This window comes from Lederbergia ruris (genome assembly GCF_018332955.1).
Taxonomy (GTDB): Bacteria; Bacillota; Bacilli; order Bacillales; family Bacillaceae_C; genus Lederbergia; species Lederbergia ruris.
This window is the reverse complement of sequence record NZ_BORB01000002.1, coordinates 115,343-173,013: the sequence shown is the minus strand read 5'-3', so window position 1 is coordinate 173,013 and position 57,671 is coordinate 115,343. Positions and strand designations below refer to the sequence as shown.

General features: G+C 39.7%; 43 protein-coding genes and 1 pseudogene (2 of these 44 running past the window's edge). 4 read left to right on the top strand and 40 right to left on the bottom strand.

Features of this window, described 5'->3' with window-relative positions; translation table 11 throughout:
• The 10 genes from KI363_RS02190 to KI363_RS02145 form a co-directional block, all read right to left on the bottom strand.
• Positions 1 to 443: the 5' end (the start) of an extracellular solute-binding protein gene (locus KI363_RS02190; protein ID WP_212965265.1), read on the bottom strand. 895 nt of this gene lie to the left of the window's left edge; the window shows 443 of its 1,338 coding nt (coding positions 1-443); its start codon is at positions 441 to 443; its stop codon lies beyond the left edge, outside the window.
• A gap of 329 nt (positions 444 to 772) precedes the next feature.
• The gene (locus KI363_RS02185; RefSeq protein WP_212965263.1) at positions 773 to 1,810 is read right to left on the bottom strand and encodes a histidinol phosphate phosphatase domain-containing protein; all 1,038 of its coding nucleotides are present in this window, start codon (positions 1,808 to 1,810) and stop codon (positions 773 to 775) included.
• A gap of 74 nt (positions 1,811 to 1,884) precedes the next feature.
• Positions 1,885 to 2,826 carry a metallophosphoesterase family protein gene (locus KI363_RS02180; protein ID WP_212965261.1) on the bottom strand — a complete coding sequence of 314 codons (942 nt, stop codon included), beginning with the start codon at positions 2,824 to 2,826 and terminating at the stop codon, positions 1,885 to 1,887.
• A gap of 237 nt (positions 2,827 to 3,063) precedes the next feature.
• On the bottom strand, positions 3,064 to 6,180 hold the full coding sequence (locus KI363_RS02175; RefSeq protein ID WP_212965259.1) for an alpha-mannosidase: 3,117 nt from the start codon (positions 6,178 to 6,180) through the stop codon (positions 3,064 to 3,066).
• Between the two features lie 5 nt (positions 6,181 to 6,185).
• Complete coding sequence (locus KI363_RS02170) at positions 6,186 to 6,797, bottom strand: YesL family protein (protein ID WP_212965257.1); 612 nt, start codon at positions 6,795 to 6,797, stop codon at positions 6,186 to 6,188.
• Between the two features lie 56 nt (positions 6,798 to 6,853).
• A complete protein-coding gene (locus KI363_RS02165; RefSeq protein ID WP_212965255.1) occupies positions 6,854 to 8,158 on the bottom strand; it encodes a glycoside hydrolase family 125 protein in 1,305 nt (434 codons plus the stop codon).
• Between the two features lie 2 nt (positions 8,159 to 8,160).
• Entirely contained in the window at positions 8,161 to 10,869 is a 2,709-nt protein-coding gene (locus KI363_RS02160; RefSeq protein ID WP_212965253.1) for an alpha-mannosidase, read from the bottom strand.
• 255 nt (positions 10,870 to 11,124) lie between these two features.
• The gene (galT, locus tag KI363_RS02155; RefSeq protein ID WP_212965251.1) at positions 11,125 to 12,648 is read right to left on the bottom strand and encodes a UDP-glucose--hexose-1-phosphate uridylyltransferase; all 1,524 of its coding nucleotides are present in this window, start codon (positions 12,646 to 12,648) and stop codon (positions 11,125 to 11,127) included.
• Between the two features lie 129 nt (positions 12,649 to 12,777).
• Positions 12,778 to 13,767, bottom strand: a complete 990-nt coding sequence (gene galE / locus KI363_RS02150; RefSeq protein ID WP_158320796.1) for a UDP-glucose 4-epimerase GalE — start codon at positions 13,765 to 13,767, stop codon at positions 12,778 to 12,780.
• A gap of 51 nt (positions 13,768 to 13,818) precedes the next feature.
• On the bottom strand, positions 13,819 to 14,988 hold the full coding sequence (locus tag KI363_RS02145; RefSeq protein WP_212965249.1) for a galactokinase: 1,170 nt from the start codon (positions 14,986 to 14,988) through the stop codon (positions 13,819 to 13,821).
• 201 nt (positions 14,989 to 15,189) lie between these two features.
• Here KI363_RS02145 and KI363_RS02140 point away from each other — a divergent pair, with 201 nt between their 5' ends.
• A complete protein-coding gene (locus KI363_RS02140) occupies positions 15,190 to 16,404 on the top strand; it encodes an ROK family transcriptional regulator (protein WP_212965247.1) in 1,215 nt (404 codons plus the stop codon).
• A gap of 102 nt (positions 16,405 to 16,506) precedes the next feature.
• Positions 16,507 to 17,679: a M14 family metallopeptidase gene (locus KI363_RS02135; RefSeq protein ID WP_158320793.1), complete on the top strand. Its 1,173-nt coding sequence runs from the start codon at positions 16,507 to 16,509 to the stop codon at positions 17,677 to 17,679.
• A gap of 92 nt (positions 17,680 to 17,771) precedes the next feature.
• On the opposite strand, the gene manA is transcribed toward KI363_RS02135, so the two are convergent.
• The 11 genes from manA to KI363_RS02080 form a co-directional block, all read right to left on the bottom strand.
• A complete protein-coding gene (gene manA, locus KI363_RS02130) occupies positions 17,772 to 18,719 on the bottom strand; it encodes a mannose-6-phosphate isomerase, class I (protein WP_212965245.1) in 948 nt (315 codons plus the stop codon).
• Positions 18,720 to 18,723: 4 nt separating this feature from the next.
• A complete protein-coding gene (locus KI363_RS02125; RefSeq protein ID WP_212965243.1) occupies positions 18,724 to 19,137 on the bottom strand; it encodes a VanZ family protein in 414 nt (137 codons plus the stop codon).
• 141 nt (positions 19,138 to 19,278) lie between these two features.
• On the bottom strand, positions 19,279 to 20,556 hold the full coding sequence (locus tag KI363_RS02120; RefSeq protein ID WP_212965241.1) for a DUF4129 domain-containing protein: 1,278 nt from the start codon (positions 20,554 to 20,556) through the stop codon (positions 19,279 to 19,281).
• 53 nt (positions 20,557 to 20,609) lie between these two features.
• Positions 20,610 to 21,746 carry a DUF58 domain-containing protein gene (locus KI363_RS02115; protein ID WP_212965239.1) on the bottom strand — a complete coding sequence of 379 codons (1,137 nt, stop codon included), beginning with the start codon at positions 21,744 to 21,746 and terminating at the stop codon, positions 20,610 to 20,612.
• Positions 21,743 to 22,717, bottom strand: a complete 975-nt coding sequence (locus KI363_RS02110) for an AAA family ATPase (protein ID WP_158324300.1) — start codon at positions 22,715 to 22,717, stop codon at positions 21,743 to 21,745. Before KI363_RS02110 ends, KI363_RS02115 begins: the two co-directional genes overlap by 4 nt.
• Positions 22,718 to 22,904: 187 nt before the next feature.
• On the bottom strand, positions 22,905 to 23,957 hold the full coding sequence (locus tag KI363_RS02105) for an aldose epimerase family protein (protein WP_158324299.1): 1,053 nt from the start codon (positions 23,955 to 23,957) through the stop codon (positions 22,905 to 22,907).
• A 307-nt stretch (positions 23,958 to 24,264) separates the two neighbouring features.
• On the bottom strand, positions 24,265 to 24,804 hold the full coding sequence (locus tag KI363_RS02100) for a DUF4870 domain-containing protein (protein WP_246516703.1): 540 nt from the start codon (positions 24,802 to 24,804) through the stop codon (positions 24,265 to 24,267).
• 252 nt (positions 24,805 to 25,056) lie between these two features.
• Positions 25,057 to 26,811, bottom strand: a complete 1,755-nt coding sequence (locus KI363_RS02095; RefSeq protein WP_306345142.1) for a glycoside hydrolase family 35 protein — start codon at positions 26,809 to 26,811, stop codon at positions 25,057 to 25,059.
• Positions 26,812 to 26,847: 36 nt separating this feature from the next.
• The gene (locus KI363_RS02090; protein WP_212965237.1) at positions 26,848 to 27,885 is read right to left on the bottom strand and encodes a LacI family DNA-binding transcriptional regulator; all 1,038 of its coding nucleotides are present in this window, start codon (positions 27,883 to 27,885) and stop codon (positions 26,848 to 26,850) included.
• Between the two features lie 123 nt (positions 27,886 to 28,008).
• Positions 28,009 to 28,668 carry a glycoside hydrolase gene (locus tag KI363_RS02085; protein ID WP_158324297.1) on the bottom strand — a complete coding sequence of 220 codons (660 nt, stop codon included), beginning with the start codon at positions 28,666 to 28,668 and terminating at the stop codon, positions 28,009 to 28,011.
• A 246-nt stretch (positions 28,669 to 28,914) separates the two neighbouring features.
• Positions 28,915 to 30,399, bottom strand: a complete 1,485-nt coding sequence (locus tag KI363_RS02080; RefSeq protein WP_158324296.1) for a transposase — start codon at positions 30,397 to 30,399, stop codon at positions 28,915 to 28,917.
• A gap of 700 nt (positions 30,400 to 31,099) precedes the next feature.
• Here KI363_RS02080 and KI363_RS02075 point away from each other — a divergent pair.
• A complete protein-coding gene (locus KI363_RS02075) occupies positions 31,100 to 32,806 on the top strand; it encodes a heparinase II/III family protein (protein WP_212965234.1) in 1,707 nt (568 codons plus the stop codon).
• 227 nt (positions 32,807 to 33,033) lie between these two features.
• Here KI363_RS02075 and KI363_RS02070 read toward each other — a convergent pair whose 3' ends face one another.
• The 14 genes and pseudogenes from KI363_RS02070 to araB form a co-directional block, all read right to left on the bottom strand.
• Positions 33,034 to 33,252, bottom strand: coding sequence for a hypothetical protein (locus tag KI363_RS02070; RefSeq protein ID WP_212965232.1), 219 nt, complete (start codon positions 33,250 to 33,252; stop codon positions 33,034 to 33,036).
• A gap of 47 nt (positions 33,253 to 33,299) precedes the next feature.
• Positions 33,300 to 33,902 (bottom strand): Fic/DOC family protein, encoded by a 603-nt coding sequence (locus KI363_RS02065; RefSeq protein WP_212965230.1) that lies wholly within the window; start codon positions 33,900 to 33,902, stop codon positions 33,300 to 33,302.
• Between the two features lie 3 nt (positions 33,903 to 33,905).
• On the bottom strand, positions 33,906 to 34,079 hold the full coding sequence (locus KI363_RS02060; protein WP_246516701.1) for an antitoxin VbhA family protein: 174 nt from the start codon (positions 34,077 to 34,079) through the stop codon (positions 33,906 to 33,908).
• 185 nt (positions 34,080 to 34,264) lie between these two features.
• Positions 34,265 to 35,542, bottom strand: a complete 1,278-nt coding sequence (locus tag KI363_RS02055; RefSeq protein WP_212965228.1) for an ABC transporter substrate-binding protein — start codon at positions 35,540 to 35,542, stop codon at positions 34,265 to 34,267.
• Positions 35,543 to 35,808: 266 nt separating this feature from the next.
• Positions 35,809 to 37,104 carry an ABC transporter substrate-binding protein gene (locus KI363_RS02050; protein WP_212965226.1) on the bottom strand — a complete coding sequence of 432 codons (1,296 nt, stop codon included), beginning with the start codon at positions 37,102 to 37,104 and terminating at the stop codon, positions 35,809 to 35,811.
• Positions 37,105 to 37,422: 318 nt separating this feature from the next.
• Entirely contained in the window at positions 37,423 to 38,592 is a 1,170-nt protein-coding gene (locus tag KI363_RS02045) for a sn-glycerol-1-phosphate dehydrogenase (RefSeq protein WP_373306697.1), read from the bottom strand.
• 30 nt (positions 38,593 to 38,622) lie between these two features.
• Positions 38,623 to 39,960: a LamG-like jellyroll fold domain-containing protein gene (locus tag KI363_RS22550; RefSeq protein WP_505744236.1), complete on the bottom strand. Its 1,338-nt coding sequence runs from the start codon at positions 39,958 to 39,960 to the stop codon at positions 38,623 to 38,625.
• A 33-nt stretch (positions 39,961 to 39,993) separates the two neighbouring features.
• Positions 39,994 to 41,409 (bottom strand): annotated as a pseudogene (gene abnB / locus KI363_RS22545) (arabinan endo-1,5-alpha-L-arabinosidase AbnB); the annotation flags it as partial.
• A gap of 140 nt (positions 41,410 to 41,549) precedes the next feature.
• The gene (gene arfA / locus KI363_RS02035; protein ID WP_212965219.1) at positions 41,550 to 43,058 is read right to left on the bottom strand and encodes an arabinosylfuranosidase ArfA; all 1,509 of its coding nucleotides are present in this window, start codon (positions 43,056 to 43,058) and stop codon (positions 41,550 to 41,552) included.
• A gap of 202 nt (positions 43,059 to 43,260) precedes the next feature.
• Positions 43,261 to 43,524, bottom strand: a complete 264-nt coding sequence (locus KI363_RS02030) for a hypothetical protein (RefSeq protein ID WP_212965217.1) — start codon at positions 43,522 to 43,524, stop codon at positions 43,261 to 43,263.
• A gap of 13 nt (positions 43,525 to 43,537) precedes the next feature.
• Complete coding sequence (locus KI363_RS02025) at positions 43,538 to 45,025, bottom strand: alpha-N-arabinofuranosidase (protein ID WP_212965215.1); 1,488 nt, start codon at positions 45,023 to 45,025, stop codon at positions 43,538 to 43,540.
• A gap of 216 nt (positions 45,026 to 45,241) precedes the next feature.
• Positions 45,242 to 46,726: an L-arabinose isomerase gene (araA, locus tag KI363_RS02020; RefSeq protein WP_212965213.1), complete on the bottom strand. Its 1,485-nt coding sequence runs from the start codon at positions 46,724 to 46,726 to the stop codon at positions 45,242 to 45,244.
• Between the two features lie 55 nt (positions 46,727 to 46,781).
• Positions 46,782 to 47,477: an L-ribulose-5-phosphate 4-epimerase gene (gene araD, locus KI363_RS02015; protein WP_158322254.1), complete on the bottom strand. Its 696-nt coding sequence runs from the start codon at positions 47,475 to 47,477 to the stop codon at positions 46,782 to 46,784.
• Between the two features lie 298 nt (positions 47,478 to 47,775).
• The gene (gene araB / locus KI363_RS02010; RefSeq protein WP_212965211.1) at positions 47,776 to 49,500 is read right to left on the bottom strand and encodes a ribulokinase; all 1,725 of its coding nucleotides are present in this window, start codon (positions 49,498 to 49,500) and stop codon (positions 47,776 to 47,778) included.
• A 316-nt stretch (positions 49,501 to 49,816) separates the two neighbouring features.
• Between araB and KI363_RS02005 the strand changes: the two genes are divergently transcribed.
• The gene (locus tag KI363_RS02005) at positions 49,817 to 50,926 is read left to right on the top strand and encodes a GntR family transcriptional regulator (RefSeq protein ID WP_212965209.1); all 1,110 of its coding nucleotides are present in this window, start codon (positions 49,817 to 49,819) and stop codon (positions 50,924 to 50,926) included.
• 161 nt (positions 50,927 to 51,087) lie between these two features.
• Here KI363_RS02005 and KI363_RS02000 read toward each other — a convergent pair whose 3' ends face one another.
• From KI363_RS02000 to KI363_RS01980, 5 genes are all read right to left on the bottom strand, one after another.
• Positions 51,088 to 51,963, bottom strand: a complete 876-nt coding sequence (locus tag KI363_RS02000) for an ABC transporter ATP-binding protein (RefSeq protein WP_212965207.1) — start codon at positions 51,961 to 51,963, stop codon at positions 51,088 to 51,090.
• Between the two features lies 1 nt (position 51,964).
• Positions 51,965 to 54,847: an ABC transporter permease gene (locus tag KI363_RS01995; protein WP_212965205.1), complete on the bottom strand. Its 2,883-nt coding sequence runs from the start codon at positions 54,845 to 54,847 to the stop codon at positions 51,965 to 51,967.
• 15 nt (positions 54,848 to 54,862) lie between these two features.
• Entirely contained in the window at positions 54,863 to 55,915 is a 1,053-nt protein-coding gene (locus KI363_RS01990) for an efflux RND transporter periplasmic adaptor subunit (protein ID WP_191967457.1), read from the bottom strand.
• Positions 55,884 to 56,579: an ABC transporter ATP-binding protein gene (locus KI363_RS01985; protein ID WP_212965203.1), complete on the bottom strand. Its 696-nt coding sequence runs from the start codon at positions 56,577 to 56,579 to the stop codon at positions 55,884 to 55,886. The genes KI363_RS01990 and KI363_RS01985 overlap by 32 nt, the downstream gene beginning before the upstream one ends.
• Before the next feature lie 171 nt (positions 56,580 to 56,750).
• Positions 56,751 to 57,671 carry the 3' end of a glycoside hydrolase family 127 protein gene (locus tag KI363_RS01980; RefSeq protein WP_212965201.1) on the bottom strand. 1,731 nt of this gene lie beyond the right edge of the window, so 921 of the gene's 2,652 nt are visible here — the last part of the coding sequence; its start codon lies off the right edge, out of view — the gene reads right to left on this strand; the stop codon is at positions 56,751 to 56,753.

The following is a 57,671-nucleotide window of genomic DNA, read 5'->3' as shown; positions in this document are numbered from 1 at the left end:
AAGGTAACGATCGATGGATCAATGACGGACGTATCAAACCCGTGTTTTTCGATTAATTCATCCATTGGCAAAATGGCATCATATTCCTGAAGTAATGCAACATTCCCCGTGTTAAAAATATCTGGGACCGTCTTACTTGCAAATAGCTCTTCTAACCCTTCAGATGTTCCATCAAAGTACACCATTTCCAAGTTAAGGTCGGGCAGTTTTTCCTGAATGACACCATAGCGATCTTGAAAAATATCTTCTCCAAACGGAAGGGCAATCGTGAGCGTGACTGGCTCTTCATTGTCTTCTGATTGTTTATTTTCTTCTGTTTGTTGATCTTCTCCTTCATTCGCCTCCACTTCAGTGGAACCTGCTTTTTCTTTGCTAGTGCAACCGCCCAATAGAATAAGGGAAAATAAGAATAAAATCAGATACATCCCATTTCTTTTGCTCAATTTGACGACCCCCAAAATGTCTTTTTACTTATATTACATATTGGTATGCCTATACAGAAAATACATGATACTCTTTTCCGATCCCGACCGATCATTCAATTATTGCAAGAAATATATTCCCGCTATTATTCTAGTAAGCTATTAGAGTGGCTCTTCTACTGAAGACATATACACTTTTCACAAAGCAATATATAGAAGGCACACTCTTTTGTCAGTTCTAATTATTTTCGACACTTTTAAAATTATGATTTTATAATCCTAGGAAAAGCGCTGAAGCGAAATCCAGTATTTTTCCCTATTTTCCCGAACATCTAATAATCCTTCACAGCTCAGCTATTGATTACTGTATTCTTCTTAAACATCTTTGTAGTCTCAATCGGATGTTTCATCTTTTCTCTCTTTGCAAATGTGATGACTTCGTTGATGCCAACGCTTTGTAATATCTCCAATTGCATTTGGGCAAATTTCCCAAGGTCATCTGGGTAATGAGCGTCTGAAGAAACCGTTAGCTGCACTTCATATTCCGCCAGCACCTTTAGAAAAGTTGGGCTTGGACACATTTCCTTAATCGGATAACGATAATAGAGACCTGCATTGATCTCAGTTGCGGTATGCGTTTCTACTAATCTCTCAGCTATCCGACGATAAGCTGGTATGAGTATTTCTTCATCTGGTCGATAGCCAAACACTTTTAAATTGTCTAGATGGGCGACAAAATCGAATAATTTTGATGAAATCGCCTTTTCCACCACATGGAAAAACTCATCATACAGACTAGATAGATCATAATTTAAAAATAAATCCTGGGTCTCCGGGTTATCAAATCCCCAGCCATTTAGAAAATGCACAGAGCCGATCACATAATCATAAGGTTGATTTTCAAGAATTTCTTGCAATTCTTGTTCACCATCGAGAAAATAATCTGCCTCTATTCCTAAACGAAGCTTTACACCATTTTCTTCCCATTTTTGCTTGGTATTTTCAATAAGTGCGATAAATTCATCGATCGATTCCACACAAACTTGGTCCAGCCATTTTCTCTGCAAGTTTCCAAGTTCATCATTTTTTAGATGAATATGCTTTTCGTAATAGGCTTTATATTCTTTAAAACGATATAAATGATCAACGATTCCAACTTCTTGAATCCCTAAATCCTTCGCTTGTTGCAAATATAAATCCAACCAGTCCATTGAATAAGGACCACTCTTCAGCCGTTTATGTAATTTTATCGTTTGCTCCAGCATCCATTCACGCGAATGGGATGGATGAGCGTTATTGTCCAAATGATTTACTGCTTCGAATGTTCTTTTCAGCCAGTTTGGAGAATAAGGCCCTTCTTCCAAATGTAAATGATAGTCAATTTTCAAAATGTCCACCCCTTTTTCTATCAGGATAAGGATCTTCTACTAAAACCGCCCACGTCCTGTGGGCAATGCAGAAGTCAGCACATCCTGTGCAAGTCATTTGGTTTATGCTCATGTGTATAAGGGGCTATAACGTTCCCATCATCTAAGCGGATCCATGTATCAAATTTGTGTTGCCCTTCATATAATTGAATGACTCGTGCGCCACGCTGTAATGATCCATAGACATTATATCCACTTATGCGCCCATAACATAAGGAAATACCATAGAGTTCACCACAGTAATCATTGTCATGATCATGCCCGACAAATGTACCCATGACCTCACCCGATTCGAGCAAAGCCAAGAATAAACCACTATTGATTATCGGCGCACAAACTTGTTCCAATTTATTTCCAGATACCTTGCCAAAGTTTAAAGCATCTCGATATTCAGGTAGTGGAATATGGAAAAAGGCTAATGCGGGAAGCGCTCCTTTTTCCTTTGTATACTTTTTCGTTTCTAACCGAAACCAGTTTACTTGATCTGGGTGAATCCATGCATAGCCGCCAACAGATTTTGGGGCATAGTCACCCGAGTCTAAAAAGTATAAAACGGCTTCGTTTTCTTCTTTATTTGAAGATTGAATCGAGAGCGAATAATTACCCACACCATGAATATCTTCAGGTCCAGCCACTGCTAAGGAATTGGCATACTCAGAATTAATTGCAAGTAACTGCTCCCTCGTCACATTCGCCTCCGAGTCATGATTCCCGAAAACGGTTGCAAACGGGATATCCCATTGGGAAATTTGGTCTAATACCCTGCGATAAGATTGATCAGGATGTTCTACCCCTTCACTCCAAATCAGATCACCTGTCACAACAATTAAATCGGGGTTTTCATGTTTAATGGTTTCATAGATAACACGAAATGTTTTTTGATCAGGCGGATGATTCTCCTCACCACCAATATGCAAGTCCGTAAGTTGAATAATCTTAAATGATTGATCCTCTCGGAATTTTAATGATCCTTTCACGCCCTCTTTCCTCCTATTCTTTATATTCACTTTTCAAAACACGTCACAAAACACAACCAAAAGTCACAAAAAAGTAAGTAAAACCACATCCCCAATATACAACAACTCATAAATATTCGTCAACACAATGTTTTAAAAATTTAAACTAGATTATATCAAAAACTGCACCTCCAATTGTTAGCTGTGTGTCTAACAATTGGGGTGCAGTTCAAAAAAGGAGCTGGTTTTTGATAATCGTTATAGGTTTGGATAAAGTCTAAAAGTTTTAATCTCATAAGGTTTAATACTAAATTCAATGGTTGAGCCTATCTGCTCTTCTCCGATGGACTCTTCCATTAGATTGGTCTCTAGCCATTTTTCGATCGGTTTATGGACTTGCAAAGTTGCTTTTCCCCGACGACCTTCATATTCATGAACACGAATAATCAAACCATTGCCGTCTTGAGCAGGTTTCACTGCATCGACCCAAATATGGTCGGAATGTAAATCTAAGAAGGAGCCTTCATTGTTCCACTCTCCTCGAAGCGCCAATACAGGATCATTCAAATCCCACGCTTTTTCCACTGTTTTCGCTTCCCGCCAATCCCCAGCATGAGGATAAAGGGCATACGTAAATGTGTGATGACCTTGGTCTGCATGAGGATCTGGATGGGTCGCCGCTTTAAGTAGGGTCAAACGCATGCGATTTTCTTTAATATCATAGCCATATTTCGAATCATTCAATAGACTGACTCCATAGCCTGCTTCAGATAAATCAGCCCATTGATGTCCCACCGATTCAAAGCGGGCCATATCCCAGCTAGTATTCCAATTATTTGGTCGCTTCACATTTCCGTACTGCACATCATAAGTTGCTTCTGTCGCCCGAATGTCGACAGGGAAGGCTGTTTTTAATAATTTATGTTTTTCATGCCAGTCTGCCTCTGTTTTGAAATCAATTCTACGCTCATTCGCATAGAAAGTGATATTCTGTGTAAATTCGGATTTGTGATAACGCCATTTTGCTTGAATTTCGATCGCTAGCGGGCCATTTTCTACGACTTCAAATCCAATCAATTCACGGATTTCTTCCATTTTTTCTTGATAGAAGATATCAATATCCCATGCATCATGGGCAAGTGGCTTGTCTTCAAAAATTTGTAAGACATTCCCGTTTTCGCCTTCTGCCAGGATAGAGCGGTCTGCCTCTTTATCATAAAGCTTGGAGATTTGTCCATATTGGTTAAATTCAACGGAATAGAAAGGCGTTTCGAGCTTCTGATCAGCATAGTGGAATGGTGTATCTTCTTTCGATTCCGTATCAGCTTCAAAGTATAAAGTTTTCGCGCCAAAAGCTGGTAGGGAATCTACTTCAACAAGCCAACCATTTGTTTGCATTTGCGCAGGTAAATTGATCCCATCCGCTGTTTTCCAAACACCTTCTTCTCCCAGATGCTCAGGAATCCAAACATTTCTTGCTTCCTTGATATGGGACGCATTATAAAGCGTGATAGCTTGATCAACCTCTCTTAATGGAGCAGATAAAATATCTGTTTCTACCTGATTGACGATGGCAAAAGCTTCTTCATATTCCTTCCTTGCATCCTCATACACCTCTGTAATTGAAGAACCTGGAATAATATCATGGAATTGATTGCGTAAAATGATCTTCCAACCTTCTTTTAAGGCCTCATTCCCTTTCCACTCACCTGCTTGTGATAACCAACTTGTCAGAATTTCGGCCCGACGATATTGTAATTCCAATTGCCGGTTCATCTTTTTCATAAAGGCTTGGCTTGTATACGTCCCACGGTGATACTCAAGATACAATTCGCCATCCCATTTATGAATATAACCATCAGATTCGTTTACATTTTCATGGAGCTTTTCGAAAAATTCTCCTGCCGTAGAGGTTTTCACATTTGGCATCCCAGGAAGTTTGTCAAAACGGCGTCTCATTTCCAGCATATGGCGGTTTACTCCACCACCACCATCTCCATATCCATAAGAAACGAGTAGATCCTTTGTCAATTCTTTATCTCTGTATCCTTCCCATGCCCCTTTGACTGTTTTCGCTGTAATAAAGCCATTGTACGTATAGAACCAAGAATCCGGTCCATTCCAAGGTTCAGGTGTCGTAATGAAATGAGTCAAAATCTCCGACCCATCAATCCCTTTCCAATAGAATGTATCATGAGGCATCCGGTTATATTGGTTCCAACTAATTTTCGTTGTCATCATCGTTTTAATGCCGGATTTTTTCAAAATCTGTGGTAAAGCCCAGCTATAGCCGAAAACATCTGGCAGCCATAAATATGTACTATCTGCATTAAATTCCTTTTTGAAAAACTCTTTTCCATAGAGGATTTGGCGCACAAGGGACTCGCCACTTGGGATATTACAGTCAGCTTCAAGCCACATCGCACCAGCTGCTTCCCATTTTCCATCCGCAATCTGCGCTTTCATTTGTTCATAGATTTCTGGATAATCAGATTTGATATAATCATATAATTGTGGTTGCGTTTGTAAAAACAAATATTCAGGGAATCGCTTCATTAAGTTTAGTACCGTTGAAAAAGAGCGAGCTGATTTTTCCCGAGTATTTTTCAATCGCCATAACCAAGCAACATCGATATGCGTATGGCCAACAGCATGGATCGTGATTTCAGAAGAAGAATCAATCGCATCAACAGCTTTCATTAGCCCGGCCTCGGCTTCATAACAAGACTGATAAAATTCTTCACTACCTGGCTCTGTCCAATCGATCAGCTTAAGGGCGTCGCCGATTAACTTGCTTAATGTTAAGTGAGCAGGATCTGCTTCCGTCGTTTCTTTGAGAATCTCAAAAGCAGCATAAAGTGTGTAATACAAATTATCGACCTTTGGATCCAACCATGCGATTTCTGCTTTTTCTAGCTTATACTCCTGCTCCCGTGGGACGCCTCCCCCTTCCATTCCCGACCAAAGGCGGAAATCCAGGTGTAATGGCTTTTGCGTATATTCGTCATCAAATAAAACTTCCTCGTGATTAGAGTCCACCCCTTGATAAGGTTGACCATTCACAAATAACAAAGATTCAAAGCCCGAGTTATTTCCTCCACCCGTTCGACCGAATGAGAAAAGACCGACTAATTGCTTTCCTGCTAATTTTTGATGCTCTTCCACTGTCGCATGGAGCCATAAATAGCGATCCCGGCCCTTCCAATGATCGCCTAAACTCATTTTTTGTTGGGGATCATATTGTGCAGGTGGATAGGCACCGATTTCTCCATCATCCTCCTGAATAAGAAATTCCTTAATGGAGAGGCCGTCTCGATAACGAAAATCGGCTAATTCGCGAATACGATTTTCATATTTATTTTTAGTTAAAAACAAACTCATCACTCCTCGGGTTTAGTTGTCTTTTCCATTTTACGGAACCGTTTCATACAAATCGTCATAATCCAATAACTTGGAAGGACCCCTCCTAGAAACGGGATTAATCCTGGAACTTTTGCTAGTAGAAAGCCAATTAAGGTAAGGCCAAGCAAAAGGATGATCACATCTTTTATACTCGCAATCGCATGAAATAAGGATTGCTTGATATATTCTTTAATCGTAAACGTATACTGGACGTATAGCGGAAAAAAGAATGCCAAAGTAAGAAAATATACTAAAAATAAAACAAGAAAGAAGACATAAAGAAAGAGCGAGAAAAAGCCTGTCATCTGCTCAGAAAAGCTGAGATCGAGAAAAAGAAAGGCACCAATCAAAGCAAAAATTACGCCAATCAAGTTACTCTTTTTCCATTCTTTAAAATAGGTCGTTTTAAATAAGGACAAAATCGGTGTATCAAAATCTTTCAGTGTCCACCTACGCACAACCGTAAACATGGCCACAGTGGCAGGCATAATTCCGAAAATACCTAATCCAAGAACTGTAAAACCAATCCATAAGAGGTTGGTCCATATCAAACGGAGCAGCCACTCACTTGCTACTTGAAATAATTTCATTTCTGACCAACCTCCTGATTTATAAGATTACGAGCTTGAGCTATTGCCCATTACAACTACTTTTTTTCGTGCAAAGGACTTCCTTTAACAGTCTTACCAATATAACTAAGGACAAACTCACTAAACATTGTGTTCGACCAAGCAAACCACTCGCGTGTAAATTCTTCTGGATTGGACGCATTAAAGCCTTCATGCATGAATCCTGTTCCGCCGTCTGTATTTAAAAGTGTTTCTAAAATCCATTCTTTTTCTTTTTGATCAATGCTTGTCATGCCTTGAACAGAAAGAGCAATATGCCAAACATAATGATCAGGTGTATGCGGGCTACCAATTCCGCGAGCTGCTTTTCCTTCGTAATAATAAGGATTGTTCCGACTTAAAAGAAATTTTCTTGTGTTTTGGTAGATTTCATCTTCAAAATCACAATAACCAAGATATGGAGCGGACATCAAGCTTGGCACGTTGGCATCATCCATTAGATTATAACCGCCTGCCCCATCTACTTCATAGGCATAAATTTTGCCGTACATTGGATGGTCGATCACCGCATGGTTTTCAATGCCTTCACGGATTTCTTGTCCCAATTCAGCACATTCTTTGCCTAGCTCAGCATCATGTAAAACAGTCTCACAGATTTCTGCTGCATACCCCATCACAACAGAAGCAAACATATTAGCTGGTACGAGGTAGCCGTATGTGCAAGCATCGTCACTTGGACGGAAGGCACTCCATGTCATCCCGGTTGGGACAACTTTTGATCCCATTCCATCACGGACCAATGTATCCTCTGGACGGTCTTTTGTTCTAACGAAACGATAAGAGGAATTCTGCTCATGATCTTGTTCTATTTTCCATACTTTGACAATCGTGCGCACGGCCTCATGGAATTCCTCGTTTAGATGGCTTGTTTCACCTGTTGCCTTCCATAGTAAATAAGCTAATTGAATTGGATAGCAAAGGGAATCTACCTCATATTTTCTTTCCCAGATCCAAGGAGTCATCTCTGTTTGGTCTGTTTGATGCCCTTTTCCATTTGCTGAATCATTAAACGCATTTGCATATGGATCATGTAAAACAAATTTAATTTGTCTGTTTACAACTCCCACAAGCAAATTTTTTATCTCTTCATCTTCATTCGCAACCATTAAATAAGGACGGACTTGGGCTGCAGAATCACGCAGCCACATCGCCGGGATATCCCCTGTAATGACGAAGGTTGTTCCATCATCTAGATGTTTTAAAGTTGTTGAATACGTATTGACAAAACATTGAGCAAACATCTCATGTAGTTTCTCTTCTCCAGGAAAAGCTGTTTTAACTTGCTCGATCATTGCTTGTAGTGAAGCTGGTACATTCGTCATAATTAGTTAACTCCTTCCATACCCACAGTTAAAATTTTATAAGGTCCGACTGGTCGTTCTTGATATTTTTCACCAATCGCTGCTATTTTTTCTTCAATCAGATTACTTTCGTAATAATTTACATGATCAGGATGATGAATGGTGAGCGTTTTTTCTTCATCAGAAGGATTATACACCCTTAAGAAAAGATCCTCACTTGTTTCTCCTCTTTTTATACTTGTTAACACAAGTCCATTACTTTCCCAGTTAATGAATTGGCCGTTCGTTGCTAACTCCCCATCATGTGAGTCGGTTTGCACACAGATAGTTGGAATTTGGAAGTCATAAGCCGCTTCATAAGCTTTTGCGGAAATTGCATCTCCTGCATGAGGAATGACATACCATTCCGCTGTTTGCTCTCCTAAGCATTGTGCTTCAGGTGTTGGGAAGTATCCCCAGTCCCCTAGTTCGGAAACAGCGCGTAATACCGTAATGGCTAGCGTTGTATTATCTTCGACCACTTCATATTCTTGCAAACCTTTGGTCGCAACGGTCAAACCATTTTTCCCGTCTGATAAAGAAGCAAAAGAATGTTGGTGATGATCAAAGCTTGGATTGCTCCATTCCATCTCTGGTTTATTTGGTCTTTCGACGATTTCAAAAGCACTTTCCGCTAAATGATGATCTGTCGTAAACCCAGTTGGATATACTACGCGTAGTCGGTGGTCTTTAGCCGTATTATTGAACGCTAATTTTACAGCAACCCCTTTAGCCTGTTTGTCTAACGTCAATATCGTTTTCAATTCAAGGGTTGTCATTTCGTCAGAACGTCTTGCTTCACGATCTTTATGCCATACAACTCGATCCTTCAAATCCTCTAGTTCCTCATGAGCAGCAGCAGGAATTTCAAACTGGTGAGTAATCTCAATGCTTCCTCTTGATGCATTGTTTTCGATGATTTTCACGTTTGCCTGTAAGCCTTTTGTTGTATATGCTTGTTCTCCCGTTGCTTTTTTAAACATATACTCATTGCCGATATCACTCGTATCTTCGTAACTCCCCACAGCTTTTAATTCGTGGCCAGTTACTTTATCTAGAACATCATACGTTCCATCCCCATGAACGCTGACACGAAGATAGTCATTCTCAAGGATGTTTCCCTCTTTAGCGATTCCCTGTAGTGAAACCGTTGATTCTTTTTCTACTAGGAAGTAAGTGTCATAACCAAAGGCTGCTAGTTCCTCTGTCGCAAATGTTACTTTCACTTTTTTCGCATAATGTGGCTGTCTAAATTTATCATCAGGCAGATCATAACCAAAGGCTGATCCAAGGTCCTCAATCGTTGCCGGAATTTCTTCGCCTTTTACATTCACGACTGCTAATTTTGGCAATGCTTTATTCTTCAAATATCCATGAATTTCTTGCAAAGGCATTTCCCCAAAATAAACCTTTTCAAAATCAATCACTTTTTCAATGGTCGTATGACGCTTATAACCGGCTGTATTCATGACGATCAGTGGAATCGCTTTGTCAAACCCTGCAGGTGCTTCTGTATTGATTTTTGCCGCTAATTTTTCTGCTTGTTCTTCAATAAGCTTGTCTGCCATTTGATCGACTTTCTTAAAGCGAGTCACCATTTCTTCATGAACTTCATCAATCGAACAACCACAAATGCTGTCATGCGGATGATTTTGCATCAATTGCTTCCAAGCGAAACGCAGATAATCCTCCGGATATTCTTCCCCATTCATATAAGCGAATGTAGCAATCGGTTCTAGTAAACGTTCTAGCTTCGTTTGCGCAGATTGGTTCATTTGTTTTAAATAAATACGGGCAGAAGCGGTATTGACCAAAGTGGACCAACCATCTGTCCGTTGGTTACGCAATTCCCCTTTTACCGTTTGAAGTTTTTCAGGAAGACTGTTTTTTATTGCTTCCATATATTCTTCAAAACTCGAATGTTTAAATTCGATATCTGGATACAATTCATTCGCTAATTTAATCGCTTCTGGAAGATCTTTTTGCAATGGTTGATGATCACAACCGTTCATATATAGCAAATGTGGTGTAGACGCATATTTTTCAGCATCTGCTAGTTTTTGCTCCCAGAATTTTTTTGCTTCCTCTTCGGAGGATGGAATTTCATTCCCATTTGAATACCAATTGGCAAACAAAACACCTAACACACTAGATCCATCAGGGGATTGCCATTCTAATTCAGAATAGGGAGATTCAAAGTTTTCCGAGTCACTGACCATATTATTAAAGCCAGTTGGTTTTACTCCACGCCCAAATGCAGCTGTATCAATTCCTGCTTGTCTTAACATTTGCGGAGCTTGTCCATAAATTCCGAATGTATCTGGGAAATAACCAAGCTTTGAGTAAGGTCCATATTTCTTCGTTTCATTAATCCCAATCACCAAATTACGTACATTGGCTTCTGCACTTGTTAGAAAAGCGTCTTGTAAAATATACCAAGGTCCAATGATGATTCTTTTTTCTTCGATATACTTTTTTACTAGTTCAAATTTTTCTGGTCGAACTTCAAGATAATCATCCAAAGCGATGGTTTGTCCATCTAAATGAAAACTTTTATAATCAGGATCATTTTCTAATTTCTCAAGTAAGGCATCCATTAATTTTACTAAATAAAAACGATGTTTCTCAAAAGGCAGATACCATTCACGGTCCCAATGCGAATGAGAAATAATATGTGCTGTTGTTTTTGCCATGTTGTTCACAATCCTTTCTAGTCACCATCCATTTTATTTATGGGCATTTACAGAAACCGCTGTCAAACACCACTAAACTTTCCTTCTTTCAATCTTGTTAATCATACATTTCTACCTTAGTAATCTAGAAAAAAAAAGTCAATCCTATTGACTAGTTCCATATTATTATTTCAGTTTTTCTAAACATAATCAACAAAACTAAATTCGACAAACTTCGAGCGGGAGGGCACAAAAAAGCCAGCACTAGGCTGACTTTTAAGCTATGGTGTGGATAAATTTTTGGAAGGCTTGTTTTCCTGCTTGTGTTCTTTTGAATACTCCGGCGTGTTCTAATACGGTTGAGAAGACATGGCCTACTTCTTCTTGTAAGATAGCCTGAACGTTATCTTGGGTCAGTTCAGAATGGTTAGTCTTAATCTGACAAGCCCAGTTAGCATGTTTCTCTGTTACCTGATCTGCCCTTAATTTTTCTTCATAATTTGGTTGAAGAAGATATTCGCCCACACGTTGAAGCTCATCCTTCAACCGGCCTGGCAAAACCGCAAGCCCCATTACTTCAATTAAACCAATATTTTCCTTTTTAATATGGTGAACCTCATCATGTGGATGAAAAATCCCTAATGGATGTCTTTCATTTGTTCGATTATTTCGTAAGACAAGATCAAATTCATAATCTTCCCCCGAACGGCGAACAATCGGAGTGATCGTATTATGAGGAACTCCGTCTGTTGCAGCGATGATATCCACTGTTGGGTCACTATAATTTTGCCAACGTTTCAAAACATAATCAGCTAATTCCGCTATTTGCTGGCGATCCTTCCCTCTTAAACGAATAACAGACATTGGCCAGCGGACAATTCCCGCTTCGACTCCTTCATAGCCTCCAAAGGAAAAAGTATATTCCATTTCTGCCTTCGCCATCGGAAAGATATGGTTTCCCCCTTGGAAGTGGTCATGACTTAAGATTGAACCACCGACAATTGGTAAATCAGCATTGGAACCGACAAAATAATGTGGAAACTGTTCGACAAAGGCTAATAAACGACTAAAACCATGCTTTGATATTTTCATAGGAACATGTTCCCCAGAGAAAACGATCGCATGCTCGTTATAATAAACATAAGGAGAATATTGTAAATACCATTGTTCTCCTTCTAATTCCACTGGGATAATCCGGTGATTTTGGCGAGCTGGATGATCCACTCTTCCGGAATACCCCATGTTTTCTTTACATAATAAACATTTTGGATAACTAGACGTCTTTTTTGTTCTTTCTGCTGAAATCGCGACCGGATCTTTTTCAGGCTTTGATAAATTAATCGTTATTTCTACATCACCATAAGGAGTCGCAGAAAACCAATGTTCATTTTTGGCAATTCGGTCGGTTCGAATATAATGAGAATCCTTTGCCAATTGATAAAAATATTCCGTTGCTTTCTGAGGTCCTTCTTCTTTATAAATCGAATAGAAGTTACGGATAATGGTGGAAGGTCTGGCAATGAAAGTACCCATTAATTTTGTGTCAAGTAAATCTCGAAACGTGACGGTATTATGCTCCAATTTTCCGTTTTCAGCTGCCCAATCTAAAATGTTCGCCAAAATATGCACAGGAGACTCCTCTATGGAATCTGTCTCTGTTGACGTTGTATCTGCGTCCCAATCCTCTAAATCAAGGGCTTGCAGCAACTGATTACGCACAAAGTCAACATCCCATTTTTCAATTAGCTTTTTCTTCAAGCCATACTGGATTAGTTGGTCCAATGCGGAATAGATATTCATCAAGCGACCTCCTCTTTCTGTTTTGAACGGCTGATCACCTTTTTCTACATAAGGCGATATTTTTTTCCGTCCTTTAGAGAAATCAGGTGAGATTGTCCCTCACCTGATGTTCCATTTGTTCACCAACACTTATTTTTCGTAGCCATTAGGATGTTCAACAAACCAATCCCAAGCACTTTGGATCATGGATTCCAATGAAGCATGTTGTGGCTTCCACCCAAGTTCTTTTTTCGCCTTTTCAGAAGATGCGACAAGTCTAGCAGGATCACCGGCACGTCTTGGGGCGACAACAGCGGGAATTTCTTTTTCTGTTACTTTTCGTGCTACTTCAATCACTTCCTTCACACTAAAACCATTTCCATTTCCTAAATTATAAATTCCACTTTCTCCTGTTTTGCGTAATTTCTCAATGGCAAGCAGATGAGCATCGACTAGGTCCATGACATGAATATAGTCACGAATGCATGTGCCATCAGGGGTATCATAGTCCTCTCCAAAAATAGAAATTTCCTTCCGTTTTCCGAGTGCTACTTGTAAAATGATCGGAATAAGATGAGTCTCCGGATCATGATCTTCTCCGACGATGCCATTAGGATGAGCCCCTGCTACATTAAAATAACGTAAAACGACATAATGAATGCCATGAGCTGCTTCTGTCCATTTCAACATTTTCTCGATTGCCAACTTTGTTTCCCCATAAGGATTAGTTGGATCTGTCATCGCTGTCTCAGGAATTGGAATCTCTGTAGGTTCTCCAAAGACCGCGGCTGTGGAGGAGAATACAATTTTGTCTACCTTATGCTTCTTCATCGTTTGTAATAAGGAGAGCGCTCCGCCAACATTATTATCATAATAGTCTAGCGGGATCTCCACACTTTCCCCTACAAGAGAGTTAGCTGCAAAATGCATCACAGCTTCTATCTTATTTTCCGTGAAAACTTGATCTAAAAACGCCAAATCTCTTATGTCCCCATTGTAAAACTTGGCCCCATCTAATAAAGCTTCTTTATGCCCCTTTTGCAAATTATCCACTACAACCACATCTTCATCTTGTGCCAGCAACTGCGCCACTGCATGACTGCCAATATACCCTGCACCACCACATACTAAAATCGCCATCTATTTCCCCTCCTATTAAAATATCATTCGATATTATTCGCTTCGTGCGTGTCACCGCAGTTCTCTTGCACCATCACCGATGGCAACCGTGTAAAAGTCTGCCTTCATTCCTGTCGCTTCTTCATAGCTTGCACCAACATTTTCGATGAAAGTATCAAGATCGGTTTTCTTCACGAGGTTGATCGTGCAACCACCAAAGCCAGCTCCAGTCATTCGTGCTCCTAAGGCATCTTCATTCCAAGCTGCTTCTACAAGCGTATCCAATTCTTTCCCAGTCACTTCATAATCATCTCGTAAAGATAGATGGGAAGCACTCATCAATTTTCCAAAAGCAGCAAGGTCTCCTTCATTCAGTTTGTCCACGGCTACCAAAGTCCGGGCATTTTCGGAAACGGCATGTTTCGCCCGTTTGCGGTCTGTTTCATTTTCAATCAAATATTTATGAGCTTCAAATTCGTCTACCGTTAAATCCCCTAGTGATTGGATATCTAATTCTTTTTGCAGTTGTTTTAAAGCACGCTCACATTCCGCGCGACGTTCATTATATTTGGAGTCTGCTAATCCGCGACTTTTATTTGTATTCGCAATAACTAAAGCATAATCCTCCAAACGGAAAGGCGTGTAATGATATTCAAGTGTCTGACAATCTAAGAGAACCGCATGATCTTTCTTCCCCATCCCACTTGCAAACTGATCCATAATTCCGCAATTCACACCGACAAATTCATTTTCCGCCTTTTGCGAGTACTTCACCATATCGAGCATTTCCACTTGAAAACCAAATAATTCATTGATCATCACAGATGTAACAAGTTCAAGCGACGCAGAGGAAGAGAGACCAGCGCCATTCGGGATATCGCCAAAATACAAGATATCTAAACCATTTGAAAGTTTATGACCGGCTTTCTGAAAGGTATCAATCACCCCTTTTGGATAATTCACCCAATCATCACTTTTCTTATAACCAAGTTCATTTACATTCGCTTCTATAACACCTTTTTCAGCAAAATTCATCGAGTAAAATCTTAGCGTCTGATCATTTCTTTCTTTCACTAAAGCCGTTGTCCCCACATCTAAAGCACATGGAAAAACATGACCACCATTATAGTCTGTATGCTCTCCAATTAAATTAACACGTCCCGGAGCAAAGAAAACGCGCACATTTTCGCTATCCCCATATACTTTTTCAAATTCCTGCTTTAACTTCACTAGATTTTCCAAAACGGTCACCTCTTTATTTTTTAAAATTTAATCCCCGAAAAACTTTATTAATTAATTTAACTTACTTTATATGTTATTATAAAAATAACATTTTTGCAACGTTAATTTTCTGAAACCTGAAGGAGGAACAAACTGATAAAAACATCCGTTTTTCCTCTCTAGATAGTATGAGCCCCTATTTAAAAGAAAGGATTTGACACAATGAAAAAAGGAAGTTTTAAATGGATGAAATCGTTAAATCGCACGATTATTTTAAATAAAATTCGCACGGAGGGCCCCATTTCCCGAGCCACGATTGCCAAACAAACAAAATTAACTCCACCTACCGTAAGTAATCTTGTGAATGAACTGATTGCTTCGGGTCTCGTAATCGAGAGTGAGCAAGGCGAATCTGTTGGTGGGAGAAAGCCAACCATGCTGATCATTGATCAGACTCATTATCATATTATTGGACTCGATATTGGGACAAAAATGATTCGCGCTGTGCTTGTCGACTTATCGGGATCGATCATTGAAAAATTGGAAGCCCCTATCCCTTTATCTATTTCCAAGGATTCCTTGCTTAAATTAATTGAAAATACGATTACGAAACTTATTCATCTCCATCAAGATAAAGAATTGATTGGGATTGGGATTGGCATGCATGGGGTAGTGGATATAGAAACAGGGATCAGTGTCTATGCGCCTGGTTTAAATCTGCATGAGATTCCTTTAAAGGATGAACTAGAGGAAAGGTTTGACCTTCACGTCAAAGTAGATAATGATGTACGGGCAATGGCTTTCGGAGAATATTGGTTCTCAAATGGAAAGAATCATGACAATATGGCTGTTCTCAATATAGGGCGTGGAGTTGGAGCTGGGATTATCTTAAACGGAAAGCTTTTTCATGGGGAACATGATCTTGCTGGAGAAATAGGCCATATGACGATTGATATTCATGGAAAACCATGTTCTTGTGGTAGCTATGGGTGTTGGGAGACGCTTATTTCTGGTCCGGCGATTGGAAGAGAGGCACAACAATTGCTTGAGCAAGGACAGCACACAATTCTAAAAACCATGGCTGCCAAAGATGGCGGGAATATAGATGGGAAGTTGGTGTATGAAGCCGCTCTTGCTGGGGATCAATTAGCTGTAGAAATTCTAGAAAAAACAGGCGTCTATATTGGCATCGGCTTAACCAATCTTATTCATATTTTGAATTCAACTAAAATTATTATCGGTGGTGGTGTTGCCCAAGCAAAAGCATTTATCTTGCCAAAAATAAAAGAAACAATTGCAAGTAAAGCACTGACCAAACAAGCGAGAGATACGGAAATCTTTTGTTCCAAACAAGGCGTTTTTGCCACAGCCAATGGCGCAGCTGCTTTAGTGTTAGGAGAAATATTTGAAGGTGAATTTTCATTGGGAAGCGAATAGGAGAAAAAAGCGGCTAGTAAAATTTTACAGATAGCACATCTGTCATGTTTTATAATAGATCTCATATATCTAATATGATGAATGTTTTTGGAGGGAAGTCTTATGGAAATACAAGTTCGCTCTGGGGATACACTCGAATATTACAGTCAATTATTCTCCATCCCCCTTGTTCTAATCGTCGACTCCAATTCAGATCGTAATGTGGAACAACTTCGGGTAGGTCAAACCGTCCATATTCCCGGATATACGATAAGCTCGCATATCATTCGGCATGGAGATACAATATCGGGACTTGCAAAATCGTACCAACTTGAACAGGATGCTTTACTCCTTGTAAATCAGTCAACAGATCTTTCAATAGGTGAAAAACTTCTTATTCCCTCGCGGATCACCCAAAATATAGTCGATCCAAAAGTTCATTATGATTTTACTCAACTCAATTTGGATATAAGGGCTCTTTTGGAATATTATCCTTTTTTGCAGAAACGTCAGATCGGGAACAGTGTTCTTAACAACCCCTTATATGAACTACAGATTGGAAAAGGCAAGAGAAAAATACAGATCAACGCCTCCTTTCATGCGAATGAATGGATCACAACTTGTATATTGATGCAATTTTTAAATGATTATTTACGGGCTCTCGTAGATGACCAAGAGATCAGTGGTGTTCAAGCTCTTTCTCTTTATGACCAATCACAGCTTTTCGCCATTCCGATGGTCAATCCGGATGGGGTAGACCTAGTATTAAATGGCCCCCCTAAAGATTTGGAAAAACAATTAATTACGTTGAATAATGGCCTTACGGACTTTTCTGGCTGGAAAGCAAATATTCGCGGGGTAGATTTAAATAAACAATTTCCTGCCAACTGGGAGTTTGAAAAGAAAAGAAAACCTACTAAACCCGGCCCTCGTGATTTTCTCGGGCTTACTCCGATTAGTGAACCAGAGACGAAAGCCATGGCCCAGTCAGCTTTACGAGAAGGATTTGATCGTCTTCTTTCTTTGCACACACAAGGCAAAGAAATTTATTGGGGATATGAAGGTATGGAACCGGCTGAATCTGCTGCACTTGCCCAGGATTTTGCTGCAGCAAGTGGCTATGAAGCCGTCCAATATGTTGATAGCTTTGTAGGCTACAAGGATTGGTTTATCCAAGAATTCCGCAGACCAGGCTTTACAATCGAGTTAGGGTTTGGCCAAAACCCACTCCCTATTTCCCAATTTGACGAAATTTACACAGATATGCAACCACTTTTAGTAAGGGCATTAAAATAAACAGGACTACTACATTTGAACTTTGGTCGAGTTCTTCACGATATCCAGAAGGGCGTCCCCCCATGAGGAACGCCCTTCTGCGCTGTTTCTTATTACACATGCGAGACAATCAGTTGTGCCTTTCCATCTAATTCAATCGCTTCTATTTCAGCAGGTAAAATAAAGTGGTCCCCTTTTTGAATCGGATAAAATTGGCCATGCACCATCATGTCTGCTTCACCCTCTATAACACTAACGAGCATGAATGGTTTGTCTTGATCAAAAATAGCCTTTCCATCAACTTCCCATTTATAGACTGTGAAATATTCCGCTTCCACGAAAGTCGTAATTTCAGCTCCAGGTACTTTGCTAATCGCTTCTTGAACATCGGCATTTTTATGTGGAATTGTAGCAACAGCGATCGATTGATCAATATGTAGTTCACGTGTCTTCCCATCTTGTCCAACTCGGCCATAATCATATAATCGATAGGTGGTATCAGAACTTTGCTGTGTTTCAAGCACGAGTGTTCCTTCTCCTAATGCATGAATCGTGCCACTTGGAACATAAAAGAAATCACCTGGTTTAATTTTCACGCGGCGAAGCAACTGATCCCATTCATCCTTCTCAATCATACTAATGAAATCCTCTTTTGTTTTCGCAGTATGCCCGTATATCAGCTCTGCTCCCTCTTTACAATCAATAATATACCAGCATTCCGTCTTACCAAGCTCGCCATTTTCATGAACATTGGCATACTCATCATCTGGATGGACTTGCACAGATAAATCTGTATTTGCATCTAAAATTTTCGTCAGGAGCGGAAATACCTTTGTCGGATGGTTTCCAAATAGTTCCGGTTGCTCTTCCCAAAGTTCAATTAATGTTTTGCCGGCAAATCGCCCATTTTTAATAATAGAAGGACCATTTGGATGGGCAGAAATAGCCCAGCATTCTCCCGTATGGTCAGATGGGATCTCATAGCCAAATTGCGTTTTCAGGGCCGTGCCGCCCCAAATTCTTTCTTGAAAAACAGGTTGTAAAAATAAAGGTTCCATCATGTTGTCATCCTTTCTTCCGTCTCACTACATATTTTTGCAGAAATTGCAGGGCCAACAAAGCGAGGAATGCACCAAGTGAATCCAAGCCTACATCCCATAACGAACCTGTTCTGTCAGGAATGAAAGCTTGATGAATCTCATCTGTTGCCGCATAACTTGTTGTGATCATCCATGCCCGTAGAAATCTATTTTTCTCAAAACTATTGTAGAATAAAATGGCGAGAAAGCCAAATGCTGTCAAGTGGACTAACTTTCGGAATAGAAAGTTTACATGGGCTGCTACTTCCTCTGATATCGGCAATAACTGCAAAATCAGAAGTTTCGTCTGACCGCCTGTTGATACGGGTAATGCAGTTGTCACGAATATGGCGAGACAAACTAGAATTGCAGCTCCAAGCCAAATATACTTCTTTTTCATATACTACTTCCCTTAGCTATTGTTTTCCCTTTCACAATCATTATGTAGTATAATGCGAGCTACCAAATGTGTCAAAAATAACCCTATCAGTCAATAATCCCCATTTTCAAAAAATGAAGATTGTCCCAACTCGATGAAACTTCACTTTAAATACTTATAAATAGTTTGCAAGGTTTGCACCTCGATGTCTTGATCACCATATCTTACTTGTTCATAAGCCTCTCTTACTAAATCCAAGTTTTGTTCATGACTTAGTTTTTTAAGCACCTCACGCGGCGTCATAGAAACATCGATGTCCATGTCTTTACCGTGCAGCTCTACTAGCTTTCGATAAATGAATCGCGCTTTTTCTTGGTTCGAAAGCGACTCGTAGCGCACTTCGCGATTGAATAAGTGTCTCATCATATTCTTTGCCTTTGCCTGCTGTTCTCTTCTCCATTCTTGCCAATCAAAAAGACTCTCCTTCTCATCTATGTATTGCTCCGTTTCCCTATCCATTGATGTACGACTAAAAATTTCCTTAACCTTGGCAATCAATTTACGAAAAAGCTTGAGAAGATGTTGACGTACTTTTTTGATTAATAATAATAAGGCTAGGATGAGAATGACACCGACGACAACATAGGCGATATACGTCATCATCATATCTAGAAATTCAGCGAAAGCAGACTTTTCTCCAGCTGGGAGATCAGGCATCACCGGTGAGGCAGGAGCCCTCTCTTCCATCATTGGTTCGAGTTCCTTTTCCGCTGATTGTCTAAAGATAAAACCCATCATTGCCCTAAAACCATCCCAGAGCCATTCACGAATTTTCCCGAAATTAGAGATCGCCAGAATAACAAGAAATGTTCCCAGCAAAAAAAGACGATTTTGACTTTGGATCGTGCGACTAATAAAAGGTTTTTGCTCTTGCGATAAAGTTGAGGATTTCAACGTTTCATCATTCGAAACGAATAAAATGATGCCAACTAATCCAACACCGCAAATGGAAAACACGGTTAAATACGGTTGAAAGAGAGAATGATAGCGAAACAGAAAATAACTAGCAAAATAAATAAGCAACCCACCGTACCACATAAAAAGAAGCGGCAGCGCCGATGAATTCCCTAAATAAGTCAAGCCCCTAAAGACCACCACGCCCTGAATAATCACTAGCAATATTTGTATATACCAGATGTCTGAAAAGAGCCATGTAGGCAGAAGCTCAAGGCCAATCGCTAGCAATATATAAAACCACCATTTTTTCTGTGGCCATACAGATCGCAGTACAATCCCAAGGAAAAATAAGCCCCATAAACTAAAAAGCCAACCCCATAGTTTTTCAGTCCCTACGAGAAGTACACCTGCCATTAAGACAAGTGGAAAGGCAAGTAATAACTCAATCATTCCATGGTAAAAGGAGGTCCTTAATTGCTTCATCACGTTCATCTCCTTTCCCTCACTAATTTGCTTGTTTTAATGGGATGTTCAGATCAAGTGGATAAACGGCTAGGTTCGCGCCGTCCTGGCGCAACGCCGTTTTGATCCACGTCCTGTGGGCCTAATTCAAGGATTTCCACAGAATTCCCACGAGCTTCTAATTGCTTTATATATTCATTCATTTTCTTTGTCACAATCGCGGTAATGATTAAAATATCCGTCCCCTCTATTTCTCGCTCTAGTTCATCTTTGAGAAAAAAATCAAAATATGTGCTGGAACCAATCTTTAACTTCGCCATTGTTTCGAGTAAATACAGCAAGTGCTGTCCACCATTGGCTGGGTCAATGCGGATCGGCTGTTTATCCATTTCGTTAAAATAACTATTACACCCAAACCCCGTATCAATCCCATTATCAAGCGCATATTGAGCGATAGAGGCAGCATAGGATATTGCCTTTTCCATTAAGGGCTCATCCACAATCGGCCGCCATATATCCTCTGTTTGATTGAAATTCACATATATCATTAAATGATGATCTGCAGAAAAATCCTTTTGACTAACCTGCATTGCCTGCGCTCTTGCCGTTGCCTTCCAATTAATTGTATTCAATGGATCTCCCGCACTATATTCCCGAACTCCCGCAATCAAAAATGGATCTTCCATGATCCAACGACGAACTACGACATCTCCTAACCAACTATGAGTGGGCAATGGAATATCATCGATTGAAACCAAACGGGGATACACAATTATTTCCGCTTTTGAGGGAACACTTTTGAAAACTTGGCCAAATCCAAATATATCACCGGTTGTTAAAGAGACCGTTTCAAAGCGGTAATGTCCCCTCTTTTGACACGTTAACATTTGTCTTCTTCTTACTTGTTGATAAGGCATTAGACTAAAAAGCGTGCGATGAAAGTCACCACCAGCATGCACCTCATTATCCAAATTAGAACGTTTCTGAAATTGCAGATTGGCATCAATTTTTGACTCTAGCCGCAGCCAGGGTACAGGTAACAATTTTTTATTCGCTATTTCATCGACCATTTCAATGCTCTCACCTGTAAAAACTGCCTCCTTGCTAAAGGAACGACGATAGTGAATTTTCGTAAGCCCCCAACGATCAAATACAAATATTTGCCCAATAATAATGACAATCGTCATGACGATAAACCAAGCAATATTCATTTGGAAACGAGGCCTTTCCCGATATTTTCCTCTGTCGGCACAGGAATTTCTCGTAAAATTTCATCTAAAATGTCATTCGCTTGATTTTCTCCTACACGCTTCATTTGGGTTAAGATGATCCGATGTCCTAACACCGGCTTGACTACTGCCTTTATATCATCCGGGATCACGTATGCTCTTCCCTTAATCGCTGCATAGGCCTGTACTGCTTTGAGTAAGGCTTGGCTCCCACGCGGGCTCACCCCTAGAGCAATATGTTCATGGGTTCTTGTTCTTTCAATAATATCCACTATATAACGATAAAGATCTTCACTCACATGGACTTGGTGATAAAGCTGTTGAGCTTGCAAAATAGTCTCTCGGTCTGCCACAGCCTCAATCTCTTCAGCCGGATTTCTTTCTTTAAATCGTTTTAGAATGGCGAGCCCCTCGTCTTTCGTCGGGTAGCCTAAATGAATCTTCAATAAAAAACGATCCAACTGTGCTTCCGGTAAAGGAAAAGTCCCTTGGCTTTCTAGTGGGTTTTGCGTAGCGATTACCATAAAAGGGCGATCCAAAAGATGAGTTTCTCCATCAATCGTTGTTTGTCTTTCTTCCATACATTCTAGTAAACTTGATTGCGTTCTGGGGGTAGCACGGTTAATTTCATCTGCTAGTACAATATTCGTAAAAATAGGACCGGACCGAAATTCAAATTCTCCTCGTTTCTGATTGTAAAAGTGGATCCCTGTGACATCAGACGGTAATAGATCAGGAGTAAACTGGATCCTTTTAAAAGAGCAGGACAAAGACTTAGCCAATGTTTTGGCCATTAACGTCTTTCCGGTTCCAGGTACGTCTTCTAGCAAAACATGGCCTGAGGAAATAAGGGCAACTAGAAGCAAATCAATGGTCTCATCCTTTCCTACTATGACCTTTTGGACGTTTTCTTTTAACTGATTCGCTAGTTCTTTAATATCGAGTGACTCCATCCATTTTCCTCCTCGTGAGTAATCGAGTTTATGTAGTAAAAAATCTTAGGATTTTGGAATAATCATAGATTTAAGCAATCTCCATATGAACTTCTTTTTAAATTATGTATTCTATTTTGTAAGCGGAACCATTCGTTTGCGAAAGGGAAACCACTCAGTGGCGGTTTCACAAATAATACTTTTATGTTTATTCATCAAGTAGACCAAAATAGTATTTCGTCACGGATGAAAATGGTTTGTTTTTCTCTAAAACCCAGGATGGGAATTCAGGTTGATTCACAGCATCTGGTAGTCCTTGTGTTTCTAAACAAATTCCCAAATGTTTACGGGCTGGAACACCCAAAATCTCGCCTTCTTCCTCCAATTGATTCGCTGTATACACGACAACCCCTACTTCATCTGTTTCGACTGTAAGCGTGCGTCCACTTTCAGGATCCGCAAGAATAATTTCATCACAATGATTATTTTTTAGTAGGAAGGGATGATCATAGCCACCACCGACAAGTTTATTTTGTGGATGAGTGGACACCACTCCGTTTTTAATAGGTTGTCCTTCACGAAAGTCAAAAGCTGTCCCTTCAACGTCAATGAATGTACCTGTTGGTAGTAACTCTTCATCTAATTCCAAAAATTGGTCACTTTTCATCGTAAGGGAATGATCAAGAATATCTCTCTTTAAATCTCCACTTAAATTAAAATAAGAGTGGTTTGTCACATTGAGAACCGTTTTTGCATCCGCCTTTCCAGAATAATGAATCATAAACTCATTATCATTCGTAAGAGTATATGTGACTCTCATTGCAAGGTTTCCTGGATAGCCTTCTTCTCCATCACGGCTAAAATAAGCAAAATGCACTTTCGCTTGATTAATATCTTCTTCATAGGAAGAATTCCAAAGAACTTTTCCGAACCCCTTTTCACCACCATGAAGGTGATTGCCATTTTCATTTTTGGCAAGATCGTACGTCTTCTCGTCTAAAGAAAAGGTAGCCCCTCTTATCCTTCCAGCAATACGCCCCACTACACAACCAAAGTTAGCAGTATCTTGGACATATCCATCAAGCTGATCATATCCGAGAACGATATTCTCTAAGCGCCCTTCACGATCCGGCGTTACCATTTTGGTAATGATACATCCATAATCAATGCAAGTGACTTCCACGCCATGTACATTTTTCATGGTGTAGGAATATACGGGTGTATCTCCTAAATAACCGTATATACTTTTTGTTACCTCCATATCCATCCGCCTTTCCTGAGTTATACATATTAAATGATAGACCTCCTTGAGCAAACAGTCAATTTGAAATGCAAGAATCGTCACATCTTTTTGATTTTTTTTGGCATAAAAAGGGAGAAAAAGGAAAGGATTGCCACCGCTCTTTCGTACAAACCAATATCTTCTAGTAAATTTAGCCAAAATATAACAAATAGCTCCATTCGTACACGCAAATTGAACTGGATCAGCTCAGGATTGCACACGAAAGGAGCTATAAAAGGATTAAAATCAAAAAACTAGCCAATTCTTTGTCGTGTCTATGAAACTATCATTTGTATTGATCAGCTAAATCTCCAATAACCGGAATTTTAAATGTTTGTTTCTGGTAAGCTTTTACCATGCAAACAATCCATAGGGCCAATGTGAGGCCATTTACTAGAAAAACAAGCAACCAGCCAATAAATGGAATATGGCCCAATACATATTTAATAATTAACCATGCTACCGTTAAAATCGTCGACTGTAACGCATGGAAACGAATAAATTTATTGTCCTTCTCTAAAAAGAAAAAGATGATGCCTGTTACAAATCCACCAATGTATGAAATCAACGCCGCAATATTTTCATCCAAACCTGATGATGTTTTCGCATGGCTACCTGATTGTTGAGAGGACTCTTCAACAGTAAGATTGCTCTCCGTCGAATTCTGACGATTCTTCGCTTCATTTGTTTCTTGAGCATTTTCAATGTTCTCTTTTGGTTCGTTGTGGCTGTCTTCATTCTTGTTTACTTCATTACTATCCATTGACCCCTGTTCCTCTGGATTCTCTTCGCCCTCATTTGGGTTTTTCGGATCCACCTGACTCATACGAATCCCTCCTTTTCCTAAAATATTGAATATTCATCTTTTTACCAAAGTACAATACTTTTATTCTAGTAAAAAACAACACAAAATTCCCGTACTGAAAGACCTATGTGTCTTTCTCCCTCTATTTTACTAGTTGTTTTTTATTTTAAGGAGGGGCTTCTCCATCACTTTTTTACTTTTTCTCCATATTTTCCCGGTAATCTTATATTCCGAAAACGATCTGGTGTTCTCCTCGATATGAAGCGCTAACCCTCAGGATCCCGGTTTATCCGTTAAGTAGATTTTATCTTGATAAATCCCTTCTGTTTCAAACAAAATGATTTCGTTCAATCCTTTTTTTAATAATGGCCCTGGAATATATAGTTTTTTCTGTGGTCCGATCTTCCAAAAGCGGCCAAGGTTAAATCCATTCACAAATGCAACACCCTTGCCCCAGCCTTGAAAATCTAAAAAGGTATCGTGGATCTCTTCGACCTCAAACTGAAATTGATGAAATGCTGCGCTTCCTTCTTTAAACTCTTTGCTAAAATCAACCTGATCGATATTATCTAAAGGGAGTGGATAGTGTTGCCATTCACTTTGGTATGCTCCGTTGATAACTACACCATTTTTGATCCCTTTTCGTTGTTCTTCCATTTTAATCGAGTAATTGACTCTTCCCATATTTTCAACAAGAATATCTAATGTATTTTCCTCCGCCGTTAATTCAAAAGACTCCTGCACAGGAAGTTCCAGATCATATTTTGTACATTTCAGTTCTTGATTAATATAGACATGGGCGCGGTCATTCGCATTGACTAAGCGAAAATCCTCAATTTTTCTCTTCTTCCCAATATTTGTTCTATATAAAATATAACCGTAATTTTGATCCAATTTTTCCATCGGCAATGTGTAATCGGAGTAAATTGGCTCAGAAAGAGAATCTAATGTCTCAAATAGAGATACTCGATTCTTACATTGGACCTCCCCATACTCTTTTTTAATAATTTCAGTGGAAAATGCTACCTCTGGAATCTTAGTTGTTTCTGATATGACCTGTTTAAAGGCCTCATATTTAGGGGTTGTATCGCCCCATTCTGTTAAAGGCGCATCATAGTCATAGGAAGTCGTATCCGGTAATAATTTTTCATAATAATTCGCACCACTCATAAAGCCAAAATTGGTGCCACCATGGAACATGTAAAAGTTCACATGCCCTACCTCTAAGACGTCCTTTAATTCCTGGGCCGCACTCTTCTCATCTCTTGTATGATGTTCAGCATCTCCCCAAGCATCAAACCAGCCAATCCAGAACTCCATCACCATTAACGGGCCTGTCCCGTTATTAAATTCCTTTAGCTTTTTAAAATGCCCTTTTAAATTAGATCCGCAATTTACCGTTGGAAAGGCCAGTTCTTGAATAGATCCATTTTCTAGCATATCATGCCAAGGACCATCTGATGTCACTAACGGAACAACACATCCCTTTTCCAGCATCATATTCGCAACAGCACGCATATATTGCTTATCATTTCCATATCCACCGTACTCATTTTCAACTTGCATCATGATAATCGGGCCGCCATAATTTACTTGTAAAGGAACTAACTGTTCAAATAAAACCTGAAAATATTCGTCGACATGCTGTAAAAACGGCTCATAATGGCAGCGAATCCGCATATTTTCATCTTTTAATAGCCATGCAGGCAATCCGCCAAATTCCCATTCCGCACAAATATAGGGCGAAGGGCGAATAATCACCCATAAATCTAATTCTTGAGCAATCGAGATAAATTCAGCAATATTGTACATACCTTTAAAATTAAACATTCCTTTTTTAGGCTCATGCACATTCCATGGCACATATGTCTCAACCGTATTACACCCCATTGCTTTTAGCTTTTCGAGCCGATCTCGCCAGTATTCGGGAACAACTCTAAAATAGTGAAGAGCTCCCGAAATGATTTTAACTGTCTCACCATTTAATAAAAATTCATCTTTAATCGCAAATTCATTCATCTTTTTCATAGTAGTCAGGCATCCTTTAACGAATCTAGTAGTATTTTACTTTCCTTGGTTATTCTCAAAACTTGATTCTCTAATAATTAATTTTGTATCGATTAAAATTTCTTTTTCAGTATCCTTCTTTTCAATGATTTTCTTTATAACCTCGATAATTTCAGACGTTAAAACCTCATAATTGTGGTTGACCGTTGTAAGACTTGGGTGAACGATATCAGATGGAAAAATATCATCATAGCCAACGAATGAAAAATGATCGATCGATACTTTATGCTCCCGACATTCTTTCAATGCCCCATAAATCACCATATCGTTGATCCCAACAATAGCGGTAGGCAGTTTTTTATTTGTTAGCAGACGTTTCATTGCAACTCTACCATCGTCGATTCCAAATCCCGAATAAATCTGCCATTCATTGTGAAATTCTAAATTGTTGTTCTCTAACTCTTCTTGAAATGCTTTAGCTTTAATGTCTGCGGTTGAAACGCCTTCCTCTCCCCCAATTAAACTAATATCTTTGTGGCCAAGGGAAACGAGATGATGGATAATTGATCTCATTCCCTCTTCCTCATCCGTCCTAATCGTATGACAATCAACACCTTCCATCTGACCATTCACCATAATAAGAGGGACCCGCTTCATCACTTCTTTCATTTCCACAATTTCTTCTTCTGTGGGTTCTGATTTATTAATACGTCCTCCCATAAAAACGATGCATTCGACTCGTCTTTCTACAAACTCACGCAAATGGGCTGATTCCATTTCCCTGCTATTCATGGAATTCCTAAGCAGAATCGTATAACCTTGTTCAAAAGCCTTCCTCTCAACCCCAATATAGGTTTGGGAGAAAAACGGGTTGGTAATATCCGGCAAAATAAAGCCAATCATATTCGTTTGCTTTTTCGTTAAACTTCTTGCTGCTTCATTCGGCGTAAACTCAAGCTCTTCCATTTTTTCAAGTACGCGCTTTCGAGTACTTTCCTTTACTAATGGATTCCCCGTGAGAACCCTTGAAACCGTTGTTGGCGATACATTCGCCACTTTAGCAATGTCATAAATGGTTATATTTTTCTTTTTCATATCAGCTTTTTACCTCGTCTTTATTGGAAACGCATTCCATATTTACTATAGAATATCATAAATAAATACTTTTATTTTCATAAACAGATCCCTTAATTTTGGTACCGGTTTCAATGAAAGATATTATTTTATTTCTACATTAGATAAAACGATTGTTGTCACGGACTGTTTATCCAATGAAATTTTAAAACCATTATGATAAACGGGAATTTGCGATTTTTCTAGATTCTTTTGTATGGTTGTTTCATATACGTCTGCGAACTTAGTATCAAACCGAAAAGCGCTTAAGTCATACTCGAGTTCCTCTTCTGAATGTTGATTTCTAACCACAATCGTAAGCTGCTTGGTCTTCTGATCATAAGCTGCAACAGAATATCCATTATCCGTCTTGATGATGGTACTTCCTGGTCGAATAAAGCGGCTGAAATTCCCCATGGCATAATATTGCTTGGTCAAATCATAATTTTCTTCCCCGCGAAAATCAGAGTGAATAAATCCCCAATTATTTTTTGCGCTTTCATCCTCGACCGCTTGCCAATAGATCCAAGCAGCAGGTTGTAGCAAGCGCAAATCAAAAATAATCCGCTCTGCCAGTTCCATTACACTGCTCATATCATCATGATTATGTGGTTCTGTCCCGCCTGTTCCATATTCAGACATCCATAACCTTTTCTTGTTTTCCGCAGCTAATTCCCGAAGTTCCTCTAACTGGCTGCCGTTATAGGAATGTGTATTCATTTGCGCTATTTTATCAATGGTTTCTTCATCATAGCCTTCTGACAACTCCCACCGCTAAAGCAGTGGGGTTCTAGGATACAGAGGCATATTGCTCTCTAACCCACTTCTCAAACGGTACCCTTATCTTTCCTTTCGAAAAGAGTTTCTACCGTAGCACTGGTGGGCGTTCTCCTAGAACATTAACGGACGTATTGCGTTTAGCAAGGCACTTCTCCAAGCAGGCACGGGACCCCTTGTATGCTTCTCGTTCCGCTTTCTCTTGGGCGTTGTCACGACCAATCAGCTTTGTGCTTAGGTGACAAACCAACGCAACGTTTGACTGGACGATTGTTTTAAACGGGCAATTTCCTGTTGATGCAGTTGAACAAAGTTATCCCATTCGTCTTTGCATAGATCCACGTCAATGGACTCTAGCTTTTCATCTGTGTGCCCGATTAGGAAGGCACTATATAAATCACGTTGGATCCGACATTCGCCAACATCATTCCAACGGTCTGAGAGTTGTTTTTTCATATTTTTACCGGATAGATGGTTGAACTGACTCGCCTTTACGGCATATGTATCGATTTTTTTAATGGAATGGCCATGATATTTTAGCTTTCGGTCCATAATCGAAAGAAGCATGGCGGGTGCACGGCGAGCGATTGACTTGCCAAACCGTTTCTTGGAGTTCATTTTTCCATTTTTGTTATGGCGGGTTGTTTTTTTTGAACGTTTTTGCAGTGATTGAAACCGCATCGTTTCCACTCGGACATCCAAACCAAGCTCTAGAATTTCATTCGCTAACTTTTCATGTGACATCTTTCGCGCGACAGCGATTTTACGATACAATTCCTTACGCTCACGACGAAGTTGAAGATAACGATTGGAAAATACCCATGTCATTTTACCTTTTTTAGTCACACCATTGTCATGATAGTTGTGCGGATTGGTGGCACGTTTTGACCTATCCATCGCTCGCTGAATACGACGAAGTTTCTTCTCATCAGGATCGCATTCTGGAGCTAGTTCTCGAAGTTGTACAGTCTCTTTACTACTAATGGCAATGGTAGAGGTACCAATGTCAAGACCTACTCGTTTGGTTTTATCATCCACCACTTTTTGATTACGTTTGATTGGTGGATAACCTTCTTGAATGAGCTGCACAAAGTAACGAACCTTGCCACGTACTTCACGTTTTAGGATCCGCACATACTTGGTCTTATCCATTAAGGCCCTTTGGGCATATTCATCACTTGCTTTTGGCGAAACAGGCATGCAAAGCCAATTTTTAGGCTTAGGGCGTTTCTTTGTTGGTTTATCTCCCCAAAGAATGTGGCCATTCGCATACCGCAAGCCTCTAGTGTTTAATTTATTTTCAACGGAAATATCATCATTAAACGTTTTAAAGTGCACTTTTTTGGCTTTTCCAAAATGAAGTTTCTCTACTGCTTGAAAAGCTCTTGTCGCCAATTTTTGTGCTTCCAAGCTACCGATATTTTCCTTGAACTTGGCTTGGACTGGTTTCACGAAATCATGCAAACCATATTCCGTAAATCCATAGGCCTTACGGACGTCTGATAGTTGTTTGTTGCGTTCTTTCGACTCAGGTTCACGAAGCAAATCACGGTACGTTTGATCTGCCTTCACACGTTTATGACGTTTGAGAGCTTCACCTAGACATGAATTGTAGACGTTACGAGCAATCTTGAATTTCTTTTCTAAACGGTGTTGTTGCCAAATAGGAATATGTAGTGGAAGTTCGATTGTATAGGTGGGGGTATTCTTTCTTGCCATAGGGATCAACTCCTTTATTCAGGAATATCTTTCTACACTATTTTAAAGTAGAATACGAGGGGGGGATAAACGAAATAGTTGTGTTGTTGCCTATATACCTCATATTCTTGTCTTCTATTATACCATATTTATAATAGTTTTACAAACTAATGTTCCTATACTTTTAAATTTGGAAACGAACAAAGCCTCAATTCCACCCTCGCCATCACCCCTGAAGGAATTGGGTTTTCCGCTCGGAAAATCTGTAATAATCCCTAGACCGATCTAATTTTCCCATCACCTTCTCTAAAGACATTCGCACTGTTTTGTTAAATGATCTCCTCCTTTTCAGGAAACCGGTTTCAAAAAATAAGGTAGAAAGAATAATAGACTTGCTTTCTTGCGATTTTTTCATTATATTGAAACCGGTACCAAAAAAATGTATGTCATACTGATCTCACTATGAAAATAGTAAGATAACTGCTGCATTATATACAGCTTACGATCAATTGGTAATTTCTGTCAATGGGGATTCCTATACTATTTTGAAATCTTAAAGATTAATGCACTTCTGTAAACGAGGCAGAATTAGAAATACCTTTACTAAATGTCTATGGATCCAAAACATAGATTATTGTAAAAGAAAATGTAAACTTATTATAAGGCGTAATAAACAAAGGGCATAGTTAGCTTAGGTATCGATTTGAGGGGGGACTTTTGCATGAATTCATTCACCAAAAAACTAATAAATGAAATCGTAGAAGCAGCGAGCAAATATCGTTTGAAAAATGATGTCGAACCAATTCAATTAAATGGTTACCAAACGTATCTTAAAACGGGCGATCGCTTAACTTTCGAACAGCAATATTTTGCTCGTAGAAAGCAATTAAATGTACTAGCTTTAGATGTTTTGATTAGGAAGGATATGGAAAGTGTACCCCTTTTGGAAGAAGTCATTTTCCATATCTGTAATGAATATTCTTGGGCACTACCTGCCCATATTCCGATTGATGATCATAGCCTTAGTTACAAAAGTAAGAAGGTAATAGACTTATTTGCCGCAGAAACAGCCCAAACACTTGCAGAGATTGTTGAATTGATTGGTGATCACTTATCCGATTTTATTAAGCAACAGGTTTATGAAGAAATCGATATTCGGGTTTTCACGCCATTCGAGGAAAAAGCTTGGCATTGGGAGCGATTAAGAAATAACTGGAGTTCGGTCATCGCCGGCAGCATTGGTTTAGCCGCTTTATCAGCTTTGCCCGTGCATTCTGAAAGACAAAAGCGAATGTTGAAACGTCTCGAAATCTCCTTTGCCCATTATTTAGAGGGTTTTAAAGAGGATGGTGTTTGTGTAGAAGGTGTCGATTATTGGGCATATGGTTTTGGCTATTACTGCTACTTCGCTGAAAAATACACCCGTCTTTATCAAGATGATCGATATATTCGTGATCAAAAGATTAAGAGTATCGCGGAATTTCCATTTTATTCGCTGATTGGAGAAAATCGCTATGTTCCCTATTCCGATGCCAGTAACCATTCGGAACTGCCAAGTGGTTTACTTTGTTACTGCCAACAAACGTTTGATGTAGCTATCCCGCCAGTAACAGAAGCGACCTCACTTTATTCTGATAGCTGTTACCGTTGGGCGCCGATGTACCGTAATTTAATTTGGACGACAAAGGCTTGCAGGGCAGAGGTTGTAGAAACAAGCAGACATTATTTTCATGATTTTGAATGGTTGGTGATACGAGATTTAGAAAAGGGATTCGTTTTTTCAGCGAAGGGCGGAGCAAATAATGAAAGCCATAATCATAATGATATTGGTCACTTTATCATCGGAGATGGCCATGATTTATTTTTGACAGATTTGGGGGCTGGGGAATATACAAGAGATTATTTTGGTGAAAAGCGCTATACTTTTCTAGCAAACCGGGCTCTTGGACATTCCTTACCATTGATTCAAGGAAAAGAACAAAAAGCGGGTGAATTTCAAGCAGAAAATGTACATTTTCAGGTGTTTAATGAACATATCAGTGAGTTTTCACTTGAGATGGCTGAAACATATCCGGAGGTTGAAGGGCTCCAGTCCTTTCACCGTAAATGGGTTGTGGATGAACAGAAAAAATCCGTGCTACTAGAAGATGCTCTTTCATTCAAATCCTTTGATCAAGCCATCGTAACCGAGAATTTTGTTAGCCTTTTCAAACCGATACTATTAGACAATCGGATTATATGGCGAGGGAATGGTAGTGAATTGATCTTAGAATTTGACCGAAATATCGACACACCGAAAATCATAGCAGATGTCTTCTCGGACCATGATGGCGTTCATACAAACGTCTATTTGACTCAACTAGAGAACAAACAAAAGAACTGTCAATATGCTCGGCGTTATTCATTCAAACTGGAAGAATTGGAGTAGATATTCATTCTCCTATTGGTTATTGGAGTGGAAATTGTAATAATGGCAATCAAACAGCAACGATCAAGAGAGAATTGTGACCAGAATTGATCGTTGGCAGGAATACGGTAACGATCCGTAAAGAGTCGTTACCGTAATTACGGCGGTGATGAGGGAAATGGGGATAATTCAGAGGTAACCATGGCCAAACACGCACAGAAAAATTATGTAAATGTGGTCAATTTCTGCTACTTTCGTCGAGATTGCAAATCCTTTTCAACAACATCTTTTATCCAGCGTTCAATTGTTTCATGTCTCCAACCTCTTGTTTTACCAATACGAGCATCGTGTTCCGGAAACTGCCCCCTGCCAATTAAAACAGCAACTTTCCTACGATCTCCCCATCCCATTTTTTCAGTGATGTTCCCTATTTCAGTTTGACTCAAATATACCTTTTTTCCTTCCACGATAATCTCTTCTTCCTTTAATATTCGATATCAAAGTCTTTTTATTTTTATCTAAGTTTTTTTAGGCACTCTTCTATTAATAAACCTAGGTACATAGGATCATCGATAGACATAGCTCTTGCTTTTGTCAATTCTTTTTCATCAACCTTTGACCAATCAAGAACAAAACCGTTTTCTAAAGCTAGACAACGAAAAAATTCACGTTGAGTTCGCCCGTTTCCTTCCCTAAAAGGATGCACAGCATTTACTTCGCTCATATAATACGCAAGTCGTTTCGCAAATTTTGGGACATCCTTTATCTTTTTTAAATAGTTTTCGTTGGCTAACTCATCAAAAACACCATTAATATAAGATTCGATATACTCAGGATAAGCAAAACTTTTTACATCATCTAGTTCAGGATAATATTTTGTCATAGATACGGTTCTGGTTTCCCCGGCCCACTCATAAACATCTTGAAACAAATATTCATGTATTTCTTGCAAATGTTTATAATCAAAGCTACCTTTTATGGGATTATTGAACAACTCAAGCATGGCTAGACCAACATATTGGCCTTCTTGTTTGTGCAAGGTATCTTGATCTCTTATGTCTAATTTGTTTATTAATACATTTGTATTCGGATAACAATAAGGATCCTTAAAATCCATAATTTACATACCTTTAAAAGCTTGAACAACTTCTTTTCTAGTGATTTCGCCTTTTCCGTATCGTCTTAATAATTCTTCCGCTTTTTCAGATAGATGAAAACCTTCCATTCCTAAACTTGCCTTTACATACTCTAATCCTTTTTCAACATCCTTCATCGGTTTTTTGATTTCAGTCACAATAATCGAACTCCTTAACTTATTTTACTAAGTTATATTATACCTCATTTTCGTTGTATTTTACAACAAACAGAGATCTTTGGAAAGAGATTGCAAAACCATGTTTATTCCTCATTAAAAATAGGCATCTAATTTTCCGATGCCTATAATTTATTTATCTAATTATATTTTAAAGCATTTTCCTTTTATTTCTGGGCCTTTTCTTCCTCATTTCGAACTAATTCTTCTTCGTATTTTTCCCTCATAAGCGTATTTAGATCCATCTGATCATCCTCAATATATTGGTATAAGGCATCATAAACCTTGTCATCATCTTGATATTCAGATTTCTTCTCAAGTGGTTCAGCTACTGGAAGAGAGAAAAGTGCTTCCATATTTCGGTTCTCCCACAGATCTGGATCTAACTCTAAAGCTTTTTCTACCGCTGAACCATCATCATAAAGATGGGCGTACGGTACAGAGAGAGGTCCGCCTATAAAGGTATTATTCATTAACTGCTCATCTGAATACCAAAAGTCAAAAGCCTTCATAATTTCTTCCTTATACTCACTAGTAGAGCTAACCCCCATTGCCCAGCCGCCAGCAGGAACACCATTTTCTGGTTCTGGATAGGTTGCAATATCCCAGTTAACATTTGCCTCCTCACCTGGATGCATGAACCAATGAGGAGCCATTGCTAATTTTCCTTGTGCAAATAATTCTGGCCATCCACCTTCCTCCCAATGTTCAGGAATAAACGGGTTTCCTGGTATGGAGTAAGCTTCCTTATACATTTCAAAGTACTTTCTAACCGTTTCATTATTTGGCCATAACGGTTCATCCGTTTCTGGATCAACTAGATTCCCTGCTGTCCAAGCAATAGGAGCCCCAGACTTTGGCATATATAACCCTTGATACTCGTTGCCATTTCGCTCTCCGGTTACCTTTTCAGCCAAGGCAATTACTTCGTCCCAATTCATCCCATCTTTAGGATACTCAACACCAAATTGGTCAAAAATATCTTTATTATACATGAGCGCAAAACGGTCAGTACTCATAGGGAGCACCCATAATTCATCCCCAGAAAGCTCTTGCCATTCGGCTAAATGATTAGGGTTAAACCGAGAAATATCAAAACCTGATTGTTCGATTAAATCTCTCATATCATAAGTCATTTCAAGTTCACTGGCATATTCTAGCCACCCTTGATCCCAAAACCACAAAATATCTGGTGCCTTTTTTCCAGCAATCAATTCTTGTAAATCCCCTTCAACATGTTCAAAAGTAATATGAGGAAATTTTTCTTCTGCTGGTTTGATAAATGCGTTATTAAAATTCTCTTCATCAGCAAAATGCACTTTTAATGTGATTGGCTCTGGTTCACTATTATCGGCTGAATTAGTCTTTGTTTTAGATGTGCATCCGGCAAAAATGATTACACTACAAACCATGATCATAAAAAAGATTGATGTGCGTTGCTTCATGTAGAATGAACCTCCCTTTTAAATCTTCTACAATTCTAGAAATCTTTTCCTCTGTTTCTCGAATATAGGTGTTTACATCAAGATCCGATTTCACGAGATCAACAAAGATTTCATCACGTGAAATTTCACCTTCAAATTAGTAGGGGGGAGTACAGGACATATATCATACGAACATTGCCATATCCTGTGTCCGTTCCCCCACTGACGCTGCTAAGATTTATGATTTATTACTAGTTGATTCTGCCTCAGCAATTCCCTTTGTTCTATTATTTTTTCGCCTTTTCATCCTTGATACGATTGATTTCTTCGTCGTATTTTTGCCTTAATAGGGTGTTAACATCAATTTGCTCTTCATTAACTAATTCATACAACGCTCCGTCAATCGTCCCCATTGCGCCTTCATTATAATCAGAAGTTTCTTCTGGGGGATCCGCAACAGGAAGGGAATAAAGGGCATCCATATTGCGATTTTCCCAAATCTCTCCATCCCTTTCTATAGCCTTTTCTAAGGCTGATCCATTCTCATATAGATGTTGAAACGGGACATATAGAGGTCCTCTTATAAAGGTATTGTTAAGTAATTGTTCATCAGAAAACCAAAGGTCAAACACCTTCATAATCTCTTCCTTGTGTTCACTTGTTGCACTGATTCCCATTGCCCACCCTCTGGAAGGGACACCATTCTCCGGCTCTGGGTAAGTTGCAATATCCCAATTTATATTTGCTTCTGGGTTTGGAGCTCCAAAAAACTGTGCTACCATTGCTAATTTTCCTTGTTCAAATAACTCAACCCAACCACCCTCTTCCCAGTGTTCAGGAATATATGGATTACCGGGAATAGAATAGGCTTTCTTGTATAGCTCGAAGTAATCGCGAATCTGTTTGTTTTCTGTCCAAGTTGGTTCTTCGGTCTCTGGATCGACAAGATTTCCTGCAGTCCAAAAGATCGGTGCTTCATGTTTTGGCATGTACAGCCCTTGGTATTCGGTACCGTTTCTTTCTCCGGTCACTTTCTCCGCCAAATCAACTACTTCTATCCAATTCATCCCATCTTTGGGATATTCGACACCAAATAAATCAAAAATGTCTTTATTATACATGAGTGCAAAACGACTAGTCATGATCGGAAGAGCCCATGTTTCTCCATTTGCAGCAGCTTGCCATTCTGCCAAATGATTGGGATCAAATCGGGAAATATCAAAACCAGATTGTTCAATTAGTTCTGTCATATCATAAGCTAATCCGTACTCCTCAGCTTCTGCAAATCCACCCTTATTCCAATGAAACAATATATCGGGAGTATTCCCCGCCGCATTTAATTCCTCATAACTTCCTTCCACATGTTCAAATGTAATATAGGGATATTTCTCTTCTGCGGGCTTGATAAATGAATTAATAAAATTCTCATCTTCTCCAAAATGGATCTTTAAGGTTATTGGCTCAGGCTCACCATCAACCGATACCTTTTCCTTATCCTTTGAAGTACATCCGGAAAAAACAACCATACTACAAAGCATCATGATAAAAAGGAAAGACGTGCGAAAACCGAATATTTGCTTCAATACAAAGCCCCCCATTTGTAAGTTCAAAAATTTTATTTAACTCTTGCAATCTCGCACTCTTACAGATCCTCCTTCTTTTGAAATCGGTTTCAAAAGCCGCGTGAGCATTAGAAACCGGTTTCATTTCTTTGTGCACCTTTATATATATGGTAATATAACCCATTTACTTGATATCTGTCAATTACTTTTTTGAATTTTTCCAATCCTTCAAAAGGAGAAAAGGCAATGCCATTTGATAAGTTAACGGTGCAACTAATGTATACATATACCGCCGACTTTCATGCCTAGGGAATCAACCTAGGAGAAAAAGGGCCGACATTAGCCCTTTTCATTATAGCTTTTCAACATTGTAAAACGGTCTCGCAACAAATAGGCTTCCTTTAAACTTCGGTCAACTAAATCTTGCTCAATTCCTAATTGTTCAGGAGTAGTCGGTCCTCCCAATTGTTCCATTAACTCCGTTAAGGATACGGCATCAGGAAGGGATTGAATGATTTTTTTCACTTCATCTTTCTCCTGAGATCCGTTAGGAAGCAGTTTTCCCTCTAGATACCATTTTGGATAAAGGCTGGACAATAAAATCGTGCTAACGCCAACCTTCGCTCCATGTAAAACCTGTCGTCTTTTCTTCTGAAGGAATTCCATTTCCCAATAATGGGATAGATGGTGTTCCCCACCAGATGCGGGGTGAGACTGCCCAAACATTAACATCGCTAATCCGGATTGAATGAGGGAATTCATTAAAATTTTCAATCCCTCTTCTTCCCCTCTAGCAATTTTATCTACTCCTAACATACAATCGTCTAATGCAGATTTCGTAATTTCTGCTGCAAGCGGACAGTATGGTTCTCCTTTTACGAGATGGTCAAATTTCCAATCAGCTAAAGAGGTAAATTTAGCCATCATATCGCCAACCCCTGCAGCAGTCATCGTTTTCGGAGCTGAAGCTAACACCCCAATATCGGCGAATAGAGCGATGGGCGAGGCAGTTGGAAAAGTCTTCTTTACTCCCTTAATAATGAGTGGCGCACCAAGTGAAGTAAATCCATCGACAGAAGCGGCTGTTGGGATCGAAATAAATGGTTTTCCTGTTTTGGCTCCGCAAAATCGCGTAATATCATGAATCGTTCCCGATCCCACGGCTAGCAAACAATCAACTTCATCATGAATCGCTAATAAAGCCTGGACAAGTGCTTGCTCATCCGCAACCACATCGCCAATTTCATTTGGCTCGATCAAACAGATCCCATAGGAAAGATCTAGTTTTTCCAGATAGGTGACCACTCTTTCTCCCGCTGCATGTAATGTATTTTCATCCGCAATCATCAATACATTTTTATAGTTCTTATCGGATAAAAACACAGTAAATTGATCATAAGCATCTGCACCCACCGTCATTTTCTCAATTGTAATCGGGTGATGTTCGTGGGAGCAGGAACAATTTTTATCTGCTTGGTTAACTAGTTCGATTACTTTTTCTGTATCCATTGATGTCATCCCTTTTTATGTCTAGTTTCATTATTTTCTCATCGAGACTTTTCTTCGTACATAGAACCATATTATACCACTTATGAATAACAACAAACCGATCACCATGCTGGAATACATAAAGGTCGCTGTATTTGGTAATTCTTTACCTTTCTTTTGTTTTTCCTCTTTGCCTTTATTTTTGTCTGGATCATTTTTATCCTTGATTGGAACAGCATCCTTATCTCCGTTTGTTTCGGGATCTTTCGTGTCAGGTTTCTTTTCAACAAGCTTTAATCCCTTGATCGCCGTATCCAAAGATTGAATGGCTTTCTTTAAGTCCTCTTCTGACTTGATTGTTGGAAGAGCGGATTCAGCCTCCGTTATCGCTTCTTGAAGAGCTTGAAAAGATTCCTTCGTATACTGACCGTCCTCATTGGCGTATTGCTTAGCCTTCTCTATTAATTTTTCCAATTCAGATACATCAATCGAACTTGCTTGTAAAGGGATCTCCCCTGTTTTAAAATAAGTGGAAATTTGCTCCTCTGACAAAGCAATACTATTGTATACGAGTAGTTCGTCCATTAACCCTTTATAGGCTTGGTCCCAGTAGTTTACCCCTAAACTAAATATAGCTTTTTTAGATGTAAAGACATTTGGAAACCCGCTATCAGAAAATTTCTTTTCACCATTGATGTAGACATTCAATGTCCCCTCTTCAACCGTGAAGGCAAGATGGGACCATTCGCTACTAGGTATCGTCATTCCCGTATTTCCATCAAACCATTCTTCTCCTGACCAAACCATTGTTTCGCCATTAACAGGGCCTCGTGGAACAAGACTGACCCACTGCTCCTCTGTTTGGGCGCCAAAAAAAGTTGTAGTAAATTCCGTTAATTCCTCTGGATTAAGCCATAAGCTTACTGTGTAAGAATCATCATGAATCAGGCCTTCTGGCAGTAAAATTCCAGATGAACCATCAAATTGGGCTGCCTGACCAAATTTCCCATCGGTAAATGGAATCTTCCCTCCAGGAAGATTGATTTGTTCTCCTACCACTTTTCCTGCATCTACATGATTCGTCTGATCTTCTAAATCACCATCAAATGAATAATGAGCAACTAACTTCCCCTCGACCTCAGCCAAGACTGTCACAATAAAGGATTTGGTTGCTTTCGCTTCTCCTTTTGAAATCGTAGCGGTTAAAGTCACTTCTTGATCTTTCTCCCCTGCAGCAGGGCGGATCACTTTCCCTTCCGTTGAAATAATCTTCGGGTGGGAAGATTCCCAAGTAACTTTGGCCCCAGAGATCCCGTCTGTCTGTAACGTAAGATCGGAAGTTACCTCGCTTGTATCCCCAAGATCCAGCTCTTTTTTAGTGAGCTCCACAATCTCTTCATCGCTCCGGTCCAAATCGCGTATTCCCCATATCGATTTTCCTTCATTTGATAAGGCTGTAAACACAATTCCTTCAGAACCTGCAACTGAATTCCATTGTTCTAAAAACACACCTTTGTACGTATTTCCTTCGATCTTTAAAATCGCAGTATAATCATCTTTTAATTCCCAAGTTCCTGTTCGTTCACCTGAAATCGTACCATCATCTTTTAAAGTAATGTTTTGTGCTTTTTTCAGATCCGCCGAAATATCTTTTTCATGATTAATAAATTGATAATTACCTATTATGTCTTTTTGATGGATCTTTTTTAGTTTTTCTCCCGTATAGCGATAAGGAGCCATAACAGGCCAACCATCTTCATTCATAAACATTTGGTGCACTCGTATTTCATGTCTTTCTCCTTTATTTGGAAAACGAGTATGGAAAATATTAAAGGATTTCCCTGTTTCCTTATCATAAAAAGTAGAATTATGACCTGGTGATACATAACCTTCAGTGCCATGATCTTTATATGATTGGAAGGTAAAATTCCCGATAAGTTTAACTCCGAATGGTTCTATAGCTTTATCATCAAAAAAAGACCCTTCTGGCCCGTGGGCATCTATCATATTATTTCCTTCACTGTCAAAGTAAGGGCCATCAGGATTTTCAGAACGGGCAACTCTTAAATTGTAACCTCCGACTGAATCTAATCCACCAAAAGATAGGAAAAGATAATAGTATCCTGTTTCTGCACTGTACTGAATATAGGGCCCCTCGATTCGACTGTGGTTAGCCCCAAGAAGCTTTTTACCATAACCTTGGTCAGGGTATGGTTTGGCTGTTTTTGGGTCGATTTCTAATATGTAAATTCCACCAGAATAAGAGCCATAGACCATCCAAAGTTTTCCTTGCTCATCAAAAAACACATGTGGATCCACTACATTAGGATGGTCTGTTGCATCGTAAGGAGTACCATCTTCACTTGGTTCTTTAACCATACCGGATTTCAAGATAATCCCTAAATCCTTATAAGGTCCCTCTACATTATCAGCAACAGCGACACCCATAGCCGACCTAGGAGAATCTCCTCTAGATGAATTATAGTACATATAAAAGCGACCATCCTCTAACTGGATCACATCGGTTGCCCAAAATGTCTCACTTTCAGCCCATTCAAATGTCTCTTTCATTTCTTCTAATGCATTGGGAATGAGCGGATTTCCTGGGTGAACTCCATCTGCAATTTGTTCCCAGGAAATTAAATTATTAGACTTCGCTGCTGCGAGGTGAGAACCAAACACATAGAATGTATCTTTTACCTTAATAATTGATGGGTCATGGACAGACGCGTTTTGAAATGTTGGGTTGTTTTCCGCTTTTGCAATGGCCGGAAACGGGAATAACAATACAAGCATAATCCCCCATACTAATATGCGTATCGCTCTGTTCTTTGTCATTATTTTTCCCCTTTGCTAATTAGTTTGCTATTGGAGATGTGTTTTCTAAGTTGAAGAACTAACTGAAGACATACTATAGTAGGATTTATGTCTACCCATAAATCAAATTTCTTAAGAAAAAGAGAGGAGGGCTCCTCTCTTTATGATTTTTTCAAACGAATTACGTTCCAAGATAACTTTGGTAATGATGCAGTGATTAGACCACTATCCAAACTAGCATTTCCATTTGTATGTGGAACAACAGCTTGTTTGGTCGCCGTATTAACCTGTTTTAAATCATCGTTTTCAAGCACAATATGCTCGACAATCTTATAGTCTGCAAAGTTACGAATATCGCAATCAAGCTGTAGACAACCTTCAAGATCACGGTTCACCGCAAAGATTGTTAATTCTTCTTGTTCCTCATTATAGACAGCGGTTGTATCTAATACAGGGACATCTGTAAAATCTTTGCTGTCATATTTTGGACTTGAGACGATTGGATTTAAGACTGTTCCTCTTCCGTATTTAGAAGCATGCATATAAGGATAGAAGATTGTTTGTTTCCACGCTGGGCCGCCATTTTCCGTCATAATCGGAGCGATGACATTGACAAGTTGGGCCATGCAAGCAATCTTCACACGGTCTGCATGCTTTAATAGGGTAATCAGCATGGAACCAACTAATAAGGCATCTTCAAAATTATAAATATCCTCCAGCTGCGGTGGTGCTATCGACCATGGCTCGATTTTCTGATCAGCCTCATTGGAATGATACCAAACGTTCCATTCATCAAAAGATAGATTGATCGTTTTTTTGCTGCGTTTTTTTGCTTTAATATAATCAGCGATCGAAATAACGGATTGAATAAAATCTTCCATTTCTAACGTTCTTGCTAAATAGTTGGCAACATCATTATCTCGATTTCCATAGTATTGGTGGAGGGAGATGAAATCGACTTGATCATAAGATAGATCTAGTACAGTCGCTTCCCAATCCGCAAAGGTTGGCATTGTCCGACTGGAACTTCCACAAGCAACGAGTTCAATTGTTGGGTCGACAAGCTTCATCACTTTTCCAGCCTCATTCGCAATCCGACCATATTCTACTGCTGTTTTCTGACCCATCTGCCATGGACCGTCCATTTCATTTCCCAAACACCATGTTTTAATATTATGAGGATCCTGATAGCCATGAGAGCGACGTAAATCACTATAATATGTACCAGAAGGATGATTGCAATATTCCACAAGATTACGAGCTGCATCGGCGCCTCTTGTGCCTAGATTTACCGCCATATTGACATCCGCATTGACAAGCTTGGCCCAATCCATAAATTCGTTTGTGCCAATTTCATTCGTTTCAATCGTTCTCCAGGCAAGTTCTAAACGACGTGGACGATCCTTTTTCGGACCTACACCATCTTCCCAATTGTAACCAGAAACAAAATTCCCACCAGGATAACGAACAAGTGGAACATCTAATTCTTTGACAAGTTCGATAACATCTTGGCGAAAGCCTTGCTCATTCGCAGTCGGGTGGTCTGGCTCATAAATACCGCCATAGACCGCTCGCCCCAGATGTTCAACAAATGATCCATAAATTCGCTTATCCACTTCCGACACTTTAAAATCCTTTTCCACAATCATCTTTGCTTTCTTCGTACTCATTGCTTCTCTCCCTTTCTTTACTCTCGGATAGAGTTGATTTAATCCCGTACAGAGTTGATTTAATCCCGTACAGAGTTGATTTAATCCCGTACAGAGTTGATTTAATCCCGTACAGAGTTGATTTAATCCCGTACAGAGTTGATTTAATCCCGTACAGAGTTGATTTTTCAGGCGTGCGACACGCCTGAAAAATCCAGTATCATTATGCTCCGATCCATTTAGATCCAGCTGGACATGGACATGTTCCAGCTACCATCTTAGCCTTATATTGAACAAGTCCCCCACTATACTTACAGGTTGTTCCGTAAAGTAGAGCTGGGCAAGTTTGACATTGCTGTAATCTTTCTTTATAGCTTTTTTTAGAAACCATTTTTACGCCTTTCTTTTCGGCATCTAACAGCAAATCCTCCACGAGTTCATTAGGAACAATGATACTTTCTGTGCAGCCTTTACAAACTAATTTCACAATCGTCTGTCTCCTATTCCAATGTTAAAACGGCTACTGACATAGCAGGCAATTTGGCTGAAATGGCTTGTCCTTCAGTCTTCACGTCTGTCCATGTAACTGGTTTTACATGTTCTGGTTGATCAAATGTATTATGTGCATCCATCTTATCTGCTGTGAGAATTTTCCCACTCATTTTGCTAGCGGATAAATCGAAGCCACGGAGTTCCAGATTAAGGTCTGCCTCATTCTTATGATCTAGGTTACATAAACTGATATGAACTTTCCCATCCTTATCTTTTGAAGCGGAAACGCTCACTTGTGGTAAAGATTCATCTCCAAATTGATATTGATCAAATTGGCCGTCTACTTGTAGTAAGGAAGCATCATGATGAACTTTAAACATATCAAACACATGATAGGTCGGAGTGAGTAACATCTTTTCTCCTTCCGTTAAAATCATTGCTTGTAACACGTTAACTGTTTGGGCAATATTGGTCATATGGACACGATCCGCATGTTCATGGAAAATATTAAAATGCAAACCAGCAACAAGTGCATCACGAATTGTATTTTGTTGATAAAGAAAACCTGGGTTTGTACCTGGCTCTGGATCAAACCAAGTTCCCCACTCATCAATAATCATGCCAATTCTCTTTTCAGGATCATATTGATCCATGATGGCACTATGTCGCGTAATGAGCGTATTCATATGTAGTGCCCTTTGTAAGGTAATGAACCATTCCTCTTCAGGGAAATCTGTTGCCGAACCTTTTCCTGTCCAAAATTCTCCAGGCATTGTGTAGTAGTGAAGACTTAACCCATCCATCATCCAATGAGCATTTTTCATCAATACTTCTGTCCAGCGGTAATCATCCACATTTGCTCCACCAGCAATTTTGTAAAGTTTGTTATCCCCATAATTCCGGACATACGTTTGATATCGGCGATAGAGATCCGCATAATATTCTGGACGCATATTTCCTCCACAGCCCCAATTTTCATTCCCTACTCCGAAATATTTTAGTTTCCACGGTTCCTGTTGACCGTTTTCTTTTCTCCAATTAGCCATCGGAGATTCTCCATCAAAGGTCATGTATTCAACCCATTCTGACATCTCTTGAACGGTACCGCTTCCAACGTTTCCACAAATATACGGCTCTGCTCCAATCATGTCACACAGCATCATAAACTCGTGGGTACCAAAATGGTTATTCTCCACTACACCACCCCAGTGGGTATTCACCATTCTCTTTCTATTTTCCCGTGGACCAATTCCGTCTTTCCAATGGTATTCGTCTGCGAAGCAACCACCAGGCCAACGTAATACGGGAACTTGAATATTCTTCAATGCTTCAAGCACATCATTTCTAATTCCATTCGTATTTGGAATGGGGGAATCTTCTCCAACCCAAATTCCTTCATAGATACCACGGCCTAAATGCTCTGCAAAATGACCATATATATTTTTATTAATCTTTGATTTTTCAATATCGGTATTAATGACAACTTTGTTATTCATTTGTCTACTCTCCCTATCTCTTTTTCGTAGTAATTATGGGTATGCGGACGATGATGTGCAACTTACCTCCATAGCAAATGGAATAAACAGGACTTCCTTAAGGAATCGAGTATATTCCATTTGCACTTTTAGAGGATGTCCAAGAAGTTTCGTACTCCTTTTTGAACACGCATTTTAGGAGTTTCAGAATAAATGCACATGATTTTCCGATAACTCTTATTTATAAAAAAGCTGATTCAAACGCAACTCATTTTCAAAGGCATGTGTTTTTGTATCGTTATTAATGAGAACTGATTCGATTCCTAACAAATCTGCAAAATCCTTTAATTGCTCACTTGTCACACGATAAGAGAAGCAAGAGTGGTGAGCCCCACCAGCCATAATCCAATTTTCAGCTCCTTGTGACAACGATGGTTGAAGTTTCCAAAGTACTCGGGCAACAGGCAGCTTTGGCATATCCTTTTCAATTTTCACCGCATCGACTTCATTAATCACTAAGCGGAAACGATGACCGAGATCGATAATGGAAGCATTTAAAGCGGCTCCTTCGTGTCCATTGAATACGAGTCTTGCTGGATCTTCTTTACCACCAATCCCTAGTGGATGAACCTCAATCGTTGGTTTCGCTTCAGCGATGGTTGGACACACTTCAAGCATATGAGAGCCAAGTACCATTTCATTGCCAGGCTCAAAATGATATGTGTAGTCTTCCATAAATGATGTATCTTTTCCATCCGCTATAATTTTCATAAGGCGAACAAGAGCAGCTGTTTTCCAGTCTCCTTCACCACCATAGCCATACCCTTGCTCCATTAAGCGCTGAGTAGCAAGCCCTGGAAGTTGACGCATCCCATGTAAATCTTCAAATGTATTAGAGAAAGCTGTATAGCCACCCTCTTCTAAAAAGGCCTTCAGTGCCAATTCCAATTTGGCTTGATAACGGATAGAATCTCGAACCGCACCATCCTGAAGTCCCTCTGGAACAATTGTGTACTGTTCCGCATATTCAGCCATAAGTTGATCAATGTCTTGTTCAGATACAGCTTCAATTCTTTCAACTAAATCACCAACACCATATGCATCAACCGTCCAGCCCAGTTTGATTTGCGCTTCTACTTTATCGCCCTCCGTGACCGCAACATTCCGCATATTGTCGCCAAAACGTGCTACCTTCAAATTGTGACTTTCGGAAACAGCCACTGCTGTACGCATCCAGCTACCAATTCGCGTGCGTACTTCTTGATTTTCCCAATGTCCCACAACAACTTTTCGCTTAATGTTCATGCGACTGCCGATAAAACCAAATTCACGGTCACCATGGGCGGATTGATTTAGGTTCATAAAATCCATATCAATGCTATCCCAAGGAATATCGCGATTGAATTGCGTATGTAGATGTAGGAGCGGCTTTTTTAGGGCATTTAAGCCAGCAATCCACATTTTTGCCGGGGAAAAAGTATGCATCCACGTAATAATCCCCGCACAATTCTCATCCGCATTGGCTTCAAGAAAAAGTCTGCGAATGGAATCTGCTTCTTTTACAACGGATTTAAACACCAATTTATACGTCACAGCTGGATCCTGATCAAGACCAGCAACTATTTTTCGCGAATGCTCCTCAACTTGCTTTACAACATCCTCCCCATAAAGATTTTGACTACCTGTAACAAACCAAAATTCATAGTCTTTTACCTTCAACATAAACATTCACTCTCCTATTAATATTCGACATCATTCGCGGCGTACCAGGCACCAATTATTTTTGCCCATAATAAGCATTGGGGCCATGTTTGCGTAAGTAATGTTTATCTAATAAGTATTGGTCTAGTGGCTCAACATTTGGGTTAAGTTGGAATGAATGCAAGGCCATTTTGGCAACTTCTTCCAACACGACAGCATTATGAACAGCTTCATGAGCATCTTTCCCCCAGTTAAAGGGAGCATGCCCTCCCACCAATACACCTGGCATCGCTTTTGGATCTAATTGTAAGTTTTCAAACGTTTCAATGATCACATTTCCTGTCTCAAGTTCATAAGCTTGTTCAATCTCTTGTTGAGTTAACGGGCGAGTTACTGGAATTTCTCCATAATAATAATCCGCGTGTGTCGTACCAAGCGCCGGAATCGGCCTTTTTGCCTGTGCCCAACTTGTCGCCCATGGCGAATGAGTATGAACAACCCCACCAATTTCTTTAAAAGCTTTATAGAGTGCTAGATGGGTAGGGGTATCAGAAGAAGGGCGTAAATCCCCTTCCACGATATTCCCTTCCAAATCCAAGACAACTAAGTCATCAGCCTTCAATTCAGAATAAGCAACCCCACTCGGTTTAATGGCGACAAGGCCCTTTTCACGGTCAATCCCACTCACATTTCCCCACGTAAGAGTAACAAGGCCATATTCAGGTAATTGTAAATTCGCTTCCAATACTTTCTGCTTTAATTCTTCAAGCATTCTTTCTCCCCCGATCCAATTAAAATATGTGGTTCAAAAAAGAGGATAAAAAGGACCCGTCGGCTAAAGGCGCTGACGTCCTGTCAGCTACGCCGACACTAGCACTTCCTGTGCGTCGAAAGTTCGAGGCGGCGCAGCTTCGAGCAGCTGACTTGTACAGGATGTACTGACTTCTGCGTTGCCCACAGGACGTGGGCGAATTTAGCAGAAGATCATTATCCTGATACATGAGCAGCGGAGAAGCAAGCCAACGAAGAAATTCGCAGTGTCATTTTTACCGGACTTTTTGAACGTCCAATTAGAGACTTTGCTTTTTAATATTTTTAAGTCGCTTCATCACATCATTTTCACCACGGCCAAAATAGTTGTATAACGTTTCATATTCCGCATAAAGCTGTTCATAAACTCTTACACTATCAGGATTTGGTTTAAATGTTTCCTCTTTTACTCCACCCATTTCCTTAGCGGCATCGGTGATATTTTCATAGCCGCCGCGATCTTTTCCGGCTGCGACTGCACCAAACATCGCTGAACCTAATGCAGGGGTTTGCGAAGAGGCAGAGATTTTAATTTCAGTATTCAACACATCTGCATAAATTTGCATCATCAAAGCATTCTTCTCGGCAATCCCGCCACAAGCATAAATTTCGTTTACTGGGACACCACTGTTACGGAATGCCTCTACAATTGTCCGTGTTCCATAGGCAGTTGCTTCAATAAGGGCACGATAGATTTCCTCTGGCTTTGTTAAAAGTGTTGCTCCTAGCAATACGCCTGTTAAATCGACATCCACAAGTGTAGAGCGATTCCCATTCCACCAATCTAGCGCCAGAAGACCGCTTTCACCAGGTCGTAGTTTACTAGCTTTCTCAGTTAGCAACTGATGAATGTTTATTCCCTTTTCATTCGCTTCTTCGTCATAGGCCGCTGGGACGCAATTTTCAGTGAACCATTCAAAGTGGTCCCCAACACAGGATTGCCCTGCTTCATACCCCATTAATCCTGGCAATACCCCATCTTCTACAACTCCGCACATACCAGGGACAATCTTTTCCTCTTCCCCTAGTAAAATATGACAAGTACTTGTTCCCATAATCATTAATAGTTTACCAGGTTCTGTAATGCCAACAGCGGGGATGGAAACATGAGCATCGACATTTGCTATTGCAACAGCTGTTCCTTGTTTAAGTCCAGTCAAAGCAGCCGCTTCAGCCGTGATTTCTCCAGCCTTTGATCCGATTGAATAAATATCATTGGATAATTTCTCTTCGACCACATTTTCTAGGCGCGGATCTAACGCTTTGAAAAATTCTTTCGAAGGATAGCCTTTCTGCTTATGCCAAATCGCTTTATATCCGGCCGTACAACTATTCCTTTTAATTTCGCCGGTCAACCGTGAAATCACCCAATCCGTTGCCTCCACAATTTGATCTGCCTCTTCATAAATTTCAGGAGCCTCATTTAAAATCTGCCAAACTTTCGGAATCATCCATTCAGAAGAAATTTTCCCACCATATCGTTTTAGAAAGTCCTCTCCACGTTCTTCAGCGATCTTATTTAAACGATTCGCTTCATCCTGTGCTGCATGATGCTTCCACAATTTTACATAGCTATGCGGGTGCTCTTTATATTCTTCTAACATACAGAGAGGTGTGCCATCCGCTTTGACAGGTAGGACCGTACAAGCCGTAAAATCAATCCCGATGCCGATCACATCTTCTGCTGCAACATTCGCTTTTGTTAACACAGCTGGGATTGTCACCTGCAACACTTCTAAATAATCGTTTGGATGTTGCAATGCCCAATCGTCTTCAAGCCTTATCTTATTCCCCGGTAAAAATTCGTCCATTACACCATGGGTATATTCTTTAACGGAAGTCGCAATCTCACGACCAGAGCCAATTTCAACTAGAACCGCTCGACCAGATTGGGTCCCATAATCTACACCAATCGAATATTTTGCCAATCTCCTCACCCTTACATTCAAAATTATATTTTTGCTTAAATGGGTACAAGTCGTCATTGTCTTGATATTCTTTTTATGCTTACAACACTTGTACGTATAACTTAATAAACATTCTATCATGTCTTGTAAATTTTTCAATACCAAAGCTAAATTTTTGCTTTATCTTTTGTACTTGTATGCATCAGGTGATATATTAACTTCCATTTTTGATTCATTTATGATACTTTAATTTCATGTAGTTCGTGAATGGATTGCATTAAGTGCAAAATAAACATTAAAAATTGTCAGTACAATCTATACCAACTGATTTTACATATCGTTTCCTCCTATTAATGGGGAAGGGACGGAAGAAAAGCATGGAGGCAGGGATTTTATGGCACAACCCGCAAAATATATAATGGTGATTAATAAAATTAAAGAGTGGATACAAACAGGAAAGGTCAAACCAGGAGATAAAATTTATTCCGAGAATGAACTCTCTAAAATGTTCCAAGTGAGCAGACATACAATCAGGCAAGCGATTGGGGAACTTGTTCATGAAGGCTTACTATATCGAGAGCAAGGGGCAGGCACATTTATTGCAGAACAACCTGAGACTCTTTCTCCCTCCCTTCCCAAACCAACGACTTCGGGTAAGAATATCGGCATTATTACGACTTACATCTCTGATTATATTTTTCCATCGATTATAAGGGGAATGGAATCTTATCTCACATCGAAAGGCTATTCCTTATTCATTTCCAGTACAAATAATGAAGTGGAAAAAGAAAAGCAATGTTTAGAAGCGATGTTGGAGCGGAATGTGGATGGACTCATTATTGAACCAACAAAAAGTAGTGGCTATAACCCCAATATTCCTTATTACTTGGAGTTGGAACAAAGAAACATTCCTTATTTAATGATTAACCAGTATTATTCCCAATTAAATCCCCCCTATATTTTAATGGATGACGAAAAAGGGGGATTATTGGCAACAGAACATTTAATTGAGCTTGGTCATAATAAAATCATCGGGATTTTTAAAACAGATGACTTACAAGGGATTTACCGAATGAAGGGGTTTATCAATGCCTTCCGCAATCATCGAATCCCATTTCAAAATGATACGGTTATTTCCTATACAACCGAAGATTTACCAAATGTTTTTCATGAAAAAATCGAAAAACTGCTGGCCGTTCCCGAACAAACTCCAACAGGCATTGTTTGTTATAATGATGAAATTGCTTTAAAAATTATTCATATTTTAAAGGCAAAAGGGTATCGGGTCCCCGATGACATTTCCATCGTTGGTTATGATAATTCTGCGCTGGCAGAAGCGTCAGAGGTGAAAATCACTTCGATTAACCACCCGAAAGCCCAATTAGGTTTTGATGCTGCAAAGTGGATTGTCGAGGCAATTGAACACCCAGATACATTTGAAAAACCGAATGTGACGTATGAACCCGAATTAATTATTCGTGAATCAACGAAAGCCATTCAGTAATAATTTAAACCTCATCAGAAGGCATCAATGATCATCGTTTCCTAGATTCATCATGGATGAATGTGAAAACAGGCCCAAGTCCCGATCTAGTGGTCTCAGGCCTGTTTTTGATTCCGCTGCTCTGATCAAGATCGGATCATGATCCTCTTATGCTTTTTAATTCAATTACTAGGATTGGCAATAATAATTTTTTCGTCTTCCATTTTGAGATGAACTTTGTTAGTGTTCGTAATCCCGATTGCCTTTAAATATTCTTCGGGAATTTGAATTCGTCGCGCACTATCTAAAACAGCTAATTCGACATGAGTTTCTCCTTGCGTGTCTTCCTTCACTACTTGATCTTGATGAAGCAATTGGGAACGACGCAAAATTTCACTTGAAGTTTTTCCGTCACGAATGGCAACAATCCGATCCATTTTACGTTTAAGTTGGGGATCATGAGTGACAATCACGATGGTCACGCCTAATTCCCGGTTCAAATGATGCAATACATCTAAAATCATATCGGCTGCTTTCCCATCCACACTTCCGGTTGGTTCATCTGCCAGAATAAGACTGGGTTGATTGGCGAGAGCAATCGCAATCGCGACTCGTTGCTGTTCGCCTCCTGAAAGGGAGCCTAATTTACTTTTAAGCCGATTGCCTAAGCCGACCATTTCTAATAATTCTTTGGCCCGCGATCGTTTGTGGCTCCCTTTAAGTAACATCGGCATTTCCACGTTTTCCACCGCTGATAAATACGGAATTAAATTTCTTGCATTATTTTGCCAAACAAATCCGACCGTTTCTAACTTATATTTCACAAGCTCCCGATCAGATAAGCGCAACAAATTTTTACCATCGACGATCAATTTACCAGCGGTCGGGCGATCCAGTCCACCAAGCATATTCAAAAGGGTGGACTTCCCACTACCACTACTGCCAATAATCCCCATCATTTCGCCTTTCTCTATTTGCAAATCCAACCCTTGCAAGGCGATGACTTCATGTTCCTCATCAATTTTATAAATTTTCATCAAATTTTCGCACTGTATCATATTAATCCTCACCTAGCTTGATCGCTTGATCAATTTTTATTTTTCGTAAAAATCCGATTAGAACTGCTGATCCAACGAGAAGCATGAGGGCGGAAAATAGATAAATCTTCGCCTCATCACTTGCATCTGAAATGACGGAAAAGGGTGGCATTAATTGATCAATGTTTAAAGATATTTTAAAGAGGGGAACATAGAGCATGCTCGTTATTCCGCCAACTAGAACACCAAGCCCACATGCTGCCCCTGATGTGAAAACCTGCTCCGAGATTAAAATCCCCATTAATTTCGGCATGGAAATTCCCATCGCTCGATAAATGCCATATTGCAATGTTCGCGCTTTAATCGTTAAGATCCAATAAAGCAGGAAGCCAATAAAGGAAATCAGTAAGGAGATCAAAAAACCCATCGTCATCATTCCATTCACACCAAGCAATAAAGCACTATTTTTTAATTCAGTTATTTGTGGAACAACATCACTCATTGCTGCCACCGCAATGTCCGCTTCTTCGATCTCTTTATACAACTCAGCACGCGAGGAGCCTGGCTTTGCTTTCATCCATACCTCGTAAGGTTCCAAACCAAGCATCGTCTGTACATAGGAGAGGTTGGCGACAACCAAAGCACCTACCTGTTCTTCCTCTTCATCTATTTTTTCCAATGGATTAAAAGTAGGCCAATAATCGATAATCTCATAGACAATAAATTCCCCTGTATCTGATCCTTGCCATTGTAAAGAAATTTCGTCCCCTTTTTGTAAGTTTAAGGCTTTTGCCGTCTCCCTTGAAACAAGGACTGCACTCGGTTCTTCTGCCAGCAGATTCAGATAATGGTACCAATGATACGGTAAAAGTGAGTCTTTAAACCAAACCGTTTCTCCAAAGTCCTTCGTCTCGATTGCCATTAATTGTCCGTATGAGATGTTCTTTTCCTCATCCACTGACACGGTTAATTCCTCTTTTTGGAAAACCTTTGCTGTTTGATCCACATGTTTTAACTTTGCAATCGGTTCAAATGGTGGTTCGGTATAAACAACTTCTTGTTCCTCTAGTTCCGCAGACTTTTCTTCATCTGTTTCTTCAGCTCCTGGAGTTGGATAGCCCATTGCATTAGGGGGTGGTAAATTATCTTGCCACCTCACTTGCATACGGATTTCTGCTCCCTGCTCATAGAGCAACTGTTCTTCCAAATTCGTATTAATCGTTCTGGCCGCACTTGCACTAAAGACCCCCATTCCAATCGTCATCACTAAAAAGAGCATTAAAAATTTATACTGTTTGGAGGAACGACTTACTTGTAGAAGGGTACTATAAAGTGGTAATGGCCAAAACCGTTCTCCTAATTTAAAAATCACCTTCATAATCCATGGATACACCCGTAAGACGACTAATCCAAACCCGACAATAAAGAGAGCCGGCAAAAAGAATAGCACAGGATCAATCGATACATCAGCACTTTCAATATTGAACGTAAGCAATTCTTTCTGTCTTTTATTAAACGTTACCAACCCATAGATTGCGACTCCTAACAGAGCCAATTCTAGAATTGCCAATGACCATTGCATTTTCCCTTGGTGGCGTACTTTTCCTTGCTTATGGCTGACAATACTACTCCCTGAAGCATGGATGACCGGAATCATCACCATCACAATTGAAGCGAGTACTGTCCATAATGCATAGAGAAACGCATCTCCAGAAAGTTCGACAGGTAGAGTAGATCTTTGCACAAATTCTAAAAAGCCATTGGAAGCCCCTAATATTTTACATAATTGTAAGGCAATTATGGGTCCGAGTAGAAGAGCGAGCCCCCCTAAGATGGCTACTTCGATAAAATAAATGAACACAATTTGCAAACGACTCGCCCCACGGCTAAAGAAAACCGCAATTTCATTCAGTTGCCGCTCTATAATTAAGCGCGAAATCATAAACAAATAAATGGCAAGCATAATCAATACAGGAACGTTAAGCGACCATAGCATTGTCGTCATTTGTTTTCCTTTTTGATCATACGTCTTCAAGATGCCATTAATAGGAAAGTCAATCAGCATATTGGTTTCTTTGCCCCCGCTTATTTCTCGCTTCATCTTCCCTGGCAATTGTAACAAAGCTGGAAAATCTAGAGGGGTGATTTGATGGTAATCAAAAGCCGTATTGAATCGGGCAAACCATAAAGCATCCTCATGATTTTGTAAAATTTCATTGCGAAACCATTTTTCCGAAACGATAAAATCCTCACTCATATTATTAGAAACCAAGGTCCAATAAAGACTTTCTATCTCTTTTGTCTGAAAAACGCCCACTGGTTTCACTACATACTCCAAATCCAGATCTGCCCTGGACATTATAAAAGTTGAGCCAAGTACCATATTTCGTTTTAAAAGGGCTTCTTCTGTCACAAGTGCTTCGATGATCCCATCAACAGGTTCAGCCTGTGGAAGCCTGCCGTCCACTAGCTCAATTTCATCCTCAAGCCCTGTGATCATCATCAATTTCCCATCTCTTTGCTCTTTTTCCTCTGCACGCTTTTCCTCATCTTCATACATCGTTTTTAAAGCGATCGTGCCAAATGTAACATTTTTAGCCAAAATAGGTAATCCAACTTGTGCTGTAAGATCTGCGTTAACCTGTTCAGCTTTTAAAAAAGCTTGAGATGGCTTGTCAACACCAGGTGTCGCAAAGGAATCTGTAAAAGTAAAGATGCCAGGAAATTCCCCCGTTTTCACCTGATGATCTTCCAATTCCTTAATCAACAATTTTTGCATGACACCAGATGTATAAATTGGGATACTTGCTACAAGAGACACCGTAATCAGTAGACCAAGGAATAAGCTTCCTGTTAACCAGCGATTATTCAACATTTTGTTTATAATTAACTTCAATATGGCCATAGCTTATTCCCCCCTCTACTTCGTGATAATCTGATCGCCTTCTTCAAGTCCCTTTAACACTTCTACTTCAGTAGAGGTAACAATTCCTGTTTGAATATCTACTTCTCTTTTTGTGTTTCCTTCGATCAACTGCACATAATTTCGTCCGGTAATCGAACGAAGTGCATTTTTGGGAATAATGAGCGTATCTTTTTGCTTCGCTGTAATGATCTCAAAATCTATCATATCTCCAACTTTACTATCTTTCGGCATCTTCTTTATGTCGATCATCACTGTTCTTCCATAGAACTCAGGATCCTTTTGTGAAACATCAGACGGAACCGTTTTAGGGGTTTGGACCACTTCCCCGCTCACTTTTTCACCATCAATCTCTAGAGTAACCTTCATTCCGATCTCCACATCAGATAAATCCGCTGCTTTATTCGCCGAATATTGTAGCTTAAGATCAGTGACCTCTGCTACTTGAAAAATAGATTCATAGGCTGGGACCACGGCTCCCTGATTCAGTTCAGCGACAAATGTTACAACACCATTGATGGGGGAGGTGATTGTTGCTTCTGCCATTTCATTATTCAACCGGGCTAGATGATTTTTCCCTGCTTGAACATCTAACTCCGCTAGTTGAATATCGTATGTACTCCCCCCTTCTTGCGCCCTTACTTGCTGCAAGCGAATTTCCGCCTTTTGTAGTTCCAATCTGGCTTGCTCAATGTCATAGGCAAGTCCGCCAGTATCTAATACAGCTAAAACTTGTCCCTCTTTAATAGCGTCTCCATTATGAACCTTAATTTCCTTAAGCCGCCCGCCCTCCTTTTTATAAAACAAATCAACATTATTTTTAGGGACCATTGTTCCCAATCCCTTCACACTTTTGATGATTTCTCCCTTTTTAACCTCTACCGTTTTATAATCCAGTTGGGCGGGTTCGGTTAGGGGAGGTGCGAGAACGGCTTCCTCCTTCGGCAAGAACGTACAGCCACTTAGAAGAATAAGCAGCAAAGTGATGAATGAAGTATTGAATGAAACCCGATTATTTCTATACAATATTCTCATTTTTTTGATAGACAATGTTTCGATCCTCCAATGTATAAACATGTTCAATCATCTCTAAAATAACAGGGTCATGAGAAGTCATAATGATTGTCGCCTTTTGGCTTTTTACCAATTCTTGAAAGATGTCTATGATACGAAAACCTGTTTGACTATCTAGCTCTGCTGTTGGTTCATCAGCTAAGATCAACATGGGGTCTATCGCAATTGCTCGAGCAATCGCAACCCTTTGCTGTTCTCCCCCCGAAAGCTCATATGGGTAATGCTTTCTTCTTTTATATAGCCCTACGATGTCAAGGACCTCTTTTATTTTTGCTTGCCACAGTCCTCGCGAAGTTTGCGTGATTCGTAAACCAAATGCAATATTTTCCTCCACTGTCATAAAGGGAACTAAACCATATGATTGAAAAACAAAGCCCATTTTCTCCTGCCGCAGCTTGGAACGTTGTTTTTCATTGAGTGTCCCAATCGATTCACCTCCTATATAGATTTCTCCTGCAGTGGGATAGTCGAGTGCCCCAATCAAATTTAATAAGGTTGTTTTTCCAGAACCAGATCTCCCACGGAAGGCAACTAATTGATATGTTTCAATCGAAAGATTAATATTCTCCAATAAATCAACTTTGTTATTTCCATTTCCAAAGGATTTATATACTCCCTCGATCGTCACAATTGATTCCATCCTTCCCCCTCCTCTCGTAAAATTGATAGCGTTTTCAATTTTATCCCGCATTAATAGGCAGTAATCCCCCACCTTAAGGCTTTAGAATACGGAAAAGCATAGGTGGGGGATGGAAGTCCCCACTGATTAAAGTTGCACTGATATGTTTCTGAACTATCCATAAGATTACTATTACTTATTTGTCACCTTTAATAAATATTCCTGTTTTGTTCTGTGATCAGGTGCATAAATCGTTACTGTATGGGAGCCGTCCGCTAATGGGCGTGGTTTTGTTTCATTAATTAATATATCATCGATGTAGACTAAGCTACTATCATTTGCCAAATGGAAAATTAAACCGCCATTTTTTACTAAGGTGACTTCATATTTGGCAGAAGTAAAATCTTGAGGTGCAATCTGGCCAGCCGTAACTTCAATTTGTTTTAACTTAATCTTGCTCTCAAAACTCAGCCTTTTTAAAAAGGTAATTCCAAAAACTCTTGGTGTTTCCCCTTCAATCGCTTTAAATGTTAATTTAATCTTCCCTTCATTCGAAACCAAAGATTTGTCCAACAAGATTTGTTGGGAGATAAATTCACCTTCCCCACTATCACTGACAATCATTGCCCGTGTCTCTTGCTCATTCAAAATTACGTCCATACGTTTTCCTGCATCTTCACGATGAAAATCTAGTTGCAAATAAAAATCATCTTGGGTATGAACAGAAAATTCATAGCTAAACCACCCATTTTTGAAAGCTTTACGATAACGCTTGCCCCAAAATGCACCTACCTCAGATTGATTGTAAGTCATTTTCTTAGCATATTCACTATTATTTTCATCAAAATTGTGTAACTCAGCTAAAATAAGCTCTTGTTCTCGCAACCATTCTTTTTTCTGTTTAATCGCATCTTGAGCTGCTTTAGAATCTGCATTTACTAATTTAAAATAAATCCCATAACGTTCGCCGTGCATTTCGTAATACGGAGTAAAAGTGATTTGCTCTTCAATATTGTGCGCTTGAAAAGCTAAAAGCTTATCTTCCTGTTCGATCGGTTGCATATATTCTGTAAAGTTTTCCCGCCAATCATCAGCAGTCACTGTTAAAGTATC

Coding starts and splice junctions, on each gene's coding strand:
- KI363_RS02170 (WP_212965257.1), bottom strand. CDS start 6,797: ATGAAATTATTTCAAGTAGCAAGTGAGTGGCTGCTCCGTTTGATATGG.
- KI363_RS02165 (WP_212965255.1), bottom strand. CDS start 8,158: ATGACGAATGTACCAGCTTCACTACAAGCAATGATCGAGCAAGTTAAA.
- KI363_RS02160 (WP_212965253.1), bottom strand. CDS start 10,869: ATGGCAAAAACAACAGCACATATTATTTCTCATTCGCATTGGGACCGT.
- galT (WP_212965251.1), bottom strand. CDS start 12,648: ATGAATATCTATTCCGCATTGGACCAACTAATCCAGTATGGCTTGAAG.
- galE (WP_158320796.1), bottom strand. CDS start 13,767: ATGGCGATTTTAGTATGTGGTGGTGCAGGGTATATTGGCAGTCATGCA.
- KI363_RS02140 (WP_212965247.1), top strand. CDS start 15,190: ATGAAAAAAGGAAGTTTTAAATGGATGAAATCGTTAAATCGCACGATT.
- KI363_RS02135 (WP_158320793.1), top strand. CDS start 16,507: ATGGAAATACAAGTTCGCTCTGGGGATACACTCGAATATTACAGTCAA.
- manA (WP_212965245.1), bottom strand. CDS start 18,719: ATGATGGAACCTTTATTTTTACAACCTGTTTTTCAAGAAAGAATTTGG.
- KI363_RS02125 (WP_212965243.1), bottom strand. CDS start 19,137: ATGAAAAAGAAGTATATTTGGCTTGGAGCTGCAATTCTAGTTTGTCTC.
- KI363_RS02120 (WP_212965241.1), bottom strand. CDS start 20,556: ATGAAGCAATTAAGGACCTCCTTTTACCATGGAATGATTGAGTTATTA.
- KI363_RS02115 (WP_212965239.1), bottom strand. CDS start 21,746: ATGAATATTGCTTGGTTTATCGTCATGACGATTGTCATTATTATTGGG.
- KI363_RS02110 (WP_158324300.1), bottom strand. CDS start 22,717: ATGGAGTCACTCGATATTAAAGAACTAGCGAATCAGTTAAAAGAAAAC.
- KI363_RS02105 (WP_158324299.1), bottom strand. CDS start 23,957: ATGGAGGTAACAAAAAGTATATACGGTTATTTAGGAGATACACCCGTA.
- KI363_RS02100 (WP_246516703.1), bottom strand. CDS start 24,804: ATGAGTCAGGTGGATCCGAAAAACCCAAATGAGGGCGAAGAGAATCCA.
- KI363_RS02095 (WP_306345142.1), bottom strand. CDS start 26,811: ATGAAAAAGATGAATGAATTTGCGATTAAAGATGAATTTTTATTAAAT.
- KI363_RS02090 (WP_212965237.1), bottom strand. CDS start 27,885: ATGAAAAAGAAAAATATAACCATTTATGACATTGCTAAAGTGGCGAAT.
- KI363_RS02080 (WP_158324296.1), bottom strand. CDS start 30,399: ATGGCAAGAAAGAATACCCCCACCTATACAATCGAACTTCCACTACAT.
- KI363_RS02075 (WP_212965234.1), top strand. CDS start 31,100: ATGAATTCATTCACCAAAAAACTAATAAATGAAATCGTAGAAGCAGCG.
- KI363_RS02065 (WP_212965230.1), bottom strand. CDS start 33,902: ATGGATTTTAAGGATCCTTATTGTTATCCGAATACAAATGTATTAATA.
- KI363_RS02055 (WP_212965228.1), bottom strand. CDS start 35,542: ATGAAGCAACGCACATCAATCTTTTTTATGATCATGGTTTGTAGTGTA.
- KI363_RS02045 (WP_373306697.1), bottom strand. CDS start 38,592: ATGGATACAGAAAAAGTAATCGAACTAGTTAACCAAGCAGATAAAAAT.
- arfA (WP_212965219.1), bottom strand. CDS start 43,058: ATGAGTACGAAGAAAGCAAAGATGATTGTGGAAAAGGATTTTAAAGTG.
- KI363_RS02025 (WP_212965215.1), bottom strand. CDS start 45,025: ATGAATAACAAAGTTGTCATTAATACCGATATTGAAAAATCAAAGATT.
- araA (WP_212965213.1), bottom strand. CDS start 46,726: ATGTTGAAGGTAAAAGACTATGAATTTTGGTTTGTTACAGGTAGTCAA.
- araD (WP_158322254.1), bottom strand. CDS start 47,477: ATGCTTGAAGAATTAAAGCAGAAAGTATTGGAAGCGAATTTACAATTA.
- araB (WP_212965211.1), bottom strand. CDS start 49,500: ATGACGACTTGTACCCATTTAAGCAAAAATATAATTTTGAATGTAAGG.
- KI363_RS02005 (WP_212965209.1), top strand. CDS start 49,817: ATGGCACAACCCGCAAAATATATAATGGTGATTAATAAAATTAAAGAG.
- KI363_RS02000 (WP_212965207.1), bottom strand. CDS start 51,963: ATGATACAGTGCGAAAATTTGATGAAAATTTATAAAATTGATGAGGAA.
- KI363_RS01995 (WP_212965205.1), bottom strand. CDS start 54,847: ATGGCCATATTGAAGTTAATTATAAACAAAATGTTGAATAATCGCTGG.
- KI363_RS01985 (WP_212965203.1), bottom strand. CDS start 56,579: ATGGAATCAATTGTGACGATCGAGGGAGTATATAAATCCTTTGGAAAT.